This is a genomic window from Caballeronia hypogeia (assembly GCF_001544875.2).
GTDB lineage: Bacteria > Pseudomonadota > Gammaproteobacteria > Burkholderiales > Burkholderiaceae > Caballeronia > Caballeronia hypogeia.
In genome coordinates this window covers 229539-287209 of sequence record NZ_FCOA02000001.1, presented here as the reverse complement: position 1 = coordinate 287209, position 57671 = coordinate 229539, and the positions used below count along the sequence as shown (strand labels likewise).

General features: G+C 63.0%; 52 protein-coding genes and 1 tRNA gene (1 of these 53 only partly in view). 28 read left to right on the top strand and 25 right to left on the bottom strand.

The features are described from left to right. Positions 1–8: 8 nt before the first annotated feature. The 6 genes from AWB79_RS01270 to AWB79_RS01245 form a co-directional block, all read right to left on the bottom strand. On the bottom strand, positions 9–626 hold the full coding sequence (locus tag AWB79_RS01270; RefSeq protein WP_061165557.1) for a 50S ribosomal protein L25/general stress protein Ctc: 618 nt from the start codon (positions 624–626) through the stop codon (positions 9–11). A gap of 151 nt (positions 627–777) precedes the next feature. Further along, positions 778–1731 (bottom strand): ribose-phosphate pyrophosphokinase, encoded by a 954-nt coding sequence (locus AWB79_RS01265; RefSeq protein WP_061165556.1) that lies wholly within the window; start codon positions 1729–1731, stop codon positions 778–780. Positions 1732–1779: 48 nt separating this feature from the next. Next, positions 1780–1856: transfer RNA gene (locus AWB79_RS01260), tRNA-Gln, on the bottom strand. A gap of 53 nt (positions 1857–1909) precedes the next feature. Next, complete coding sequence (ispE, locus tag AWB79_RS01255; RefSeq protein ID WP_061165555.1) at positions 1910–2791, bottom strand: 4-(cytidine 5'-diphospho)-2-C-methyl-D-erythritol kinase; 882 nt, start codon at positions 2789–2791, stop codon at positions 1910–1912. Positions 2792–2809: 18 nt separating this feature from the next. Next, on the bottom strand, positions 2810–3436 hold the full coding sequence (gene lolB / locus AWB79_RS01250; RefSeq protein ID WP_061165554.1) for a lipoprotein insertase outer membrane protein LolB: 627 nt from the start codon (positions 3434–3436) through the stop codon (positions 2810–2812). Next, the gene (locus AWB79_RS01245; protein ID WP_061165553.1) at positions 3436–5295 is read right to left on the bottom strand and encodes a tetratricopeptide repeat protein; all 1860 of its coding nucleotides are present in this window, start codon (positions 5293–5295) and stop codon (positions 3436–3438) included. Before AWB79_RS01245 ends, lolB begins: the two co-directional genes overlap by 1 nt. An 85-nt stretch (positions 5296–5380) precedes the next feature. Between AWB79_RS01245 and mutM the strand changes: the two genes are divergently transcribed. Then, complete coding sequence (gene mutM / locus AWB79_RS01240; RefSeq protein WP_061165552.1) at positions 5381–6211, top strand: bifunctional DNA-formamidopyrimidine glycosylase/DNA-(apurinic or apyrimidinic site) lyase; 831 nt, start codon at positions 5381–5383, stop codon at positions 6209–6211. 9 nt (positions 6212–6220) lie between these two features. Beyond that, on the top strand, positions 6221–7282 hold the full coding sequence (mutY, locus tag AWB79_RS01235; RefSeq protein ID WP_061165551.1) for an A/G-specific adenine glycosylase: 1062 nt from the start codon (positions 6221–6223) through the stop codon (positions 7280–7282). Here mutY and AWB79_RS01230 read toward each other — a convergent pair. The 11 genes from AWB79_RS01230 to kdsD all read right to left on the bottom strand — a co-directional run bounded on the left by AWB79_RS01230 (position 7279) and on the right by kdsD (position 16833). After that, complete coding sequence (locus AWB79_RS01230) at positions 7279–7920, bottom strand: LON peptidase substrate-binding domain-containing protein (RefSeq protein ID WP_061165550.1); 642 nt, start codon at positions 7918–7920, stop codon at positions 7279–7281. The genes mutY and AWB79_RS01230 overlap by 4 nt on opposite strands. A gap of 34 nt (positions 7921–7954) precedes the next feature. Continuing rightward, a complete protein-coding gene (gene rapZ / locus AWB79_RS01225; protein ID WP_061165549.1) occupies positions 7955–8851 on the bottom strand; it encodes an RNase adapter RapZ in 897 nt (298 codons plus the stop codon). An 82-nt stretch (positions 8852–8933) separates the two neighbouring features. Then, positions 8934–9902 carry an HPr(Ser) kinase/phosphatase gene (hprK, locus tag AWB79_RS01220; protein ID WP_008351692.1) on the bottom strand — a complete coding sequence of 323 codons (969 nt, stop codon included), beginning with the start codon at positions 9900–9902 and terminating at the stop codon, positions 8934–8936. A gap of 186 nt (positions 9903–10088) precedes the next feature. Beyond that, positions 10089–10544 carry a PTS IIA-like nitrogen regulatory protein PtsN gene (ptsN, locus tag AWB79_RS01215; RefSeq protein WP_061165918.1) on the bottom strand — a complete coding sequence of 152 codons (456 nt, stop codon included), beginning with the start codon at positions 10542–10544 and terminating at the stop codon, positions 10089–10091. A 411-nt stretch (positions 10545–10955) separates the two neighbouring features. Beyond that, on the bottom strand, positions 10956–11315 hold the full coding sequence (hpf, locus tag AWB79_RS01210) for a ribosome hibernation-promoting factor, HPF/YfiA family (RefSeq protein ID WP_061165548.1): 360 nt from the start codon (positions 11313–11315) through the stop codon (positions 10956–10958). A 185-nt stretch (positions 11316–11500) separates the two neighbouring features. Continuing rightward, positions 11501–13015, bottom strand: a complete 1515-nt coding sequence (locus tag AWB79_RS01205) for an RNA polymerase factor sigma-54 (protein ID WP_061165547.1) — start codon at positions 13013–13015, stop codon at positions 11501–11503. 152 nt (positions 13016–13167) lie between these two features. Continuing rightward, positions 13168–13935: an LPS export ABC transporter ATP-binding protein gene (gene lptB, locus AWB79_RS01200; RefSeq protein ID WP_096031499.1), complete on the bottom strand. Its 768-nt coding sequence runs from the start codon at positions 13933–13935 to the stop codon at positions 13168–13170. Between the two features lie 11 nt (positions 13936–13946). Continuing rightward, entirely contained in the window at positions 13947–14642 is a 696-nt protein-coding gene (gene lptA, locus AWB79_RS01195; RefSeq protein WP_061165545.1) for a lipopolysaccharide transport periplasmic protein LptA, read from the bottom strand. 31 nt (positions 14643–14673) lie between these two features. Then, a complete protein-coding gene (gene lptC, locus AWB79_RS01190; protein WP_061165544.1) occupies positions 14674–15276 on the bottom strand; it encodes an LPS export ABC transporter periplasmic protein LptC in 603 nt (200 codons plus the stop codon). 4 nt (positions 15277–15280) lie between these two features. Beyond that, positions 15281–15850 (bottom strand): KdsC family phosphatase, encoded by a 570-nt coding sequence (locus AWB79_RS01185; RefSeq protein ID WP_096031489.1) that lies wholly within the window; start codon positions 15848–15850, stop codon positions 15281–15283. Continuing rightward, positions 15850–16833, bottom strand: a complete 984-nt coding sequence (gene kdsD / locus AWB79_RS01180) for an arabinose 5-phosphate isomerase KdsD (protein ID WP_061165543.1) — start codon at positions 16831–16833, stop codon at positions 15850–15852. Before kdsD ends, AWB79_RS01185 begins: the two co-directional genes overlap by 1 nt. Before the next feature lie 158 nt (positions 16834–16991). Here kdsD and AWB79_RS01175 point away from each other — a divergent pair, with 158 nt between their 5' ends. Genes AWB79_RS01175 through purU form a run of 5 tightly spaced genes read left to right on the top strand, consistent with a single transcriptional unit; the run spans position 16992 to position 21981 of the window. Continuing rightward, complete coding sequence (locus AWB79_RS01175; RefSeq protein WP_061165542.1) at positions 16992–18986, top strand: monovalent cation:proton antiporter family protein; 1995 nt, start codon at positions 16992–16994, stop codon at positions 18984–18986. A gap of 59 nt (positions 18987–19045) precedes the next feature. Continuing rightward, entirely contained in the window at positions 19046–19612 is a 567-nt protein-coding gene (locus AWB79_RS01170) for an adenine phosphoribosyltransferase (RefSeq protein ID WP_061165541.1), read from the top strand. A 1-nt stretch (position 19613) separates the two neighbouring features. Further along, positions 19614–20228 (top strand): LysE family translocator, encoded by a 615-nt coding sequence (locus tag AWB79_RS01165; protein ID WP_061165540.1) that lies wholly within the window; start codon positions 19614–19616, stop codon positions 20226–20228. 10 nt (positions 20229–20238) lie between these two features. Beyond that, entirely contained in the window at positions 20239–21084 is an 846-nt protein-coding gene (locus AWB79_RS01160) for an NUDIX hydrolase (protein ID WP_061165539.1), read from the top strand. Positions 21085–21111: 27 nt separating this feature from the next. Then, positions 21112–21981 (top strand): formyltetrahydrofolate deformylase, encoded by an 870-nt coding sequence (purU, locus tag AWB79_RS01155; RefSeq protein WP_061165538.1) that lies wholly within the window; start codon positions 21112–21114, stop codon positions 21979–21981. A 64-nt stretch (positions 21982–22045) separates the two neighbouring features. Here purU and AWB79_RS01150 read toward each other — a convergent pair whose 3' ends face one another. Together AWB79_RS01150 and uvrA are read right to left on the bottom strand one after the other, a co-directional pair. Then, a complete protein-coding gene (locus tag AWB79_RS01150; RefSeq protein ID WP_061165537.1) occupies positions 22046–23137 on the bottom strand; it encodes an AI-2E family transporter in 1092 nt (363 codons plus the stop codon). Between the two features lie 121 nt (positions 23138–23258). Next, positions 23259–26132: an excinuclease ABC subunit UvrA gene (uvrA, locus tag AWB79_RS01145; RefSeq protein WP_061165916.1), complete on the bottom strand. Its 2874-nt coding sequence runs from the start codon at positions 26130–26132 to the stop codon at positions 23259–23261. Between the two features lie 351 nt (positions 26133–26483). On the opposite strand from uvrA, the gene AWB79_RS01140 reads away from it, so the two are divergent. The 6 genes from AWB79_RS01140 to AWB79_RS01115 all read left to right on the top strand — a co-directional run bounded on the left by AWB79_RS01140 (position 26484) and on the right by AWB79_RS01115 (position 34585). Beyond that, positions 26484–27686, top strand: a complete 1203-nt coding sequence (locus AWB79_RS01140; RefSeq protein WP_061165536.1) for an MFS transporter — start codon at positions 26484–26486, stop codon at positions 27684–27686. 124 nt (positions 27687–27810) lie between these two features. Continuing rightward, the gene (locus tag AWB79_RS01135; protein WP_061165535.1) at positions 27811–28338 is read left to right on the top strand and encodes a single-stranded DNA-binding protein; all 528 of its coding nucleotides are present in this window, start codon (positions 27811–27813) and stop codon (positions 28336–28338) included. Positions 28339–28801: 463 nt separating this feature from the next. After that, positions 28802–29437 (top strand): response regulator, encoded by a 636-nt coding sequence (locus tag AWB79_RS01130; protein WP_082862253.1) that lies wholly within the window; start codon positions 28802–28804, stop codon positions 29435–29437. Positions 29438–29560: 123 nt separating this feature from the next. Next, on the top strand, positions 29561–30241 hold the full coding sequence (locus AWB79_RS01125; RefSeq protein WP_061165533.1) for a response regulator: 681 nt from the start codon (positions 29561–29563) through the stop codon (positions 30239–30241). Between the two features lie 115 nt (positions 30242–30356). Continuing rightward, positions 30357–31007, top strand: a complete 651-nt coding sequence (locus AWB79_RS01120) for a response regulator (RefSeq protein ID WP_061165532.1) — start codon at positions 30357–30359, stop codon at positions 31005–31007. A 344-nt stretch (positions 31008–31351) separates the two neighbouring features. Then, entirely contained in the window at positions 31352–34585 is a 3234-nt protein-coding gene (locus AWB79_RS01115) for an ATP-binding protein (RefSeq protein WP_232470782.1), read from the top strand. A gap of 53 nt (positions 34586–34638) precedes the next feature. Here AWB79_RS01115 and AWB79_RS01110 read toward each other — a convergent pair whose 3' ends face one another. Continuing rightward, positions 34639–35574: a LysR family transcriptional regulator gene (locus AWB79_RS01110; protein WP_061165531.1), complete on the bottom strand. Its 936-nt coding sequence runs from the start codon at positions 35572–35574 to the stop codon at positions 34639–34641. Between the two features lie 433 nt (positions 35575–36007). Here AWB79_RS01110 and AWB79_RS01105 point away from each other — a divergent pair, with 433 nt between their 5' ends. The 3 genes from AWB79_RS01105 (at position 36008) to AWB79_RS01095 (ending at position 38780) form a co-directional block, all read left to right on the top strand. Beyond that, positions 36008–37189 carry a porin gene (locus tag AWB79_RS01105; RefSeq protein WP_061165530.1) on the top strand — a complete coding sequence of 394 codons (1182 nt, stop codon included), beginning with the start codon at positions 36008–36010 and terminating at the stop codon, positions 37187–37189. A 276-nt stretch (positions 37190–37465) separates the two neighbouring features. Next, the gene (locus AWB79_RS01100) at positions 37466–37828 is read left to right on the top strand and encodes a CHRD domain-containing protein (protein ID WP_374728518.1); all 363 of its coding nucleotides are present in this window, start codon (positions 37466–37468) and stop codon (positions 37826–37828) included. A gap of 25 nt (positions 37829–37853) precedes the next feature. Further along, complete coding sequence (locus AWB79_RS01095) at positions 37854–38780, top strand: alpha/beta hydrolase (RefSeq protein ID WP_061165528.1); 927 nt, start codon at positions 37854–37856, stop codon at positions 38778–38780. On the opposite strand, the gene AWB79_RS01090 is transcribed toward AWB79_RS01095, so the two are convergent. Then, positions 38750–39598, bottom strand: coding sequence for an EcsC family protein (locus tag AWB79_RS01090; protein WP_061165527.1), 849 nt, complete (start codon positions 39596–39598; stop codon positions 38750–38752). The genes AWB79_RS01095 and AWB79_RS01090 overlap by 31 nt on opposite strands. Positions 39599–39704: 106 nt before the next feature. On the opposite strand from AWB79_RS01090, the gene AWB79_RS01085 reads away from it, so the two are divergent. Beyond that, complete coding sequence (locus tag AWB79_RS01085; RefSeq protein ID WP_061165526.1) at positions 39705–41300, top strand: MFS transporter; 1596 nt, start codon at positions 39705–39707, stop codon at positions 41298–41300. Positions 41301–41317: 17 nt separating this feature from the next. Continuing rightward, entirely contained in the window at positions 41318–41797 is a 480-nt protein-coding gene (locus AWB79_RS01080; protein WP_061165914.1) for a MarR family winged helix-turn-helix transcriptional regulator, read from the top strand. Here the strand turns inward: AWB79_RS01080 and AWB79_RS01075 are convergent. Further along, positions 41794–43068 carry an amino acid deaminase gene (locus AWB79_RS01075; RefSeq protein WP_061165525.1) on the bottom strand — a complete coding sequence of 425 codons (1275 nt, stop codon included), beginning with the start codon at positions 43066–43068 and terminating at the stop codon, positions 41794–41796. The two genes, AWB79_RS01080 and AWB79_RS01075, sit on opposite strands and share 4 nt — an antisense overlap. A gap of 145 nt (positions 43069–43213) precedes the next feature. On the opposite strand from AWB79_RS01075, the gene AWB79_RS01070 reads away from it, so the two are divergent. Genes AWB79_RS01070 through AWB79_RS01060 form a run of 3 tightly spaced genes read left to right on the top strand, consistent with a single transcriptional unit; the run spans position 43214 to position 46010 of the window. After that, positions 43214–44110 (top strand): MurR/RpiR family transcriptional regulator, encoded by an 897-nt coding sequence (locus AWB79_RS01070; RefSeq protein WP_061165524.1) that lies wholly within the window; start codon positions 43214–43216, stop codon positions 44108–44110. Between the two features lie 2 nt (positions 44111–44112). Further along, positions 44113–45597 (top strand): N-acyl-D-amino-acid deacylase family protein, encoded by a 1485-nt coding sequence (locus AWB79_RS01065; RefSeq protein WP_061165523.1) that lies wholly within the window; start codon positions 44113–44115, stop codon positions 45595–45597. Positions 45598–45629: 32 nt separating this feature from the next. Next, a complete protein-coding gene (locus AWB79_RS01060; RefSeq protein ID WP_061165522.1) occupies positions 45630–46010 on the top strand; it encodes a RidA family protein in 381 nt (126 codons plus the stop codon). 46 nt (positions 46011–46056) lie between these two features. Here the strand turns inward: AWB79_RS01060 and queF are convergent, their stop codons facing one another. The 3 genes from queF to ilvA are packed head-to-tail and all read right to left on the bottom strand — an operon-like array spanning position 46057 to position 49328. Beyond that, positions 46057–46881, bottom strand: coding sequence for an NADPH-dependent 7-cyano-7-deazaguanine reductase QueF (gene queF, locus AWB79_RS01055; RefSeq protein WP_061165521.1), 825 nt, complete (start codon positions 46879–46881; stop codon positions 46057–46059). Further along, a complete protein-coding gene (locus tag AWB79_RS01050; RefSeq protein ID WP_061165520.1) occupies positions 46878–47792 on the bottom strand; it encodes a 5'-nucleotidase in 915 nt (304 codons plus the stop codon). The genes queF and AWB79_RS01050 overlap by 4 nt, the downstream gene beginning before the upstream one ends. 12 nt (positions 47793–47804) lie before the next feature. Then, positions 47805–49328 carry a threonine ammonia-lyase, biosynthetic gene (gene ilvA / locus AWB79_RS01045; RefSeq protein WP_061165913.1) on the bottom strand — a complete coding sequence of 508 codons (1524 nt, stop codon included), beginning with the start codon at positions 49326–49328 and terminating at the stop codon, positions 47805–47807. A 522-nt stretch (positions 49329–49850) separates the two neighbouring features. Here ilvA and AWB79_RS01040 point away from each other — a divergent pair. From AWB79_RS01040 to ubiB, 7 genes are all read left to right on the top strand, one after another. Beyond that, the gene (locus AWB79_RS01040) at positions 49851–53945 is read left to right on the top strand and encodes a DUF3683 domain-containing protein (protein WP_061165519.1); all 4095 of its coding nucleotides are present in this window, start codon (positions 49851–49853) and stop codon (positions 53943–53945) included. 35 nt (positions 53946–53980) lie between these two features. After that, on the top strand, positions 53981–54424 hold the full coding sequence (locus AWB79_RS01035) for an HIT family protein (RefSeq protein ID WP_061165518.1): 444 nt from the start codon (positions 53981–53983) through the stop codon (positions 54422–54424). A gap of 12 nt (positions 54425–54436) precedes the next feature. Then, positions 54437–54847: a gamma-butyrobetaine hydroxylase family protein gene (locus tag AWB79_RS01030; RefSeq protein WP_061165517.1), complete on the top strand. Its 411-nt coding sequence runs from the start codon at positions 54437–54439 to the stop codon at positions 54845–54847. 92 nt (positions 54848–54939) lie between these two features. Then, positions 54940–55671, top strand: a complete 732-nt coding sequence (gene ubiE, locus AWB79_RS01025; RefSeq protein ID WP_061165912.1) for a bifunctional demethylmenaquinone methyltransferase/2-methoxy-6-polyprenyl-1,4-benzoquinol methylase UbiE — start codon at positions 54940–54942, stop codon at positions 55669–55671. A gap of 25 nt (positions 55672–55696) precedes the next feature. Next, positions 55697–56713: a Tim44 domain-containing protein gene (locus AWB79_RS01020; RefSeq protein WP_061165516.1), complete on the top strand. Its 1017-nt coding sequence runs from the start codon at positions 55697–55699 to the stop codon at positions 56711–56713. 203 nt (positions 56714–56916) lie between these two features. Beyond that, complete coding sequence (locus AWB79_RS01015; RefSeq protein WP_096031498.1) at positions 56917–57588, top strand: ubiquinone biosynthesis accessory factor UbiJ; 672 nt, start codon at positions 56917–56919, stop codon at positions 57586–57588. Positions 57589–57610: 22 nt separating this feature from the next. Continuing rightward, positions 57611–57671, top strand: partial view of a ubiquinone biosynthesis regulatory protein kinase UbiB gene (ubiB, locus tag AWB79_RS01010; protein WP_061165514.1) — the beginning only. The gene runs 1514 nt beyond the window's last position; only the first 61 of its 1575 coding nucleotides appear in the window; it begins with the start codon at positions 57611–57613; its stop codon lies off the right edge, out of view.

The window sequence follows — 57671 nt, the reverse complement described above, 5'->3', positions numbered from 1 at the left end:
CCGCGTGCTTACTCGGCTGCGGGCGTTTCGCCTTCAGCAGCTTCGCCAGCTTCCGACACGACAGCAGCCGGAACGGTCGCCGATGCCACCACCGGGTTTTCCGCTTCGACGGAAATCGTCAGGCTCACGCCCTTCGGCAGCGGAATGTCCTTCGCGTGCATCGTCTGGCCGGCTTCGATCTTCGCCAGATCGATTTCCAGGAACTCAGGCAGGTCTGCCGGCAGGCATTCCACTTCCAGTTCCGTCACGACGTGCGAGATCACCGCGCCCGACAGCTTCACGGCCGGGTTGGTTTCCTGGTTCATGAAGTGCAGCGGCACCTTGGTGTGCAGCTTCTTCTTCGCGTCGACGCGCTGGAAGTCCACGTGCAGCACGAACTGCTTGAACGGGTGATATTGCACGTCGCGCAGCAGAACCTGTTGCGACTTGCCGCCCACTTCCAGGTCGAGAATCGACGAGTGGAAAACTTCTTTCTTCAGGGCGTGCCACAGGGCGTTGTGATCGAGTTCGATCAGTTGAGGGGCCGCACCCACGCCGTACACGATACCCGGGGTCTTGCCCGAATTACGCAGGCGGCGGCTCGCACCCGTACCTTGCTTGCTACGCTCGAAAGCGACGACTTTCATGTTTGACTCCTATATCTGCCCGCGACCAGGCAGGGAAACCGGGATCATCGAAAAGGTGTGATCCCAAAACAAGCGACGCGAACCTTCGTCCGTTCGCATCGATCATGCAAAAACGCGAAGCGTGTGCTTCGCGTTCCTTGCTCAATTCTGTTTAACCTTCGGCGAAGAGCGACATCACCGAGTCGCCGCGCCGGATTCGGGAGAACGTCTCCGCGAGCAGACCCGCGCTCGACAGCGGACGGATCTTCGCGCACGCAAGCGACTCAGCCGAGAGGGGAATCGTGTCCGTGACGACCAGTTCGTCCAGCTCCGACGCCGTGATGCGCGCCGCCGCGCCACCCGAGAGCACCGGGTGTGTCGCGTAGGCGAACACCTGCTTGGCGCCACGTTCCTTCAGCACTTGGGCGGCCTTGCACAGCGTGCCTGCGGTATCGACCATGTCGTCCATGATCACGCAGGTGCGGCCTTCGACTTCACCGATGATGTTCATTACTTCGGCGACGTTCGCCTTCGGACGACGCTTGTCGATGATCGCGAGGTCCGTGTTCAGCTGCTTGGCGAGCGCACGCGCGCGCACCACGCCACCGACGTCCGGCGACACGACCAGCAGATGGTCATGATTCTGCTTGCGCAGATCGCCGAGCAGAACGGGCGTTGCGTAGATGTTGTCGACAGGAATGTCGAAGAAGCCTTGAATCTGGTCGGCGTGAAGGTCCATGGTGATCACGCGATCGACGCCGGCAATTTCCAGCATGTTCGCGACGACCTTCGCCGAGATGGCCACTCGCGCAGAACGCGGACGGCGATCCTGGCGCGCATAGCCGAAGTAGGGGATAGCTGCGGTGATCCGGCCTGCGGATGCGCGCTTGAGCGCATCGACCATGATCATCAGTTCCATCAGGTTGTCGTTCGTGGGGGCGCAGGTGGACTGCAGAACGAATACGTCTTTGCCTCGAACGTTTTCCTGAATCTCGACCATGATCTCGCCGTCTGAGAAGCGGCTGACCATCGCTTTGCCGAGAGGAATTCCAAGGATCTTGACGACTTCCTGGGCAAGCGCGGGATTTGCGTTGCCAGTAAAAACCATCAGGCCGTCACTGCTCATCGTGCACCTGTCTGCGGCTGGGGGCGAGAAGATAACTGCTAGAAAGAATGGCAGGGGAGGAAGGACTCGAACCCTCGCATGCCGGAATCAAAATCCGGTGCCTTGACCAACTTGGCGACTCCCCTACACTAACTCTGAGTCTTGCCGGAAGTGTAGGACATACCGACAAAACAAAACCTTATGACGCGAAAGCGAAGAGAGGATGAGAATCCAGACTTGCTGTCACCACGCTCTTCCAGCTTGCCGGCAGCTTGGCTTGCGCCATTTCTGCTTCGGCTCGGCTGGCGAAAGCGGCGAACACGCTTGCTCCAGATCCGGTCATTCGCGCCGGTGCGAGATTGGAAAACCACTCGAGCACCTTTGCAACTTCCGCGTACTTCCCAGCTACAACTGCTTGCATGTCGTTTCGACCGAAGCCGTCAGGCCAATTAGCGTCTGACGTTTTCTGCACTAGGAAGTCCGCTATTGTTACGACTTTCGTATCCCGTGTCAAGCTTTTTTCGGAGAAAATCGCTGCGGTCGGAACGTGCACAGCAGGATTCACCACCAGGAAGAAACGTCGAGGCAGATTCACCGCCTGCAGCGCTTCGCCCACTCCTTCTGCGAAAGCATTTTGCCCGAAGACAAAAAACGGCACGTCCGCGCCGAGTTGCAGGCCGAGATTCTGCAGAATCTCACGCGAAAGATCAACACCCCAGAGACGATTTAACGCCAGAAGTGTCGTGGCCGCGTCGGAACTGCCTCCACCCAGGCCCGCCCCCATGGGCAGTCGCTTGTCGATCTCGATCTCCACGCCGTACTTCGCGCCCGTATGCTGCTGCAGCAATCGCGCGGCCCGCACGACGAGATCGTCGGCTTCGGCAACGCCGGGAACGTCCGTTTTACGCGTGATGACGCCGTCGTCGCGGCGCGTGAAGTGCAGGCGATCGCCCCAGTCGAGCAACTGGAAGACGGTCTGCAGCGAGTGATAGCCATCCGGACGACGGCCCGTGATGTGCAGGAACAGATTCAGCTTCGCCGGCGCGAGACAGTCGCGGAGCGATTCGTTCGATGAAGACATGCGATGAGCCAAGCGAGGTTATTGATCGAGCACCAGCTTGATGTCGAGCGGCGGTTCGTTGCGCGTGAGATTGACGCGCTTCACGCCGGTGGCGGGCGCATCGGCATAGGCCAGATAGTCGATCGTCCACCCGTCCTGCTTGATTTCCTTCGGACGGCCGTTGCCGGCTTCCGGATCGAGTGTCGTCTGCGCGCGTGACGACGGCGCCGCGGACGGCTGGAGCCAGTAGCGCAGCCCTTCCACCGGAAGCGCGAAGCCGAGCGTGTTCTGCATCAGTTGCGACACGTTATCTGCGCTCACTGGCTGCCGGTTCGGCAATTCGAGCGTGGCGAGCGCCGGCGACGAGGTGACGATCGCCATCGTCTGGCCGAGCGGATTGCGCAGTTGCAGCGTGACGGTATCGCCCGTTTCCTGCCAGTCGAAGTTGCCGTAGGCGTTGCGCTGCGTGCCGTTCTGGTCGTTGTACTGCACGGCGAAACGCCCGTGATATTCACGAGCGGTCTGCGTGGCGAGCGAGGTGCTCGCGCTCGTCGTGGTCGGCACGCGCGGTTGCAGCGCGCAACCGGAAAGGACCAGCACGGCCGCCGCGGCGATGCCGAGCGCACCGCGTCGAAGCGATGCGCCGGTAAGGGAATCGATTGCCATCAAAGATCGTTTACCTGGAGTCGTTTCAGCGTTTTGAGGAGCGTGTCGTTGTCGGGTTCGAGCTTTTGCGCTTGCCGCCACGTGGCGCGCGCCTGATCCTGCTGACCCGACTTCCACTGGACCTCGCCCAGGTGCGCGCCGATTTCGGCGTTCGGCTGAAGGTTATAGGCGTTCTTGAGAATCTTCTCCGCCTCGGCCGAATTGCCCTGACGGAAACGCGCCCAGCCCAGACTGTCCATGATGAACGCATCGTTCGGCGCGAGCGAAACCGCCTTTTCGATCAGCTTCACCGCTTCGTCGAGCCGCTGATTGCGATCGACGAGCGAGTAGCCCAGCGCGTTGTACGCCTGCGGATTGTTCGGCTGCGTGCGCATCAGCGTGCGCAACTGGGTCTCCATGACGTCGTAGTGGCCGTTCTTTTCCGCGGCCATCGCGTAGTCGTAGACGAGATCGGGATCGTCGGGGAACGCGGCGACGGCCTTTGCGAGGTTCGCTTCCGCTTCCTTGTAGCGATGCGCCTCGAACAGGATCGCCGAGTCGGTGCGCGCGAGCATCGCGAGATCGCGCGGATCGGAGCTTTGCAGGCTGCCGAGCAGCGCGCGTGCGTCGTCGACCTTGCCCTGCTTCGCGAGCAACTGCGCGCGCGTGACCTGCGCGGGCAAGTATTGCTGGCTCGTGCGCGGAATCTTGTCGAGCCACTGGCTCGCGGCGGCGTCGTTCTTCTGCTCCAGCGCGAGTTGCGCGAGATAGATATACGCCTGTCCCGGGTCCGCGCCCGGCGTGCTCTCCGCCGTTTTCGCGTAGAGATTCAGAAAGTCCTGAGCCTTATCGAACTGCTTCTTCTGGATGTTGATGAGCGCGAGCGCCATCAACGGCGTCAGGTCCTTCGGGTCGTTCTTGCGCATGATCTCGAACTGCTTCTGCGCGTCGTCGAGCCGGTCGGCCGACAGGTACAACTGCGCGAGCGCGAGCCGTGCGTCATGCGATTTCGGGTTCTTCTGGAGATACTTCTCGAACGAGGAAATGCCCTCGTTGCGTTCTTCCGGACCCATGCGCGCGAGCGTCAGCGCGGCGGGCAAATAGTCCGGCTTGAGTTGCAGCGCTTTTTCCAGCGATGCTTTCGCGCCCGGCGGATCGTCTGCGACCAGTTGCTGGCGCGCGAGCGCAAGCTGCGTCTCCGGCCGGTCCAGATCGTTTTTCGTCAGATCTTTAAGCACGTTCAAACCGCCGACGCGGTTCGGGCCGCGCGCGAGCAATGTTTGCAGTGACAGAATAGCGTCGCCGCGCTGTTCCGGCGCGACCTTCGCGAGTTCCCGCTCGAGCGTGGGTTTCGCGTCGTCCGGCTTGCCGGCGACGATCAGCAGCGATGCGCTCAACTGCGCCGCGCGCTCCGAATGAGGCGCGAACTGTTGCCAGAGTTGCGCCGATGTTAGCGCGTCGTTCGGGCTCTGCGCCGCGATGGCGATTTCGGTTGCGCGCTGCGCGAAACGCGGATCGTGCGTGTCGCGGGCGAGGGCGAGATATGTCTGGAATGCGGGCGCCGGCTGGCCGCGCTGCAACGCGACTTCGGCTGCCAGAACCTGGAACACGATCTGGCTGGACATTGCGATGTTCGGCAGATCCTGAGCCTCCGCGCCGCTCACGGGCGCGGTCAGCAAGTCGGCTGCGTTTTGCGCGTCGGCCTGATCGTCAGCGCTTGGAGCGGATGACGAACCGGGGTCCTGAGCGTAGGCGGGGGCGAACGAAAGCGCGGCCATCGCGATCGCGACGGCGCCTGCGATCCGCGACATGGGCATGGTGAACGAATGCGCCAGACCGGCTTGACGCTTCGCAAAAAGCTTCATGACGAACGGGTTCATGGAAATCCAGACGATGTTTCGGTCGATTGTAACGCGGTCGCTAAAATACCGGCACACTCGCCCCTGCAAGTCTCTCTCCAGAAAAATGCCCGAACTGCCGGAAGTAGAAGTCACCCGACGGGGAATCGAACCCTATGTCGCCGGAAGGCGCGTCGAGCATGTCGACGTGCGCACGCCGGCCTTGCGCTGGCCCATCCCGAAGCATCTGCCGAAGACGCTCGGGCATCTGAAAATCGAGAAGGTCGAGCGGCGCGGCAAGTATCTGTTGTTCGAGACCGTCGAAGGATGGCTGATCGTCCATCTCGGCATGACGGGCACGCTGCGAGTGCTGCGCCATGTGCCGAAACCGCCGGAAGCGGCGAAGCACGATCACGTCGATATCGTGTTCGACGACTTCATCCTGCGCTTTCGCGATCCTCGTCGTTTCGGGGCGATCCTCTGGCATCCGCGTTCGGATGGCGACGTGCTCGATCATCCACTGCTTGCGAGTCTCGGCGTCGAGCCGTTTTCGCCGGAATTCTCCGGCGCGCTTCTGTTTCGCGAGACACGCGGGCGCAAAGTGTCCGTCAAACAGGCGCTGCTCGCGGGCGGGATCGTCGTGGGCGTGGGCAATATCTATGCATCGGAGAGTCTGTTTCGCGCGGGCATCCGGCCGACGACAGCCGCCGGGCGCATCTCGCTCGTGCGCTATGACCTGCTCGCTGATGCGGTGCGCGTGACGCTCGCGGCGGCCATCGACAAGGGCGGCAGCACGCTGCGCGATTTCGTCGGCAGCAATGGCGAGTCGGGCTATTTCCAGCTCGACTATTTCGTCTATGATCGCGCGGGCCTGCCGTGCCACGTCTGCGGCACCGCGATCAAACAGATTGTTCAGGGGCAACGCTCGACCTATTTCTGTCCGCGCTGCCAGCGCTAATTACTTCCGATGCTCGCACTCACCGATTTCTCGTCGCGCCTCATCGCGTGGCAACGTATTCACGGCCGCCACGACCTGCCGTGGCAAAACACGCGCGACGCATACCGCATCTGGCTCTCGGAGATCATGCTGCAGCAGACGCAGGTCTCCACGGTCATTCCGTACTACGCGCGCTTTCTCGATCGTTTTCCGACGGTGACCGCGCTCGCGGACGCACCTATCGACGACGTAATGGCGCTGTGGGCCGGTCTCGGCTACTACTCGCGCGCGCGCAATCTGCATCGCTGCGCGCAGGTGGTCGCGCACGAGCACGGCGGAGCGTTCCCGCAAACTGTCGATGAACTCGCGGAGCTTCCGGGCATCGGTCGATCGACTGCGGCGGCGATCGCGTCGTTCGCGTTCGCCGCGCGCGCGACGATCCTCGACGGCAATGTGAAGCGCGTGCTCGCGCGCGTGTTCGGCGTCGCGGGATTTCCGGGGGAAAAGAAAGTCGAAAGCGCGATGTGGAAGCTCGCGGAATCGTTGTTGCCCGACGCCGCGAACAAGGACGAAGTGACCGCGTACACGCAAGGTTTGATGGACCTCGGCGCAACCTTGTGCGTGCGCGGCAGGCCGGATTGCGCGCGCTGCCCGTTCGCGCCGGATTGCGTGGCGAATATCGAAGGACGTCAGCGCGAATTGCCCGCCGCGCGCCCGAAGAAAGCGGTGCCGACGCGCAAGACGTGGATGCTCGTGCTGACCGACGGCGACTCGATCCTTTTGCAGAAGCGCCCGCCGACGGGCATCTGGGGTGGTTTGTGGAGCCTGCCTGAAGCGGCGGACGAAGGCGCGCTGGCCGAAGTCGCGTTGAATCTCGGGGGTGCGGAGCCATTGCAACGTCTCGCACCGCTTTCACATACGTTCACGCACTTCAAGCTGGACATCGAGCCGCGCCTGGGCGAGGCGCGTGGCCCGGCCCGCGAGGCGACGGATACCGAAACCGTCTGGGCGCCGCTCGCACGTATCGACGCGTATGGTGTGCCGGCTCCAGTGCGCAAGCTGCTCGACGCACTCGCCGGATCGCTGATTTAAAGCAGTTGATGATGCTGCATGTAGTGATGCACCACGTCGATGCGCGCGCCCGCGTCCATCAACTCCATGAGCTTCTGGCGAGCGCGCATTGGAATCGGCAGGATTTCGGACAGGCGGTTTGAGACCCAGCTGGGATCGTCGTAAAGAAACGGCTCGACGAACGGAAGGTTCTGCGGCTCGCGCTCCTTGATCGTGTCGACGATGCGCTCCAGCACCTCCGCGCACGCGCCGAACTTGGCGAGCGCCTCGACGCCCTGCAGCGGCCGATCCTCGCCCAGCAACTCCGCCGAGCCGACGAGCAGGTTGCTCGGCTCCACGCGATGATCGGTCAGCTTGAAACGCGCGGTGCCGCGCGCCTGGACTAGCAGAAGGCCGAAAGTATCGACATCGCATTCGGAGATTTCCGCCAGGCAGCCGACGCTTTCCGGCACCGACGGATCGCCCGGCGACGCCACCTCGTGCCCGCTTTTCAGAAGACACACGCCGAAGGGCGTTTGCTCGCGCAGGCATTCGCGCGCCATGTCCAGATAGCGCGCCTCGAAAATCTTCAGCGGCAGCAGGCCGCCGGGGAACAGCACAGTGTGAAGCGGGAACAGCGGCAAGTCGGCCAGAACAGGATTCGCGGGATTCGAGGACATCGCGCCCCTCCAGGGTGGACCGCCGGCGCGGCGATCAGGTTCGCGTGTGAGCCGCGCTTTCATCCATCGGGATGGGCGCGTCACGATGCCGCACGATCACATTCGCCTTCTCGCGAAAGCGCGCGGCAAGCGCCTCTGCGATGAATACCGAGCGATGCTGGCCGCCTGTGCAGCCGATCGCGACGGTGAGATAGCTGCGGTTGTCGTCGCGAAAACGCGGCAGCCATTTGCCGACGAACGTACCGATGTCGGCGATCATCTCGCCCACCAGCGGCTGCGCCGAGAGGAAATCGATGATCGGCTTGTCGAGGCCGGTGAATGGGCGCAGTTCGCGGTCGTAATACGGATTGGGCAGGGTGCGCACGTCGAACACGAGATCGGCGTCGAGCGGCACGCCGCGCTTGAAGCCGAACGATTCGAACATCAGCGTGAGGTCGGCGGCGTCGGTCTCGACGAAGCGTTTCACCCACGCGCGCAGCACGTTCGCGCGCAGATTGCTGGTGTCGATCTGATGGCCGTACTCGGCGAGACCCGCGACCAGCTCACGCTCGCGCTCGATCGCTTCCGCGAGCGAGTTCAGCACGCCAACATCGGCCTCGTGCATCGACGAACCGGACAGCGGGTGACGACGACGTGTTTCGGAGAAGCGCTGGATCAGCGACTGCGTGCTCGCGTTGAGGAACAGCACGCGCAGGTCGAATTCGGCCGAGAGCTTGTTGATGATGGCCGGCACTTCGTCGAGCGAGAGGCTCGAACGAGCGTCGATCGCGACCGCCGCGCGCGTTTGGCCTTCCTTCGCGAGATAGGCGGCGAGCTCGGGCAGAAAGCGCGGCGGAAGATTGTCGACGCAGTAGTAGCCGCCGTCTTCGAGGGCGTTCAGTGCGACGGACTTGCCGGAACCGGAAATGCCGGTGATCAGGATGATACGCATGGGTCTTGGGAGTTTCGCTTTATCTAAGCTTAGCACCTGAGCCCGATCCGATCCGACGCGCTCGACGTTCCGGAATGCGCGCTCAGATCAGCTTGCCGGGAAACTGGCTGTCCGGGTCCTGCATGGCCAGCCGCTGACGATCCATGAAGTCGCGCAACGTGTCGATGCCACGCAGTTGCAGGATCGTATTGCGTACCGCCGCCTCGACCAGCACTGCGAGGTTGCGGCCCGCCGCCACCTGAATCGTCACCTTGCTGATCGGCAGGCCGAGCACGTCGACGGTCTGGCTTTCCAGCGGCAGCCGCTGGAATTCACCGTCCGGCCGGCGCACGAGTTGCACGATCAGCTTCAGTTTCATCTTCCGCCGCACGGCGGTTTCGCCGAAGATCGTCTTGATGTCGAGCAGGCCCAGGCCGCGCACTTCCAGCAGATTTTGCAAGAGAGGCGGGCAGCGGCCTTCGACGAAATCCGGGCCGAGACGCACGAAATCGACTGCGTCATCCGCTACGAGACCATGGCCGCGGCTGATGAGTTCCAGCCCGAGCTCGCTTTTGCCGAGACCGGAGTCGCCGGTGAGCAGCACGCCCATCCCGAGAATATCGATGAACACGCCGTGCAGCGTGGCGCGCGGCGCGAGAATGCGCGACATGTAGGCGCGCAGACTGTCGATGACCGCCGCCGCCGACATACGCGTGGTGAAGAGCGGCGTGGACGAGCGCGTGCAGCGCAAAACGAGTTCCGGCGGCGCGCCGACTTCGCCCGCGACCACCAGAAACGGCGGCTCGAGAGCGATCAGTTCGGCCATATGGCGCGAGCGGTCTTCGTCGGACTGGCGCTGGTAATAATTGATCTCGGCGTCGCCGAGCACCTGGATACGGTTCGGGTGAATCAGGTTCAGGTGGCCGACGAGGTCGGCGCTCGATGTCGCGTTCGCGACCGTTTCGCTCGAAAAGCCTCGTTCCCAGCCCTCGTGCCCCGTGAGCCAGCTGAGCTTCAAGGCGGCGGCGTTGTCGTCGAAAATACTTTGGGCGTTGATGCTGGACGTATCCATGAGGCCGGAACTCCGAAGGAAGCCGGGAGCAGCACGACGCGCGCCGAAGCGGGCCGCTCCGGTTCGCCGCATGGCGCTGCGTGTTACCGATTGTGCCCTAGAAGCTTCGCGTAAGCGAGGCGCCCCGAAGGCCCGATAGCGAGGCGGGACGGGCTGAAGACGCGCTTCGCCGTGTTCGTGGAGCTATTACGGTTGCCATTGCGTGAGCACTTGATAAAGCGCTTCACGATTTTCTTCCTTGTGCAGACGCTCGCGCGCCTCGCTGTCGGACAGCAGTTGTGCGATCTCGGACAGGATCTCCAGATGCTGCTGGGTAGCCTGCTCCGGCACGAGCAGGAAGATCAGGAGGGAGACAGGCTGGCCGTCGGGAGATTCGAACGCGACCGGCTCGGCCAGACGCACGAACGCGGCGAGCGGTTGCTTCAGTCCCTTGATGCGGCCGTGCGGGATCGCGACGCCTTCGCCCAGCCCGGTCGAGCCGAGGCGCTCACGAGCGAAGAGATTGTCGGTGACGGTGCTGCGGGCCACGCCGTTCTGATTCTCGAAGATCAGGCCCGCTTGCTCGAAGACGCGTTTCTTGCTGGTAACGGACAGTCCGAGAACAACGTTCTCGATGGGAAGAAATTTGGCTAAACGATTCATGTTGGCAGGCAGATGCGTGGCCTGATAGCTCCTCATCGTGGCTGCTGTCTGAAAGCGCTCACGGCGATGATGAAACGGAAAGTGCGCTGGCGGCGCTCCCTGCAGCGTTTGTGTCGTACGACTTCGAATAACCGGATCATTATAGAACAGGCCCCGCGCGGATGGTGCGCCGCGCCATGGCTCCGTCAGCGAATCAAATGTGCAGGACAAAGCCCTGAAAATCAATGGCTTGTCGCGCGCTACTGCGAAAATCCAACAAAAAAGCCGCCAAGCTGGGCGGCTTCGGTTCGGTACATGCCCGAATCGGGCGTTTCAGAAATTCCGAGGAACTCTTCGAATCTATTCCGCCGCCCTCCGGCGGCGGGTTTCGCTATGCTCCGCGGACCAGGCCGCGAATACGCGCGATGTAACTCAAGGCGACGGCGCTTCCATGCTTTGCGGCTCGCCGTGATACTTCACTGACTCGTGTGCGTGGCCCTGGATCTTGTCCTTGTGCTTGATGACTTGCCGATCCAGCTTGTCGACCATCAGGTCGATGGCGGCGTACATATCAGCGTCACAACTCTCGATAAAAATGTCCTTGCCCTTGAGGTGCAGGTTGATTTCTGCCTTCTGCCGCTTTTCCTTTTCCCTATGATTGTCGACCGAGAGGACAACGTTGCCGTCGATCACTTGATCGAAGTGACGCAGCACCCTGTCCAGCTTCGTGATCACGTACTCGCGCAACGCAGGCGTCAATTCGAGGTGGTGTCCACTGATCTTCAGATTCATAGTTGCTCTCCAAGCTAATGGCCGCCAGGCCACGTCGGCTCGTCCGGTACCGGTCGGCTGTGCGAACCGTCAGCGCGTCATGTCTTACGCGCTCCTGAAGCGGGTCGCATCCGCCGGCTCGAACTCGCTTTCGCGGTGCGGCCGGTAAACGCCCATTGCAAAATGCGATGGACTACAGAGACGGGTCATAGAGACTTGCGCAGATTCACTGCGGGAATCTTGAGGGCTTCGCGGTACTTGGCAACGGTACGCCGCGCGACCACGAATCCTTGTTCCGCCAGCAGTTCGGCGATGCGGCTGTCTGAAAGAGGAGTCTTGGGGTCTTCCGCTCCTATCAGTTGCTTGATGAGGGCCCGGATCGCCGTGGACGATGCCGCGCCTCCTGTGTCGGTCGAAACGTGCGATCCAAAGAAGTACTTAAATTCAAGCGTCCCGAATGGGGTGAGCATGTACTTCCCTGTAGTCACACGAGAAACCGTCGACTCGTGTAAGCCCAGCGTATCAGCAATCTCCCGCAAAACCAAGGGGCGCATGGCGATTTCGCCATGTGCAAAAAAGTTCTTCTGACGCTCGACAATCGCCTGCGCGACACGCAGGATCGTCTCAAACCTCTGCTGAATATTTTTGATCAGCCAGCGCGCTTCCTGGAGCTGCTGACGCAGCGAGCCGCTCCCCGGATCGCCGCGGTTGTTGCGCAGGATATTCGCGTACAGGTGGTTAATGCGCAGGCGCGGCACGATTTCCGGGTTCAGCTCGGCGAGCCATCCGCTCGCGCTTTTCTTCACGAGAATGTCCGGCACCACATAGTCGGCTTCGCTCTTGCCGTACGCGGCGCCCGGGAACGGCTCCAGCGACTTGATCAGCAAATGCGCGTCCCGCAAGGAGTCGTCGCTTGCCTTCAGTTGCTTGCGCAGGCGCGTGAAGTCACGGGCGGCGAGCAACTCCAGATGATTCGTGACGATATCGAGCGCCAGCGTGCGCGTGGGTGATGCGTCGAGCCGCAGCAATTGCAGCTTCAGGCATTCCGACGCCGAACGCCCACCGACACCCGGCGGATCGAAACTCTGCAGCAACGCGAGCGCCGCGCTCAGTTCGTCGATCTCGACTTCCAGTTCTTCCGGAAGATCGGTCTGAACTTCTTCGAGCTGCGAGGTCAGATAGCCGTCTTCATCCAGGGATTCGATGAGAAACGTGACGAGCGCGCGATCGCGTTGATTCGCCGACGTCATTCGCAACTGCGCGGTCAGATGGTCGCGCAGCGTGGTGGTCGATTCGTGGATCTGCAGCGGCGGCAGGTCGTCGTCGTCGGACGCGTTGTTCGAGCGGCCGTAGTCTTCGAGATTCCAGGAACTGGTGTCCGAGCTGCTGTCCGAACCCAGGCCGTTGTACTCGTCGACGCCTTGCGGCTCGCTGTTTTCCGAACGGTCGGAACTGGAGGTGCCCGATGACGAGCCGTTGCTCATCATCGGTTCTGCGGGCGCGCTCGGTGCTGCGGGCTGCGCGATCAGTGAACCGTCCGCAGCGACGCGCAGCGGGCTCGAGATCCAGTCGTCGTTTTCGAGCAGCGGATTCTGGGCGACCGCCATCGCGACTTCCTGCTGCAGTTCGAGCGTCGACAACTGAAGCAGCCGGATGGACTGCTGCAGTTGCGGGGTCAGCGCAAGATGCTGCGAGAGGCGGAGTTGGAGGCTGGCTTTCATGGCAAGGTTTTAATCATTGTAGAGAGTTTGCCACGCGCGCGAAACCTCGCGGCGAATCCAAAAAAGCGCGTGCCGCCCGGCGGGCGGCACGTAAGTTTTGCTGCTTCGGCGTGGTGCGGTGCACGATGCGAACGCGTCAAGCGCCCGCTCGTTCACATGCGGAAATGCTCGCCCAGATAGACGCGCCGCACGCTTTCGTTTTCGATGATTTCGCTCGGCGCGCCCGCCGCGAGCACGCTTCCATCGCTGATGATGTACGCGTGATCGCAGATGCCGAGCGTCTCGCGCACGTTGTGGTCGGTGATCAAGACGCCGATGTTGCGCTGCTTCAGAAACTTCACGATCTTCTGGATTTCCAGGACCGCGATCGGGTCGACGCCAGCGAACGGCTCATCAAGCAGGATGAAGCTCGGATTGGTCGCGAGCGCGCGCGCGATCTCCACGCGACGGCGCTCTCCGCCCGAAAGCGACAGCGCGGGATTCTCGCGCAGGTGGGCGATCTGCAACTCGTCGAGCAAGGCTTCCGCGCGCTGACTTATGGCGTCTTTGGACAGGCGTTTGCCCGCTTCATCGGTCTGCAACTCGAGGACCGCGCGGATGTTCTGCTCGACGGTGAGCTTGCGGAACACCGACGCTTCCTGCGGCAGATACGAAAGCCCGAGGTGCGCGCGCTGGTGAATGGGCAGGAGGCTGATCGAATTGCCGTCGAGATCGATTTCGCCGGCATCGAGCGGCACGAGGCCGACGATCATATAGAACGAGGTCGTCTTGCCCGCGCCGTTCGGGCCGAGCAGCCCGACCACCTCGCCGCTCTTGACGTCGAGCGAGACATCTTTCACGACCGTGCGCGAGCCGTAGCGCTTCTTCAGGTTGCGGACGACGAGCGAACTCGACTCGCCTTCCGGCTTGCGGTGGGGCATGGCGGGCGCATTCACTGCTGCGGCGTTCCTTGGATGGTGTTCGACGGGGCGAGTGTGGCGGGCTGGCCGTTAAGCGGCGCGGCGCCGCCCGAACGCGGTGCAAGCATTGCGCGTACGCGTCCGCTCGGATTGCCCGGACCGGCGACGTCCTTGCCGGCGCTCGCCGTATAGAAGTCCTTCTGCCCGTCATACGTGATGACGCTGCCATGCACCTCGTCCTGCACGGTGTTGAGCCCTTGCAGGCGGCGCACGGTGGCGCGCGTCGTGAGCTTGGTGAAGTCGTTCTTGCCGTCGTAGTCGATACGCACGGCATTGCCGTCGATGTATTCGTTCACGCCGTCGCGCTTCTGGCGGAAATACGAGAGATTGTTACCGGTCGAGGTGCCGGTTGCGTACTGGTAACCTTGTGGATCCTGCGTGACTTCGACACGGTCGGCCTTGATGACGATCGTGCCCTTGGTCGCGACCACGTGACCGGTGAAGACGTTCTTCTGGTTGAGGTCGTCGTAGGACATGTTGTCCGCTTCGATGTTGAGCGGCTTGTCGCGGTCGGCCTTTTCGGCGTGCGCGGGGAGCGTCACCAGCGCGATGAGGGACGCCAGAGCGGCGACCAGCCCGGCCCGGGAGGCTCGCTGGGCGCGCGTGACGCGGCGCGCGAGCATTGCGCGCGCATGGCCGCCATCGGGACGAGGGAACCTTTCGTTCATGCAGTCACAGTTCGGATGGGAGTGCCGGGCTTTACTTGGACGAGCCGCCGTTGATATCCGTGGCGGCGATCGCGCCGCGCACGTTACCGAATAGCTTCATTACCCGGGTCACGTTGTTGTAGTTCATGCCGTCGGCCGTCATCACCGACGGACCGCGCTGAAGTCTAACCGGTTTTTCCGTTTCGATGACATCGTCGTTCACCAGCACGCGAAAATGCTGTGAATCCGCCTGCATCTGCGGATCGCCGTAGCCGGCAGCGCGAAGTATGCGCGCATGGTCGTAGAGATCGACGACCGAGACGTCGCCGTTGACCGTGCCGCGCTCGGCCGTCGCCGTGACAGTCGGCTTCATCGGCTGAAACATGCGCATGGCGGGCAGCGTGAGGTCGCTGATTTCGTCGTCCTCGTAATGCACCATGGACTTGGCCGTCAGCCGGTATTGCGTCGTGCCGGTGGCGTCGAGCTCGGACACGGAAAAGTTGTTGGCGAAATAGTCGGGCGTGTGCCGTTTGGCCGGCGCCGGCGCTTGCGCGGCTGGCGGCAGCGTGGCCTGCAATAGCCAGTACGTGATGCCGGCGAGCGCGGCCACCGCGAAGAGCGGCAACAGCGAGGCGAGGCGGCGGGGGCGCTGCATGGAGTCAGCTTCCGAGCGCCGCGGCGAGCAGCTCGTCGTAGCGATGTTGCGCGCGCAGGATCGCGTCGCAGACTTCGCGCACGGCGCCGTGGCCGCCACGTGCTTCGGCGACCCAGTGCGCGCGCTGGATCACTTCCGGATGCGAGTTCGCCGGCGCGGTGGCGAAGCCACATTGACGCATTACGCAGAGATCGGGCCAGTCGTCGCCCATGTAACCGCATTCGGCGGACGAAATACCGATCTTCTCGAGCAATGTCAGAAAGGCGTCGTTCTTGTTTTCGACGCCCTGATATAGATGCGTGATGCCCAGCTCGCGCGCGCGCGCCGCGACGATGCCGGACTGCCGCCCGGTGATGATCGCCGTCTGGATGCCGACGGACTGCAGCATCTTGACGCCGTGGCCGTCGAGCGAATTGAACGACTTCATCGTGTCGCCTTCGGCCGTGAAGTAAAGGCTGCCGTCGGTGAAGACGCCGTCGATGTCGAAAATCATCAGCCGGACGCGGCTCGCGCGCTCAGCGGCCGTGGCCGTGGCGGGCAGCGCCGGCGTGCCGGAGGGAGGCTTTTGCGCCATCAGATCACCTTCTTGGAGAAGAGGTCGTGCATGTTGAGTGCGCCGATCAGCGTCGAGTCGGCGTCGACGACCAGCATCTGATTGATGCGATAACGCTCCATCAGTTCCACCGCTTCGACCGCGAGATGGTCCGGCGCGATCGTGCGCGGGTTACGCGTCATTACATCGGCGAGTTTCAGCGCGCGGAAATCGCCGTCGCCCTGCAGCACGCGGCGCAGGTCGCCGTCCGTGAAGATGCCCAGCACGTGGCGATTGTCGTCGATCACGGCGGTCATGCCCATGCGCTTGTCGGTGATCTGGAAGAGCGCGTCCGAAACCGTCGCCGAGAGCGGCACCACGGGAATTTCGTCGCCGACGCGCATCACGTCGCGTACATAAGTGAGCAGGCGGCGGCCCAGCGCGCCGCCCGGATGCGAGCGCGCGAAGTCGTCCGGGCCGAAGCCGCGCGCGTCGAGCACGGCGACGGCGAGCGCGTCTCCGAGCGCCATCGCGGCGGTCGTGCTGGCCGTCGGCGCGAGGTTCATCGGGCACGCTTCCTTTTCGACGCGCGCGTTCAGGTGCATGTCCGCGAGCTGCGCGAGACTGGATTCGGGACGCCCGGTAATCGCGATAAGCTTGGCGCCGAGACGCTTGATGAGCGGCAGAATGGCGACGAGCTCTTCCGTTTCGCCTGAATTCGACAGCGCGATGAAAATGTCGTCGGAAGTGACCATGCCGAGGTCGCCGTGGCTCGCTTCGGCCGGATGTACGAAGAACGCGGGCGTGCCCGTGCTCGCGAGCGTCGCGGCGAATTTGCGCGCGACGTGTCCCGACTTGCCGATGCCCGAAACGACCACCCGGCCGCGACAGCCAAGCAGCGTTTCGACCGCATTCGTGAAGTTTTCGTCGAGAAGTTCGGAGAGCCCGCGAACCGCGTCGGCTTCGATCTGGATTACACCGCGAGCCAGCGCCAGTGCCCGGTCGCCATTGATTTTCGCTATCATTCGCGGAGTATAGCAAAGGCGATTCTGAGCCGCCCCGCACGGAGGCTGGCGCGCCGCCGCCTATCCGCCCCCGCGGGCCCTGTCGTCAAGGGCTTTTTCAAGATGCCGCCGCGCTCCTGACGCGCGCCGGAACGCTGACGAACGAGGACGCTAGACGGATGACCTCTCCGCTTGAAATGACGCTGTTGTTGCTGCTCTGTTCGGTGGCGGGCGTCGTCATTTTCCGTTTTTTGAATCTGCCGCCGATGCTCGGCTATCTGGCGGTCGGCATCATCGTGGGGCCGAATGCCGCGGGCATCGCGCCGGATCCCGAGCGCGCGCAGCATCTCGCCGAATTCGGCGTCGTTTTCCTGATGTTCTCCATCGGGCTCGAATTCTCGCTGTCGAAACTGCGCTCGATGCGGCGCATCGTGTTCGGGCTGGGCGCGAGCCAGGTCGGCGCGACCATCGCGCTGGCGATGATCTTCGGCTGGATCGCGAACTTCTGGACCAGCATGTCGTGGCAGGCGAGCTTCGCGTTGGGCGGCGCGCTTTCCATGTCGTCGACGGCCATCGTCAGCAAGCTGCTCGCCGAGCGGCTCGAACTCGAGTCGGAGCACGGGCGCAATATCTTCGGCGTGCTGTTGTTCCAGGATCTGGCCGTGGTGCCGCTGCTGATCATCATCGCGGCGTTCGGCAACGGCAATTCGTCGCAGCTGGCAATGTGGCTCGGCATCGCCGCGGTGAAGATCGTCGTCGCGTTGACCGTGCTGCTGTTCATCGGCCAGAAGTTCATGACGCGCTGGTTCGATCTGGTCGCGCGGCGGCGCTCGCAAGAGCTGTTCATGCTGAACCTGCTGCTCGTGACCCTGGGCGCCGCGTTCATCACCGACAAATTCGGACTTTCGCTTGCGCTCGGTGCGTTCATCGCGGGCATGCTGATCGCGGAGACGCCTTACCGGCATCAGGTGGAAGAGGACATCAAGCCGTTCCGCGACGTGCTGCTGGGGTTGTTCTTCGTGACCACCGGCATGCTGCTCAATCCGCGCGTGATCTGGGAACATCCGTTTCTGGTGCTCGGTTTCTTCATCGTGCCGATCCTGCTCAAGGCCGTGATGATCACCGCGCTCGCCCGTGCGTTCGGCGCGCCTCAGGGCGTCGCGATGCGCACGGGTCTCGGGCTCGCGCAGGCGGGCGAATTCGGCTTCGTGCTGCTGAACCTGATTCTGGATTCGCATCTCGTCAACTCGGTCGTGCTGCAGGCGATTCTCTCCGCGATGCTGCTTTCCATGCTCGCCGCACCGTTCATCATCCAGAACGCGGACCGGATCGTGCTGCGGCTTTCGTCGACGGAATGGATGCTGCAATCGCTGCAGATGACCAAGATCGCCACGCAGAGCCTGAAGCAGAGCGGCCACGTGATCATCTGCGGCTACGGGCGCGCCGGGCAGAACCTCGCGCGCATGCTTGAGCAGGAGGGCATTTCCTACGTGGCGCTCGACCTGGACCCGGACCGCGTTCAGGCGGCTGCGGCGGCCGGCGAATCGGTCGTGTTCGGTGACGCCGGGCGGCGCGAATCGCTGCTCGCGGCGGGTTTGCATCGCGCGGCGACGGTCGCGATCACCTATGCCAACACCCCGTCCGCGATGCGCGTGCTGCACAACATTCACGAGCTCGCGCCGACCTTGCCGGTGATCGTGCGCACGGTCGATGACGCCGATCTCGAAAAGCTCACCGCCGCCGGTGCCACGGAAGTGATTCCGGAGATCGTCGAGGGGAGTCTGATGCTGGCCTCGCACACGCTGGTCCTGATGGGCGTGCCGATGCGCCGCGTCGTGCGGCGCGTCGAAGAGATGCGCGACGCGCGCTACAGCCTCTTGCGCGGCTATTTCCACGGCGCCGATGATGCCGACGACGACGATGGTCACGAGCAGGTCCGGCTACAATCCGTACCGATCGACGCGAATTCCGAGGCGGTCGGGCATTCGCTCGACGATCTCGGGCTCGTCGGCAATGGTGTCGAGGTGACAGCGATCCGGCGCCACGGCATCCGAGGCGTTGCACCCGATCCCGAAACCAAGCTGCGCGCGAACGATATCGTCGTGCTGCGCGGCCTGCCCGAAATATTGGCGCAAGCCGAGGAACGGCTCTCGCGCAATCGCCGGGCGGCGTAGTTTCCTCTTTTGTCACCAAGGCGAACGCGCGGCCTCACGGCGCGGACTCCGGAGAAGTCATGTCCATTTCCCCTTCGAACGCTCAGCTCGACGCCGCGCGTTTCATCAAGGAGCGCGTGCGCACCGTCGAGAACTGGCCGCAGGCCGGCGTGCAGTTCCGCGACATCACGACGATCCTGCAGGATCGCCGCGCGCTGCGCATGCTGATCGACCTGTTCGTGCAGCGCTATATCGATGAAAACATCAACGTGATCGCCGGAATGGACGCGCGCGGTTTCATCATCGGGCCGATTCTCGCGTACGAGCTGAGTCTCGGTTTCGTGCCGATCCGCAAGAAGGGCAAGCTGCCGTACAAGACGCTCGAACAGTCGTATGAGCTGGAGTACGGCCGCGCGACCGTCGAGATTCACGAGGATGCGTGCAAGCCGGGCGATCGCGTCGTGATCGTCGACGATCTGGTCGCGACCGGCGGCACGATGATGGCCGGCAAGATCCTGCTGGAGCGGCTCGGCGCCGAAGTGGTCGAAGCGGCGGCGATCATCGATCTGCCGGATCTCGGCGGCTCGAAGCTCTTGCGCGAAAACGGCGTGCCGCTTTATACCGTGTGCGAATTCGGTGGACATTGACATGCCCAACTTCCTGCTCTTTCTCGCTGCGTCCATCGCGATCACCGTCGCTCCCGGCCCGGACAACTTGCAAGTGCTCGCGCGCGGCATCTCGCAAGGACGGCTCGCGGGCGTGGTCGCCGCGTTCGGCTTCGCGTTCGGTGTGATCTTTCATACGACGCTCGCCGCGCTCGGCATTGCTGCGCTGCTGCGCTCGTCGCCGGTGGCGTTTCAGGCCGTGAAGCTCGCGGGCGCGGCGTATCTCGTGTGGATCGGCATCAAGGCGCTGCGCAGTCACGGTCTCGCGACCGCGCACGCGCGCCCGAGCCAGCCGCTTACCACCGTGTTCCGGCAAAGCGTGATCGGCAACATGCTGAATCCGAAGGTCACGCTGTTCTTCATCGTGTTCCTGCCGCAGTTCGTCGATCCGCACGGCGCGCAGAGCGTCATGCTGCAGATGTTCGAGCTGGGCGGCGTGTTCATGCTCCAGACGATCGTCGTCTTTTCGATGTTCGGCTTCGGCGCGGGCATGATCGGCGCGTGGCTGAAGCGCCGCCCGCGTCTGGGCGTGTGGATGGACCGGCTCGCGGGCATGACCTTCATCGCGCTCGGCATTCGCGTCGCGCTGCGCGACTGAGGTCTGGCGCATGACATTGCCCGCTATCTCCGCCGCGCGCAGGTTCGACGCCGCCGCGCATGCACCGTTTTTCATCGGCGACGAGCGCGTCGGCTGGATTCGGTTCGCCGACTTGAACGCGTTGCGCCGCTGGCCCGACGTGTTCGTGATCGACGACGCATCGGTGCGCCTGCACGCATCGCTCGGCGACGTGAACTCGCGCAGCGCCGCGCTCGGCGCGGTCATCGGCGCGCTGTACGCCGAGGGCAAAATCCCCGGCTGGCGCGATGAAACCTACGCGATCCGAAACGACTTCGACGCCGCGCCGCTCGCGTTCATCGAGCGCGCGGCCTCGCGCTTCTTCGGCACGATGACCTACGCGGTGCACCTGAACGGCATCGTAAAATATCGGGATAAAGCGCCGGAGTTGTGGATCGCGCGCCGCAGCGACACCAAGGCGACCGATCCCGGCATGCTCGACAACATCGTGGCGGGCGGCATCGGCTGGGGGCTGGAACTCATGCCGACGCTCGTGAAGGAATGCTGGGAAGAAGCCGGCATGAGCGCCGATCTCGCCCGAACCGCCGAGCGCGGCCGCACCTTTCATGTGCTGCAATCGCTGCCCGAAGGCACGCAGGCCGAGCAGATCTTCGTCTACGACGTCTCGCTGCCGCCCGATTTCGCGCCGCGCAATCAGGACGGCGAAGTCGGCGAGCACCGGCTCGCGCGCATCGAAGAGGTGGCGCGCTGGATCGAGGAGGGCAAGCTCACCGTCGATGCCAGTCTCGCGACGCTCGACTGCATGCTGCGCCGCCAGTGGATCGACGAGGACGCGTGCGAGGGCATCGGCGCGCTCTACGAAGCGCCGCAAATCTGAATATCAAAGAACGAACGAGGATTGGTCATGTCGACCGAACATAGCTTTTATCTGAAGTTGTCGTGCCCGGATCGTCCGGGAATCGTCCATGCCGTGTCCGGTTTCCTGTTCAATCTCGGCGCCAATATTCTCGACTCCGCGCAGTTCGGCGACAGCCGCACCGGCGAGTTCTTCATGCGGGTGCATTTTCAACAGGTCGGCGGCGATCCGGGCGTTGCCGCGCTGAGCCAGTCCTTCACCGAACTCGCGGACGAATTCGGCATGCGCTGGGAACTGCACGATGCATCGGTGAAGCCGCGTGTGGTCATCATGGTGTCGAAGATCGGGCACTGCCTGAACGATCTGCTGTTCCGCTATCGCACGGGTCAGTTGCAGATCGAGATTCCGGCGATCGTCTCGAACCACAAGGATTTTTATCAGCTCGCCGCGAGCTATGACATTCCGTTTCATCACCTGCCGCTTCTGAAGGCGACGCCCGAAGCGAAGGCGGCGCAGGAAGCGCGCGTGATGGAAATCGTCGATCAGAGCAACGCCGATCTCGTCGTGCTCGCGCGTTACATGCAGATTCTTTCGGCGGACATGTGCGAGAAGCTCGCCGGCCGCGCGATCAACATCCATCATTCGTTTCTGCCGAGCTTCAAGGGCGCGAAGCCGTACTATCAGGCCTTCGACCGCGGCGTGAAGCTGATCGGCGCGACCGCGCACTATGTGACGTCGGATCTGGACGAAGGTCCGATCATCGAGCAGGAAGTGGAGCGCGTGGATCACAACATGACGCCGGAGCAGCTCACCGCGATCGGCCGCGACGTCGAATGCGTGACGCTCGCGCGCGCGGTGAAATGGCACGCGGAGCATCGCATTTTGCTGAACGGGCACAAGACGGTCGTGTTCCGTTAAAGCGTTCTCCAGACGCACGAACGCCCGCGCAAGCGGGCGTTTTCGTTTCTGAAGTGCGGCTGAATCAGACCAGCCGCAAATAAACCAGCTCGCGCTTGATATAGCCGTAGAAAATCGGCGCGGCGATCACGCCGGGAACGCCGAACGCGGCTTCCATCGCGAGCATCGCCAGCAGCAATTCCCACGCGCGCGCCTCGATCTGTCCGCCGATAATGCGCGCGTTCAGGAAATATTCGAGCTTGTGGATCAGGATCAGGAACGCGAGCGACGCGACCGCCGTGCCGAACGACACCGACAGCGAAATCCCGACGATGATCGTGTTCGAGATCAGATTGCCGATCACCGGCATCAGCCCGACGATGAACGTGATCAGCACCAGCGTTTTCGAGAGCGGCAGCTTTTCGTGGAACAGCGGCAGCGCGACGAGCAGGTAAAGCGCGGTGAATGTGGCATTGATCGCGGAAATCTTGATCTGCGCGAAGACGATGCGACGGAAGGCGTCGGAGAACCGCGACACGCGCGCGACGAGCGCGGTGGAGAGCGGAAGACGGTGATGCGTCGCACGCGGCGCGCTGACCGCGATGATCGCGCCGACGATCATGCCGATCACGATATGCCCGAAGCCGCGGGCCATTTCCTTGCCGCCCTGCTGCAGCATTTCGGCGTGCTTGTGCATCAGTTCGGTGGCTTTGTCCTTCATCTGCACGGTATCGACCGGCAGGTAATTCGCGATCCAGTCGGGCACGGACAGACGCGCGCTGGACGTGATGCTCATCAACTGGTCGAGCAGTTTTTGCAGGCTCGGGAAGTCGTGCTCGAAATGTTCGATGGTGGCGATGGTCGCGCCCGTCAGCCCGCCGACGATGATCGCCGAAATCAGCCCGACCGCAATGAGCCGCGCGCCGCGGCTCATGACGTGACGCTCGATCACCGGCGCGATCATGTGGGTGAGCTGAAACACCAGCATGCCGGCCAGAAGCCCGCCGAGCAGTTGCAGCCTGAGCGTGAGGTACAGCGCCAGGAGTGCGAGGAGATAGCTGCCGATCTCCACCGCGGACAGCTTCGGCAAGCTCATGTCGCTCGTCAGCCGGACGTGACGGGTGGGCAGATCCCGTACTCGCCCTTCCTCATTGGCCGCTTCGTTGCGCTTCGCCATGACTGCGTTCCTTTCCCCAACTGCTTGCGACGTTATTCGTGCCGCGACGCGCGCGGCGTGTTTTGACAGTCCGGCTGCGGTGCCTGATGCCCGGTCTTGCCGCCGGGTTCTGGACTGCCGTTCAGGCCGCCGATTTCGCTCGTTGCAGCAAAGGTGCCAGGTATCTGCCGGTAAAGCTCGCCTTCGATTTCGCGACCTGCTCGGGCGTCCCCTGGGCGATTATCTGCCCGCCGCCCGCGCCGCCTTCCGGACCGAGGTCGATGACCCAGTCGGCGGTTTTGATCACGTCGAGATTATGCTCGATGATTACGACAGTATTACCCTGATCTCGCAGCCGATGAATAACTTCCAGCAAAAGTGCGATGTCGTGGAAGTGCAGACCGGTGGTCGGCTCGTCGAGGATATACAGCGTCCGACCCGTATCGCGCTTGCTCAGTTCCAGTGAAAGCTTGACGCGCTGGGCCTCGCCGCCCGACAGCGTGGTGGCCGACTGGCCCAGCCGGATATAGCCGAGGCCGACATCCAGCAGCGTTTTCAGCTTGCGCGCGACCACCGGCACGGCCTTGAAGAACTCGTGCGCGGATTCGACTGTAAGGTCCAGAACCTCGCTGATGTTCTTGCCCTTGTACTGCACTTCGAGGGTTTCGCGGTTGTAGCGCTTGCCGTGACAGACGTCACAGGGCACGTAGACGTCCGGCAGGAAGTGCATTTCCACCTTCAGCACGCCGTCGCCCTGACAGGCTTCGCAGCGTCCGCCCTTCACGTTGAACGAGAAGCGGCCAGGATCGTAACCGCGCTCCTTCGCCGCCGGCACGCCCGCGAACAGTTCGCGGATGGGCGTGAACAGTCCGGTGTAGGTGGCCGGATTCGAGCGCGGCGTGCGGCCGATCGGCGACTGATCGACGGCGATCACCTTGTCGAAGTGCTCCAGCCCTTCGATCGACTCGTACGGCGCGGGCTCAGCCGCCGAACCGTACAGATGCTGCGCCACGGCATGCTGCAGCGTGTCGTTGATGAGCGTCGACTTGCCCGAGCCCGATACCCCCGTCACGCAGGTGAGAAGTCCGACCGGCAGATCGAGCGTGACACGCTTGAGATTGTTGCCGTGCGCTTCGACGATACGGAGCCGGCGCTCGTCCGGCGCGGCGCGCTCGGCCGGGTAGCTGATGATCCGCTTGCCGGACAGATACTGGCCGGTGATCGAGTTCTTGTCCTTCTGCACCTGGGCCGGCGTGCCCTGCGCGACGACCACGCCGCCGTGCTCGCCCGCGCCCGGTCCCATGTCGACGACGTAATCGGCCATGCGGATCATGTCCTCGTCGTGCTCGACGACGATCACGGAATTGCCGATATCGCGCAGATGCTTGAGCGTGTCGATGAGCCGGTCGTTGTCGCGCTGATGCAGTCCGATGGACGGTTCGTCCAGCACGTACATGACGCCGGTCAGCCCCGAGCCGATCTGCGATGCGAGGCGGATGCGCTGCGCCTCGCCGCCGGAAAGCGTCTCGGCGCTGCGTTCCAGCGACAGATAGTCCAGCCCGACGTTATTCAGAAACGACAGCCGCGCGACAATTTCCTTGATGACCTTGTCGGCGATTTCACCCTTCGCGCCTTCCAGACGAAGCGTCTGAAAATAGCCGAGCGCGTCGCGCAGCGGCCAGCCGCTGATTTCGTAAATGCCGCGCGCCTGATCCTCCGCGCCGACTTTCACGAAACGCGCCTCGCGCCGCAGACGTGTGCCTTCGCACGCCGGGCAGGGCTGATTATTCTGGTATTTCGCCAGTTCCTCGCGCACAGCGGACGAATCCGTCTCGCGGTAGCGCCGCTCCAGATTCGGGATGATCCCTTCGAACGCATGTTCGCGCACCGATGCGCGCCCGCGCTCGTTGATGTACGAGAAGGGAATGGACTGCTTGCCCGAGCCGTACAGGAGGATCTTGCGCACCTTTTCGGGGAGTTCCTCGAACGGCACATCGATGTCGAATTCGTAGAACGCCGCGAGACTCTGCAGCATCTGGAAATAGAACTGGTTGCGCCGGTCCCAGCCCTTCACCGCGCCCGCCGCGAGCGACAGCGACGGATGCGCGACCACGCGCTTCGGATCGAAGAAGGTAATCTGACCTAGGCCGTCGCATTCGGGACACGCGCCCATCGGATTATTGAAGGAGAACAGGCGCGGCTCCAGTTCCTGCAGCGAATACGAACAGATCGGGCAGGCGAACTTCGAGCTGAAGAGCTTTTCCTTCTCTGTGTCCATTTCGAGCGCGATCGCGCGGCCGTCGGCCAGGCGCAGTGCGGTTTCGAACGACTCCGCGAGTCGCTGCTTCATGTCCGGCCGCACTTTCAGGCGGTCGATCACGACGTCGATGGTGTGCTTGTCGGTTTTCTTCAGCTTTGGCAGCGAGTCGACTTCGTAGATTTTCGCGACGCCTTCGTTCGCCGTGCCGCCGCCCGACCGGATGCGAAAGCGGATGAAACCCTGCGCCTGCATTTCCTCGAACAATTCGACGTGTTCGCCCTTGCGGTCCGCGACGACGGGCGCGAGGATCATCAGCTTGGTTTCTTCGGGCAGCGCGAGCGCCGCGTCGACCATTTGCGAGACGCTTTGCGCCTCCAGCGGAATCAGGTGATCCGGGCAATATGGCGTACCGACGCGTGCGTAAAGCAGGCGCAGATAGTCGTGGATTTCCGTGACCGTGCCGACGGTCGAGCGCGGATTATGGGAAGTCGCTTTTTGTTCGATGGAAATGGCCGGCGACAAACCTTCGATCAGATCGACGTCCGGCTTTTCCATCAATTGCAGGAATTGGCGCGCGTAGGCCGAAAGACTTTCGACGTAGCGCCGCTGGCCTTCCGCGTACAGCGTGTCGAACGCGAGCGACGACTTGCCCGACCCGGACAGCCCCGTGATCACGATCAGCTTGTGGCGCGGCAAGTCGAGACTGACGTTCTTCAGATTGTGGGTGCGAGCCCCACGAATGCGAATTTCTTCCACGAGTTTATTCCGGGGTTCTTCGGGTGTTTTCGGCGCTGCTTTCTTCTGCTCCGGCACGTCATATGGGCGTCGCCGGGCGGAAAGAGAGGGGGCCAAACCTGCTACTATAACGATTTTTGAAGGTCGCAGCGCCCGGGCCCATGAGGTTGCAGGCGGGCCGCAGGCGCATCGCGCGGCCGGCGCGGGCCCTTGCAACCCCGATGCAGATGCGCGGCGCGGCATGCGCGGCCAGAGTTGCGGCACGCCAGCCCCTGCGTTCCATATAGTGCCGATTCGAGCAAGAACAAGGCGGCCGCGCCTGGCTATCCGCGGGCCAGGCCTGACGCGTCCCTCATCCTTTTCCCGTTTCTGATGTCCAATCCGTCTGCCACGTCAACACGTCTCTCCGCGCCGGAGTTGCGCGCGACCGTGTCGCTCGCCGCCATCTTCGCGCTGCGCATGCTCGGGCTGTTCATGATCATGCCCGTGTTTTCCATCTACGCGAAAACGATCCCCGGCGGCGATAACGTGCTGCTCGTCGGCATCGCGCTCGGCGCCTACGGCGTCACGCAGTCGATGCTCTACATCTTCTACGGCTGGGTCTCCGACAAGCTCGGGCGCAAGCCGGTCATCGCGTTCGGTCTGCTGGTATTCGCGATCGGCAGCTTCGTCGCGGCGATCGGACATTCGATGGCGTGGATCATCGCAGGGCGCGTGATTCAGGGTATGGGCGCGGTGTCGTCGGCGGTGATCGCGTTTATCGCGGACCTGACGCACGAGGAAAACCGCACCAAAGCGATGGCGATGGTCGGCGGCAGCATCGGCGTGTCGTTCGCGGTGGCGATCGTCGGCGCGCCGATCGTGTTCCACTGGGTCGGCATGAGCGGACTGTTCGCGGTGATCGGCGCGCTGTCGATTCTCGCGATCGGCGTGGTGTTCTGGATCGTGCCCGACCCGCCTGCGCATCCGGTCCACGTCAAGGCGCCGTTCGCCGAAGTGCTGCATAACGTCGAGTTGCTGCGCCTGAACTTCGGCGTGCTCGTGCTGCACGCGACCCAGACCGCGCTGTTCCTCGTCGTGCCGCGCATTCTCGAGGCGGGCGGACTGCCGGTGGCGTCGCACTGGAAGGTTTACCTGCCCGTAATGGCGCTCGCTTTCGTGATGATGGTGCCGGCGATCATCGTCGCGGAGAAACGTGGAAAAATGAAGAGCGTCATGCTGAGTGCGATCGGGCTTATCCTGATCGGACAGTTGTTATTGGGCGCCGCTCCCCATACGCTGTGGTCCGTGGCCGCCATTCTGTTCGTGTACTTTCTCGGCTTCAACGTGCTGGAGGCTTCGCAGCCCTCGCTGGTGTCGAAGCTCGCTCCGGGCACCAGAAAGGGCGCGGCAGCGGGCGTGTACAACACGACGCAGTCGATCGGCCTCGCGCTCGGCGGAGTGATCGGCGGCTGGCTGCTGAAGCTCGACGGGCCGAGCGCGGTGTTCTTCGCCTGCTCGGCACTGGTGCTCGCGTGGCTCCTCGTCGCGGCATGGATGAAGCCGCCGCCGGGCCGGGCTGGGCGTGCGGCCTGAGTAATTTTTTGAACCAACGAAACAAGCAGGCGCGACGCGGCCGGCTCGACTCCTGCGGGTCAAGCAGGAGCGGGCTCATGACGTCGCGCGGCTGAACGCAAGCAACGAATCTACCGGAGAAATCATGGCATCAGTCAACAAGGTCATTCTCGTGGGCAATCTGGGCGCTGACCCGGAAACGCGCTACCTCCCGAGCGGCGACGCCGTGGCCAACATCCGTCTGGCGACGACGGACCGTTACAAGGACAAGGCATCCGGCGAATTCAAGGAACTCACGGAGTGGCACCGCGTGGCGTTCTTCGGGCGGCTCGCGGAAATCGTCAACGAGTATTTGAAGAAGGGCTCGTCGGTGTATATCGAAGGCCGCATCCGCACCCGCAAATGGACCGATCAGCAGGGGCAGGAGCGTTATTCGACGGAGATCGTCGCCGACCAGATGCAAATGCTCGGCGGGCGAGGCGGCGCGAGTATGGGCGGTGGCGATGACGGCGGTTACAGCCGTAGCGCCCCGATGGATCGCTCCGGTGGCGGTGGTGGGCGCGCCCCGGCAGGCGGTCGTCCGAGTGGCGGCGGCGCAGGCGGCGGTTCGAGCCGTCCGAGCGCACCCGCTGGCGGTGGCTTCGACGACATGGACGACGATATTCCTTTTTGATCAAACTGCGACGATTTAGATAAATAGGCCTCGGGCTATTAGCCCGAGGCCTATTTTTTTTGTCCTGGCAAGGCGCTTTCCGAATTGTGCCGCGCGCTTCCCCCTTTTCCTGCTCGGGCATATTAACCTCTCAAGCGTTGTGACGGACACGGGATGAATAAGTGTCGCCGAGCTGGATCATCGAAGGGTAATCGGATATTTCCTATGGTATGCGAATTATTCGCATCCTATTTTTAAAGTAGCTATTCAAAGAGAATATAAAGAGAAACATTTATCTGCTCGTCGTCATTGATTCGGAATTTATTCGGGCGTCCGTTTAGCGGATTCTGGTAAACGAAATTCGGTTGGTCAATGGCTTGGTCAGGCGCTTCGGCTTGAGATTTAGTCTTTCAGCCGGCGCGTGTCTCAATGAGCAGAAATCGCAAATAACCACACAATAACCGGGGGGCTCTTGAAACTTCGAATAGTTCTGGCTGACGATCATCCTTTCGTTCTCCTAGGAATGAAAGCGCTCTTCGACGCCGACCACGGCGTGGAAGTTGTCGGTGAGGCGAACAATGCAAGCTCTTTGCTGAGCGAGCTTGCCGTCAAGCCGTGCGATGTGCTGGTCACGGATTTCGCCATGCCGGAGCCGGGAGTCGACGCCCATGATGGGCTGCGTCTGATTCGCAAGGTGCGGCAGGATTACCCGAATACCAGCATTGTCGTGCTTACCAGCGTGAGCAACGTGGCGATTCTGCGTTCCATCCTAAACGCGGGCGCGATCAGCCTCGTCAACAAGGCGGAGCCGATCGAGCTGGTGGCGACTGCGGTGCGTCACGCGAGTGTCGGACGCCAGTTCGTCAGCGCGTCGTTCGTCACGGCGCTCGCGGAGGCCGGAACGGAGACGGATTTTTCACCGGAGGAGCCGCGCCTTTCTCCGAGGGAGATTGAGGTCGTCCGCTTGTTCGCCAAGGGCCGTTCGATTACGGAAATCGCGAGAGAGCTCGATCGCGATGTCCGCACGATCAGCCGTCAGAAGCGCGATGCCATGAATAAGCTCGGCGTGAGGAACGACCCGGGTCTGTTTGCCTTCGTCCGCGCTCGCGGACTAGGTTGAGTATTTTGTACTATTTTTTTGTTTCGGATGCATCTTATGTATTTAAATGTTTCGGTATCCGATGCTTACAGTTCAATCGTGAATGTGAATTCAGTTTCGCGTGACGCGAAGGGGTTTGAGTCAATGGATTTCGAGAACGGGAGCCGGGTGTTCTCGCACACTAAACGCACAAGACTGGCGATAGCAGATGATCATCCGCTCGTCATCCTCGCGATCGAGCGATTCTCGGGGAATTTTCCCAACGTGGAGGTCGTCAGCCGCAGCGCGAACTCGACACACCTCATCGAGGCACTCGAACGTGGCGAATGCGATGTCGTCATCATGGACTTCTTCATGCCGGGTGGACGCTACGGCGACGGCGTCGAGTTGATCAAGTACGTGGCGAGTCACTTCCCGGAAGTCCGGGTGGTCGTCGTGTCATGCAACGGCGACGCCTCACTGGTGAAGCAGGCACTAGAAGCCGGGGCGCATGCGTTCTTGAGCAAGGAAGACCGGCTGGATCTGATTTACGTGGCTATCGTGTCCGTGATCGCGAACGAAACCTACTTGGGACCGGCTATACGGCGTGCGGTCGCTCTCGCAGACGGCGAAAGCCATGCACGGTTCATTCGCCAAAGGCTCACGACTCGCGAGCTCGAAGTGATCGAGCGCTATGCGAGAGGCGCGAACGTCACCGAAATCGCGAAGGATCTGGATCGTAGCGTGAAGACGATCAGCGCCCAGAAGTGCGCGGCCATGCGCAAGCTGGATCTGTCGACTGACGCGGACCTGTATCGGTTCATTTCCGACAGCGGTTTGATCTGAGCGGAGTGCGCCGCGCTGCTAACGCTTATTCATTCGAGGCCGGACCATGAGACAACGTTCAGTCAATTGAAAGACAGAAGTGTGCCGACTTTCTCAATAACACGCCCAACAAATAATGAAAAAAAAGGCGCCCAAGCTAGCGATCGTGGCGGACGACCATCCGGTTGTCATCAAGGGAGTTAAGAGCTTTCTGGAAAGGGATGGCTCAGTGAAAGTCGTCGCCACTGCAGGCGACACGGCAGAGCTTGCTGAGGCGGTAAGCGCCACGCCGTGCGATTACATCTTCTCCGATATAGGCATGCGAGGCATCGACGGCGAAAGCAATTCGATCGCATTCCTTAGGCGACTCACATGGCAGGTGACGCGACCGAAGGTCATCGTACTCACGATGATTTCACAGACGCGCTTGCTGGCCGGGCTTGTCCGGCTCGGACTCGACGGCGTGATCGACAAGCGTGACGGACTCCTGTGCCTGAGCGAGGCGATCCGCGTGGCAGAGGCGGGTGGCTGCTTTCTCTCGCCGCGCGTCGAAACAGAGGTGAGTCAGCTGCCGAGCACGTCGCCCGCGCGCGCAGGCGTACTGAGCCGGCGCGAATGGGAAGTGTTTCAACTGTATGCCAGTGGTCTCCTGGTGCATGAAATTGCGAAACACTTCGGACGGAGCCGCAAGACAATCGCCACGCAGAAGCGAAGTGGCATGCGCAAGCTCGGACTCGATTCCGAGGCCGAACTCGTCGCTTTTTTTCAGCAAGTCGGATTGGTCTGAAGCGACTCGCGTTCTTTTAGGGGCGCTTCTATCTCGGAGTGATTTGGGACCATTCTGATTCGGTCTCAACGGAATGCGGATCAGACTCGAAGCCTCTGCACCCGAGAGGCAAGCACGATGCTTCGTGAAGATTCGACTTGACTCGAATCGTGGCGAAACCGGCGTCCGCGGGCGTGCCCTGCTTGGCGAAGCAACTGTCGTTGCACACGTCGCCCGCTTTCGAGAGGTTCATTTTGAGATCATTGTTCGTCCGCGGCTTGCTGCTTCTCAGCCTCGCCGCGCCGCTTTGCTGCCGCGCGGCCCCGCCTGATACGCTCATCGACACGTCGCAACCCGCCGCGACCGTGAGCGCCAAATCTAACGACACGGCTCCGGCTTTCGAACTCGATGAACCGGCACGCAACTACTTGCGGGCGCTGAGGCCGATCGTGGTGGGCGTGATCGGGACGCCCGTCCATTCGGCCGATGCTTCGCCCGAGTCCCCGCGAATCGCACTCGGACAGATCGAGCGCTTGCTGGGCGTGACCTTCGATCAGAAACCCTTCGACGACTGGGCGCGCGCTGCCACGGCCTTCCAGCTCGGCGAAGTCGACATGATCGTCGCCGAGAGCCGCTCCGGACGCCTCAACTATGCGTTACGTTCCGAATTGCACCCGCTGGACCTGCTGCTCAAGCGGGCAGTCGCGCAGTCCGCAGAACCAGCGTCGAGCGTTGCCGGGGCTGCGCCGCCGGACGCGACTGGTTGGAATATCCCGCTGCAACGATTGCTGCCCGCACTGATCTGCATTGCCGCCGTGCTCTTCGTGACGCTTCGCGCGTTCATCAGGTTGCAACAGGAGATGGGACGGCGCATGGATACCGAACAGCGCCTCGGCACTCAACTCAGTTTCCAGCAAACCATGATGGAGGTGGTGCCGTATCCGCTTGTCGCGAAAGACATGGATAACCGCTATATCGCTGTGAACCGGGCCTTCGAAGAGGCGCTCAACGTGCGGCGCGAGGACATCATCGGGCGCACGAGCCTGGAAGTCGCGGCGTGGGGCGCGGAACAGAGTCGCGTGCTCCACGACCTGACCAGCGCGACGCTTGCAACCGGCGAGCGACAGGAAATCGAAACGGAATTCAGCGACAACGAGAACCGCCCGCGCAGCGGCCTTTTCTGGACCGGAGCGTTCGCGGCGTCGAACGGCGAGCGTGCGGGCGTCGTCGGCACGATGATCGACATCACCGATATTCGCGATGCGGAGACCCGGGCGCGGCAGACCGAGCGCCGGCTCCACGACGTCACACGTTCGCTGCCCGCGGTCGTGTTCCAGCTGCGCCGCGCGAGCGACGGCAATTACAGCCTTCCGTATATCGATGGCGACACGCGCCAGTTGCTCGGCCTGGGCGTCGTCGCGCTCGCGGACGATCCGATTCACGCGTTGACGCATGTCCATGCTGAAGACAATGCACGTCTGCTGCGCGAGATTGAAACTTCGGCGCGCACGCTCGAGCCGCTGCACACGGAATTTCGCTCCACGATCGAAGGCGTCACGCGGTGGATTCGCGCCGATCTCGTCGCGCACCGCGAGGACGACGGCGCGGTGGTGTGGAGCGGCTATTGGGCGGATGCCAGCTTCGACCACGCGCGTTCGGAAGAGCTCGCTCGTGCGCGGGACGCGGCCGAAGCCGCATCGCGCGCCAAGGACGACTTCCTCGCCATGATGAGCCACGAAATCCGCACGCCAATGAACGGTGTGCTGGGGCTCGTCGAGGTGCTCGAGAACACGCCGTTGAATCCGGACCAGTCGCAGATGCTCGGCATGATCCAGGATTCCGCGAGCGCGTTACTGCAAATCCTCGATGACCTCCTCGACTATTCGAAGATCGAGGCCGGCCGGCTGACAATCGAATCGACGCCGATCGACCTGCGCGAACTGGTCGACAACGCGGTCGGCCTGCTCGCCGGACGCGCGCACGAGAAGGGCTTGCGCCTGCGCGTCGACGTCGCGCCGGAAGTGCCCGCGAGCGTTCGAGGCGACAGCGTGCGCCTCAGGCAGGTTCTCTTCAACCTGATGAGCAACGCCATCAAGTTCACGATCAAGGGTGAGGTGGCGCTCGAGGTGCGGGCGGTGGAGGACTCCGGGGCGGAGCCGGTCATCGAACTCTGCGTGAAGGACACCGGCATCGGCATTGCCGCCGAGGCTCAGCAGAGTCTTTTCGAGCCGTTCGTGCAGGCGGAGACATCTACCACACGGCGCTTCGGCGGCACCGGTCTCGGACTCACGATCTGCAATCGTCTCGTCGAACTGATGGGTGGCGAAATGAGTCTGGCAAGCGCGATCGGCGTGGGCACGGCAATGACCGTCCGGCTCAGCATGCCTCTCGAGACCTTGCAATACCAGATCGAAGGTCTGCGCGGCAAGCGCGGCATCGTCGCGATCGACGATGACCGTGTAGCGGAAGCACTCATGCATTACGGCGCGGCGCTCGGCCTCGAGCTGCAGCGCCGTCGGCCGAAGGAAATCGCGTTGCTCGCGCCTCGGTCGTTTGCGGACGTCGATATCGTTTTTCTGAGCGACGCACACAAGAGCGACAGGCCGTTGGGTTCGCGCGTGATCCACCTGACCGAGAAGCCGAAGCCGACCGGCTACCGCATTCTCGAAGACGACATCCGCGTCAGCGTCAATCCGATCTCATGGCACGGACTCGGCGCGGCTTGCGTCGCGGCGATGACCGGCATGCCCCAGATCGCTGCGCGCGCCGTGCTCGGCCACGAAACGAAGATGGCGGCGCCGGACCGGGAAGACGCGTTACGCAGCGGCAAGCTCGTGCTCGTAGCCGAAGATCATCCGGTGAATCAGGAGCTGATCCGTCACCAGCTCTCGCTGCTCGGCTTCGCCTGCGATGTCGTGCACGATGGCGTCGAAGCGCTCGCGGCGCTCGGCGACACGCGCTACGGCTTTCTGATCACCGATTGCCATATGCCCAACATGACCGGCTACGAACTCGCGCGTCGCCTGCGGGCGGATGAAGCCGATTCCCCGCGCCGGCTGCCGATACTCGGTATCACGGCGAGCACCGCGCCTGACGAGTTGCGCAGGTGCCGCGAGGCCGGCATGGACGATTGCCTCGTGAAGCCGACGCGGCTCGCCACCTTGCGCGAGCATCTGAATCGCTGGTGGGTGGCGGACAGTGCGTTGCCCGAGGCCCAGACGCAGCCGCATGCCACGACGCTCGATCCGCAGAGAGACGATGACGAACTCGATCTCGGCGCCATGGCGCAACTCTGGGGCAGCGAGGCGACCGTCAGAGCCTTGCTGGACGCGTTCGTGTCGTCGTTCCGCGACGATCTCGTGGCGCTGCGCCGGCTGCTGGATCGCGGTACGGTCGACGATCTGCGCGACTGGCATCATCGCGTGTTCGGCGCGGCCAGCGTTTTGCAGTATCGGCCGCTGCTGGAGGCACTGGAAGAATTCAGGCGCGACCTGCATTTGAAGACGCGCGAGGCGCGCCAGCGTGAGGGTCTCGAACTGATCGCGCGATGCGAGCAGCTCGTCGAGCGCATCGACGCGCAGGGAGCCACGATTCTTTAGCGGGACGAACGGCGACGCCGCGCTCTTCCGCGGCGTCGCCGTTCGTGGCCTTGTCAGTCCGAAGAAGGGTCGATGCTTACAGCCGCCGCTTCGCTGCCGCGGAAATAGGTCAGGGCGAAGTCGACGAAACATCGCGTCTTGGCCGACACGTGCCTGCGTCCCGGATAGACGATGGACACTTCCTTGTCGGCGTCCTCTAGAGCGTAACCGGGCAGTAGCCGCACGAGCGCGCCCGTTTCGATGTCCCGGGTCACGTAGCTCTCGGGCAACGCAGCCACACCCATTCCGGACAAGGCGGCCTGCCGAAGCATGTGTGAACTGTTCACCATATATGCCGGATCGAGCACGACGCTTTCCGACGTACCCGAACTCCCGACGAACGACCAAGTGGACCCGTGCACGTCCGCTGCGGGCGCAAGGAAATCGTGCGCCGCCAGCGAGGCGGGGTGAGCGGGCGTGCCGCGTTGCGACAAGTAATCCGGTGAGGCCACCAGGACGGCCGAAACCTTGAGAAGCGGCCGGTTGATCAGCATGCCGCTGGTGACCAGTTGAGGCACGACGATGCCGACGTCAAAACCTTCAGCGACGAGATCGACCGGACGATGCAGCAGAGTCAGGCGCAACTTGACGTCCGGATAGCGTTCACGAAACGCACGCAACATAGGCGTGAGCCCGAGCAGCGAGAAGGACGCCGATGCCACGAGTTTGAGCGTTCCGGACGGGTCTATCGAACTGTTCGCCACCGATGCTTCCATCGCTTCGATCTGCTCGATGACGGCTCGACAGCCATCGGCGTAGGCGCGCCCGGCTTCCGTCAGCGAGACGCTGCGCGTGGTCCGGTTGAGAAGGCGCGCGTTGAGATGCGTTTCCAGCAGGGAGACGTAGCGCGTCACCACGGCGTTGGACAGATCGAGCGCGGCAGCGGCGCGGCCGAACGACTCGGTTTCCGCCACCTTCATGAAGACGCGCATCGCTTGAAGTTGATTCATTAGGATTGCGACTCGACTGGCGATTTAAGAACGCCCTGTATTTCGATGCGAGTGACCTTGTTTTGACTCGCGTGCGCGACTTTAAAGTGAATTTGGGCATATCTGAATCGGAGTGCTCTTAACCCGCGCATCTGTATCGCTGGGACCACTGTCGCATGTTTGCAACTGAACCATCGCGACACCATCCTTCGTCATCTGCTCTGCCGCAGGTAAGTCCACGCGGCTTAGGCGTTTTCCCGTCTTGAAATTGCACTTTTCGAATAAGTCGAAAAGCCTTTTGTGCTTGCCGTGTCAGTTTCTCAAAAAGACCGGGCAATAAACTTGGTCCTGCCGAATATCGGTGCTGCGCCAAGCGAGTAATGAAGTAGCTCCGCTGATGAGCGCTCAGCCTGAAGCAACCCCCGGGTCGCAAGACTCACTCAAAGGAACACCTATGAAAAAGAATCTAATCGGCGTGGCAGTGGCAACGCTGGTCGCATCGTTCGCGACGGCTGCAAGCGCGCAAAGCAGCGTGACGTTGTACGGTCTGGTCGACGCAGGTCTGACGTACGTGAACAACGTTCAGTCGCCGGCCGGTAGCGGAACGATGAAGTCCAGCCAGTTCGGCATGAACGGCGGCAACGTGCAGATGAGCCGTTGGGGCCTGCGTGGTGCTGAAGACCTCGGCGGCGGCATGAAGGCAATCTTCACGTTGGAGAGCGGTTTTGACGTGGCGAACGGTTCGAGCCTCGGCGGCAGCAACAGCATGTTCGGTCGTCAGGCGTTCGTTGGTCTGTCGAGCGGCTTCGGTACGGTCACGCTCGGTAAGCAAACCGATTCTGTGACGGATTACCTCGGCCCGGTCAGCGCGACCGGCACGTGGGGCGGTACGTACTTCGCTCACCCGGGTAACCTCGACAACCTGAACGGCGATGCATTCCGTCTCAACAATTCGGTCAAGTTCCAGAGCGCGAACTACAGCGGCCTGACGTTCGGCGGTTCGTATGCGTTCTCGAACACAGCAGGCAGCTTTGCAGCGAACCGTGCGTACAGCGCAGGCGTTGGGTATGCCAATGGTCCGTTGAAAGCCGGCGCTGCTTACACGCAATCGAACGGCGCCAATAGCAACGGCGCAGGCGCGATCACTGGCGGCAGCCCGACGATCAGCTTTGCCAATGGATATACTTCTTTAGCCAATGTGAACGATCTTCGTCTCCGCACGTTTGGCGCCGGCGCTAGCTATTCGATCGGTGCAGTGACGTTCGGTGGTCTCTGGTCGCAAGTTCGCCAAGACGCGAATTCGGTCGACGGCAAGGTCGTCGACAACAATATCGAAGTGAACGGTCGCTACGCTCTGACGCCGGCCCTCGCGATCGGTGCTGCGTACACGTTCACGCTTTCGAAGGTAACGTACGGCGGCGGTGACGGCTCGAATATCGTGCGCTACCACCAGTTCGGTTTGCAAACCGACTACGCGCTGTCGAAGCGCACCGACATCTATGCTGAAGGCGTGGTGCAGCTCGCCAGCGGCCTCGACAAGGGTGAGTACCCGACCGCCCGCATCGGCGGATTCAGCACGGCTTCGTCCAGCGGCCGTCAAGTTCTGGTCACGACGGGTATCCGTCACCGCTTCTAAAGCGGTCTGCGTCTGACGCAGCCAGTAACAAGGTAGTAACCCAAAAGGGCGCCGCAAGGCGCCCTTTTGGCGTTCATGCGCCACCAAAAACGCCAATCATGCGAATGCACTACCATGCCGGAAGCAGCCGGCGTATCGGCTGCCTCATCGGTCTGGCGTCGCACAAACACTGGAGAGTCAAGCATGGTTTCGGCACGCACATCCCACGTCCGCCGGGCGGCAGGCGCGCTGCTCGCATGGCTGGCGTTGCTGGCACCGACGGCATCGTTCGCCGATATGGTCAAGCTCAAAGCCAGCCTCCAGCCGTCGAGCGAAGTTCCGCCGCGCGTGAGCAAGGGCCACGGCGAACTCGATGCGACGTTCGACACCGACACCAAAGTCCTCTCCTGGACCGCGACCTACGCAGAACTGTCCGGCCCGGTGACCATGGCTCATTTCCACGGTCCCGCGCCGGTGGGACAGAACGCGAAAGTGCAGGTGCCGATAGAAAAGAACGCGCTCTCGAGCCCGATGAAAGGGCAGACCACGTTGACCGATCAACAGGTGACCGATCTCATGCAGGGCCAGTGGTATTTCAACATCCACACGCAGGAAAATCCGACCGGCGAGATACGCGGTCAGGTGCTGCCGGCGAATTGATGCAGGCGCAACGGATGGTCCGGCGATGAGCTGGCAAAGCGCTCTCGCGTGCTGGCTGCTGCGCAAGCGCGTGCGTCCCCACACGGCAAAGCCGGAAATCGATGTCGAACTGGCGCGCGCCTATGCGTCGCGTCGAATCTGGTCGCCTGGCGTGCCGCGAGGCTGGCGGCTCGATACGCGCGACGAAAGCGGCGAGTGGCTGATTCCGGACGCGCCGCGCCGCGCGACCATTCTCTATCTGCACGGCGGCGGTTACTACTTCTGCTCGCCGCGCAGTCATCGCGCGATCACGTTCGCGCTGGCTTCGCGTGCGAACGCCGCGGTATTTTCGCTCGACTATCGCCTGGCTCCCGAGCATCGCTTTCCCGCCGCGCTCGACGACAGCGTGGCGGCCTACCGTCGCCTGCTGGCCGATGGTGTCGATGCGCAATCGATCGCGCTGGCTGGCGACTCGGCGGGCGGAGGCCTCGCGCTGGCGACATTGCTCGCGCTTCGAGACGCCGGTGACCCGCTTCCTGCGGCGGCGGTTCTCTTCTCGCCGTGGACGGACCTCACCTGCAGCGGCGAATCGATGCGAACCAACGAGGGCCGCGATCCGATGTACCACGCATCGGTGTTTCCGCGCGTCGCCGCGCAGTATCTCGGACAAGCCGATGCGCACCATCCCTACGCATCCCCGCTATTCGGCCGCTTCGAGGGCCTGCCCCCGCTTCTGATCCAAGCCGGCGACACAGAACTATTGCTCGACGATTGCACCCGCGTCGCAAAAAAGGCGCGTGCGGCGGGCGTGCGCGCCGAACTGGAAATCTGGCCCGGCGTGCCCCACATCTTCCAGATCTGGGCGCCGTTCATGCCCGAGGCGAATCGCGCGTTGGCCCAGGCGGCGGCGTTTATCGTCGCGATGACGTCGTCGCGTGAAAATCAGCGTCCGCCCATCACCTCGATCGTCTGATACGCGCGTTCGACCGCCGACGCCCCATAGCGCCGCTCGAGCCGGCGCACGGTGAAGTGTCCGTGCGCCATCTGCTGAAAGTGGTCGATGAACACCGTGTTGACCATCGCGCCGAGCACCGCGCCGATCGCCGGAATGGATTTCGCCGCGACCTGTTCGCTGACCTGCACCGAAAACCGCGACGCAATCGTCTGCAGGAACTTGAGCAGGGCGGTGGAGCCGTGACTGCCCAGTCCCTTGGCGGCGATTTCGTTCGTCGCCTTCGATACCGACTGCGCGAGCGCCCCGCGCACGATGAAATAGCCGAGATCGGCGTTGTCGTCGCTGGCCTTGGTGCCGCCCATGCCGAGCACCATCATGCATTGCAACTGCGCCTCCACGCGATGCACGTCTTCGCCCTCGCTGCGGGCGATATCGCAGATCGAGCGGAACATCAGCGTCGTCGTGACGGGCAATTCGACCGGCAACGCGAACAGTCCGAACGCGCCGCCCGCCGCGCCCGTGGTCGCGACGGCGAGCTTGTGCATCAGATTGTGCGGCTTGTCGGGCGGCGGCGCGAGCAGCGAATCGGACGGCGCGCTCTTGCCGAGCGTGCGCAGCGCGACCTGCAGACATTTCTTCAGCGCGAGCTGCGTCGCGTCGTCGACTTTTTCCTGCGCGGCGGAAGGCAGCCGCCCCATCAGCTTTTCGATGGGCGCGCCGACGACGCTCGCGAGTTTCATCGTCAGCGATGGGCTTTCCAGCGATTCCTTCGCGCGGGCCAGAGCCGCGAAATCTTCGGGCGTGAGCGGCGAGGTGATGATTGGCGTCGGTTCCATGCGTTTGTCTGTGTCCGGAAGAGGTGAGTTGCCACGCAGCTTTAGAGCGCAACACCGTGCTATGATTCCATTTCCATTGACTGGTCAATTATTGCGCTTACAAAAGATGGCCGTTCACACAGCCGCGCACCATTCGAGCGGGCAGGTTTTACCGTTCCGCGAATCACTCATGGCGATGCTGGGCATCTCGTTCGTCACGATGCTCGTCGCGCTCGATCAGACCGTAGTCGGCACCGCGTTGCCCACGATCGTCGCCGAACTGAAGGGCTTCGATCTCTACGCCTGGGTCGCCACCTCGTACCTTTTGACGTCCGTCATCACCGTGCCGATTTTCGGACGGCTCGGCGATTACTACGGCCGCAAGCCGTTCGTGATCGCCTCGATTGTCGTGTTCACAGTCGCGTCGGTATTGTGCGGGCTCGCCAACAGCATGATGTTCCTCGTGCTCGCGCGCGGCTTGCAGGGCATCGGCGGCGGGATGCTGGTCGGCACCGCGTTCGCATGCATTGCGGATCTGTTTCCGGACAACGTCGTGCGCCTGCGCTGGCAGGTGCTGATGAGTTCGGCGTTCGGCATCGCCAATGCGATCGGGCCCTCGCTCGGCGGGTTTCTCACGCAATACTACGGCTGGCGCTCGGTTTTCTACGTCAATCTGCCGGTGGGCGTGATCTCGCTCTTTTTCGTCTGGCGCTTCCTGCCGCATCTGCGCCACGTCGCGCACGAAGGCAAGATGCGGCTCGACTGGCCTGGCGCGGCGCTGATCGCCATCGCGCTCGGTGCGCTGCAACTGTTCGTCGAAATGTTGCCGAAACACGGCATCAGCGCTGAAACCGCCGCGTTGCTCGCGGCCGCCGTCGCGGCCGGTTTCGGGCTGTGGAAGTGGGAAACGCGCTGCGAGTACGCGATCCTGCCCGTCGACATGTTCCGCAACAAGGCGCTCGCCGCGCTCTTCACGCTCGCGATTCTCGGCGGCTTCACGATGTTCTCGCTGCTGTTCTATGCACCGCTGCTGTTCCAGGGCGGCTTCGGCATGTCGCCCAAGGACGCGGGCATGATGATCACGCCGCTCGTGGTGTTCATCACGATCGGCAGTATCGTGAACGGGCGCATCGTGACGCGGCTCAAGAACGCGAATCTGATGCTTTACATCGGTTTCGCGCTGCTCGCGGTATCGTGTCTGGGCGTGGTCGTCGCCACGCACAACATGCCGCGCTCGGCGCTGCTCGTCGTCATGCTGCTCGGCGGTCTGGGCCTGGGCTTCGTGATGCCGAATCTCACCGTGTTCGCGCAGCAGACCGCGGGGCGCGCGCATCTCGGCATCGCGACCGCGCTGCTGCAATCGCTGCGCATGATCGGCGGAATGATCGGCACGGCGCTGACCGGCACGCTCGTGAGCCATCTCTATGCGAGCGGCGTGACTCTCGCGCTGGAAAAGGATCGGGCGATGCACTGGGCCGCCGATCTCTCGGATCCGCAGATTCTCATCAACCGCGAAGGGCAGGAGACGCTGCTTTCGCAATTGAGCGCGGCGGGCCACAACGGCGCGATGCTGCTCGAAGCCGCGCGCGAGGCGCTCGTGGCGGCGATTCACATCGGTCTGGCGCTGGCGGCGCTGGTCGCGGTGGTGTCGGTATGGCAGTCGCGCCGCGTGCCGCCGGTGCGCCTGAAAGGACCGCAAGAGCCGGTCATCATGGCCGAATGACCACGGAAATCACGCGTATGAATGAACAGGACCGTATCGCCGTCATGCAGCAGTTCGGGCGCACGTATCGCGCGTTCATGTCGGCGTTCGAGGCTGCCGTTGGCCAGCCGATGCCCCGCTGGCGCATCCTGCTCGCGCTGCAGGAGCATGCGGGCTTGCTGTCGCAGAAGAAGCTGGTCGAGCGTCTGAAGGTCGATCCGGGCGCGCTGACCCGTCAACTGAAAACGCTGGAAGGTCTCGGCTGGATCGTGCGCAGCGTCGATGCGCGCGACAACCGCGTGTCGAACGTCGCGCTGACGGCGCAAGGGCGCGCCATCGCGGAAGAAAGCCTGCCACGGCGCAACGCGTTCCTGCACGACACGATGGCGTCACTGCCCGACGAGGCCATCGAGGCCCTGTCGAGCGCGCTTCATCTGTTCGAGGGGCGCATTCAGGAAGTGGCGGCCGCGAATGCATCGCAGGCGGCCGCGCTCGCTTCGCTGGAAGAGAAAGCTTAGAAAAACGTCTCGATCACTTCGGTGACGCGATACTTCGGATCGAGGACGAGAATCTGGCGCCACTTGTCGAACGTGAGGCAAGGGTGCGAGATGTCGAACGCGATCATGTCGCCGACTTTCACGTCGTCGCCAGGCTTGATGCGCAGATACGCGTGCTGATCCATCAGGCCGAAAATCTCCCAGCCTTCGTCGGGTGACACGTCGCGCGGCGCCTCGTTGCCCGGACGAAAATGCTTCGCCGGCTCCGGCATGCCTGCGTCGAACGCGGAATCGCGCTTGCCGAGACCGATGATCGCGCGATCCGGTTCCGGAATCGACTGCACGTACGCCCACAATTGCAGCGCGGGCTTGAGACCCTGCCCCATTTTCTTTGCGATCGGATTGCGCGCGAAGATTTCGTTCTGCGCCTTCTTGTAGATGCCGACGTCGTGCGTCAGATAGCAGCCCGGACGCAGCACGACTTCGATCGCGTCGCTGTTGGCCTTGGCGAATTCGTCGGCGACGACGTCGTACCACGCCGATCCCGCGCCCGACAGAATCGCCGGCTTGCGCGCGATCTTGCCTTCCGCGATCAGCTTGCGCGTGATGTCCACCGCGCTTTTCAGAAACTCGCGCACCTTCGTTTCATCCTGCAGAACACCTTCGTACAGCTCGATGCCCGCAAGCTCGATCGTGCCCTGCCAGCGCGCGATCGCGGCGAGCACGGCGTCGCGCTGCGCGTCGTCGCGCACGCCGGTGCGGCCGCCCGGCACGCCGAGCTCGATCAGCACATTCAGCTTCTTGCGCACCGAACTGAAGAATTCGCCGAGCTGATCGACGCCATCGGCCGAATCGACCAGACAGAAGAACTCGAAATTCGCGTCGGTCAGCAGTTCGGCGATCATGCCCATGTTGCGTTTGCCGACGAGCTGGTTCGCCATCAGGATGCGCTGCACGCCGCCACGATACGCCGCGCGCACCTGATGCGCGGTCGCGAGCGTAATGCCCCACGCACCGTTGTCGAGCTGACGGCGAAAGAGTTGCGGCGCCATGGTGGTCTTGCCGTGCGGCGCGAGCTTCACGCCGTACTCGCCGACGAACGCCTGCATCCACTTCAGGTTGTGCTCGATGCGATCGGAATAGAGCACAGCGGCGGGCAGACTCACGTCCTCTTCGAGCAGATTCCATTGCAGACGCGACGCGTCGTTCAACTGGATGCCCGTGCCCGGCACCATGCCGAGACCCTTGCCGAACGGGTCGATCGTCGCGTTCTGATAGTTTGTAACTTTCATGTGCTGCTACTCCATCGTCCGTTTAAATAAACCCTGCGCGCGATGCGATGCGTTCCAGAGTTGACGGTGCTATGTTAACCAAAGTAGCATCCGGCATGGAAATGTTATTTAGTAACACGATCTTCTCGTAAACCCGCAAACAGACATGAACGGCCACGCCGACTCGCTCAGTTTCGACATCGTCGCACGCATCGCCGAGCTGGCGCCTGCGTTGCGCAGCGCCGAGCGCAAGGTCGCCGCGCTGATCCTCGACGACCTGGCGGGCGCGTCGCGCGCGAGCATCGGCGCGCTCGCGGACAAGGCGGATGTGAGCGTGGCCACGGTCACGCGTTTCGCGAAGGCGGTCGGCTGCGAGGACGTGCGCGAGTTGAAGTTGCGGCTTGCGCAGGCGGCGGCGGTCGGCCAGCGCTTTTTGAGGCGCGAACCGGACGATGACGACGCCGCGCCCGATTCGCTCTCCGCGCGCATCTTCGCCGACGTGCAGCAGACGCTCGCGCAGAATCAGGGCGCGTTGCGCGCCGCGCCGATCGCCAGTGCCGCCGATGCGCTCGCTGCCGCGTCGATGATCTACGTGTTCGGCATGGGCGGCGGCTCGACCGCGCTCGCCGACGAAATGCGGTTTCGCCTGGTGCGGCTGGGGCGGCCGGTCGCGTCTTATCAGGACGGTCTGCTGCAGCGCATGGTGGCGGCGACCTTGTCGAAGGAGCAGGTCGTCGTCGCGCTGTCGGTGACGGGGCAAACGCCCGAGATGGTCGAAAGCTGCCGGCTCGCGAAGCAGTACGGCGCGCGCGTGATCGCGCTGACCGCGCCGGCGTCGCCGCTCGGCGCGTTGGCCGACTGGCTGATTCCGATCATCGCGATCGAAACGGACTTCATCTACAAGCCGTCGTCGTCGCGCTACGCGATGCTGATGGCGCTCGACCTGCTCGTCACCGAACTGGCCGTCAAGCAGGCCGATACGAGCCGCGAACTGCTGCGCCGCATGAAGCACGCGCTCGACGCGCATCGCGGCGGCGGCGAGCGACAACCCTTGGGAGACTGATCATGGATTCGTTGAAAGCCGACACGCTGATCGTCGGCGCGCGCGTGATCGACGGCACGGGCGCGCCCGCCGTGGAACGCGATGTCGCGGTGCGCGACGGGCGCATCGTCGCGGTCGAGGCGCGGGGCGGTCTGTCGGCTTGGACCGCGGACGAGACCTTCGACGCGCAGGGCAAGGTGCTCGCGCCCGGTTTCATCGACGTCCACACGCACGACGACACGCACGTGATCCGCTCGCCGCAGATGATGCCGAAGATCACGCAGGGCGTGACGACGGTGATCGTCGGCAATTGCGGGATCAGCGCGTCGCCGGTGACGCTGAAGGGCGATCCGCCCGATCCGATGAACCTGCTCGGGAACGCCGATGCGTTCAAGTATCCGACCTTCGCCGCTTACGTCGATGCGGTGAACGCGGCGCGTCCGAGTGTGAACGTCGGCGCGCTGATCGGCCATACGGCGCTGCGCAACAACCAGATGGACCGGCTGGATCGCGCGGCTTCGGGCGACGAGATCGCCGCGATGCGCGCGCAACTCGAAGAAGCGCTGGACCACGGCGCGCTCGGTCTGTCGAGCGGGCTCGCGTACGGATCGGCGTTCAACGCGCCACCGGAAGAAGTGCAGGGACTGGCCGAACCGCTGGCGAAAGCGGGCGCGCTTTACACGACACACATGCGCACAGAGTTCGATGCGATTCTCGACGCCATGGACGAGGCGTATCGCGTCGGCCGTCATGCGCGCGTGCCGGTGGTGATTTCGCATCTGAAGTGCGCGGGGCCGTCGAACTGGGGGCGCAGCGTCGAAGTGCTGAAGTCGATCGAGACGACGCGCGCAGGGCAGCCCGTCGGATGCGACTGCTATCCGTACAACCGCAGTTCGTCGACGCTCGATCTGAAGCAGGTCACGGGCGATATCGACATCACGATCACGTGGTCGACGCCGCATCCTGAGATGGCGGGCAAGCTGGTCCGCGAAATCGCCGACGAATGGAGCGTGACGCAGCAGGAAGCGGCGAAGCGTCTGCAACCGGCGGGCGCGGTGTATCACAACATGTCGGAGGACGACGTGCGGCGCATCCTCTCGCATCCCGCGACGATGGTCGGCTCGGATGGCCTGCCGAACGATCCGCTGCCGCATCCGCGTTTGTGGGGCGCGTTTCCGCGCGTGCTCGGCCACTATGCGCGCGATGAGGGCGTGCTGACGCTCGAAGAAGCCGTGCGCAAGATGACGAGCCTCACAGCGCGACGCTTCAGCCTGACCGAGCGGGGCGAGGTGAAGGTGGGCTATCACGCGGATCTGGTCGTGTTCGATCCCGAGCGCGTGCGCGATGCCGCGACCTTCGCGCAGCCGCAGCAGGCCGCCGATGGCATCGACGCGGTGTGGGTGAATGGCGTTCTGACGTATCGCGAGCAGGCCGTGACCGGCGCGCGCGCGGGACGTTTCGTGGCGCGCGGGACGGCGTCGAAACTCGATGCGCAGGGCGCGTTTTAAATCAAATTCGTTTTGGAAAAGGAGTCGGAAAGATGAAGCGTTATGGCGTGGAAGGTGGCAAGGGACAAGGCGGCGCGCATATGCCGTTCGCACGCGCGGTCGAGGCCGATGGCTGGCTGTTCGTGTCGGGCCAGACGCCGATGGAAAACGGCGAGGTGATCAACGGCGGCATCGTCGAGCAATCGCACAAGGCGATTCAGAACGTGATCGCGATTCTCAAGGAAGCGGGTTACGGCACGGAGCACGTCGTGCGCTGCGGCGTGTGGCTGGACGATCCGCGCGACTTCGCTTCGTTCAACAAGGTGTTCAAGGAGTACTTCGGTGCGAATCCGCCGGCGCGCGCGTGCGTGGTGTCGTCGATGGTGATCGACTGCAAGGTCGAGGTGGATTGCGTGGCTTATAAGAAAGCGTAATCGCGATCGCGGCTCTGATTCAAAAGAAGCAGAGCCGCGTTTTCGCTTACTGCCTTGCCAATCTCGCGTTATCCGGCATCGGCAGATTGAAGTTGGTTCTGAACGGGTTGATATCCAGCCCGCCACGCCGCGTATAACGCGCGTACACCGCAAGCCGTTCCGGCTTACATTCCCGCATGATGTCCATGAAAATGCGCTCGACGCATTGCTCATGAAATCCCGTGTGCTCGCGGAACGACACGATATATCGCAGCAAACCCGCGTGATCGATCTGTCCGCCGTAGTAGCGAATCTGCACGCTGCCCCAGTCCGGCTGCCCGGTGACCGGACAATTCGATTTCAGCAGATTCGAAAACAGCGTCTCTTCGGTGGGCGCTTCATCATGCGCGGCCTTCAACAGCGAAGGATCGGGGGAAAACACGTCGCAATCGAGATCGAGCCGGTCCAGCGACAAGCCTTCGAACTCTTCCATCTGCAGCTTCGCGAAATCCGCCGGCGCGGCCAGTTGCACCGAAACCGTCGCGCCGCACACCGCCGATACATCGCGCTTGATCGCCGCGCGAACGTTATCGATGGAATCGAACTGCGTCTGCGCAAACGAGCCGAGATACAGCTTGAACGACTTCGATTCCACGATGTTCGGCGAATCCGCCGGCACGAAGAACGTCGCGACCGCGATCTGCGGCTTGCCGCGCCTGTTCAGCCACGAAAGCTCGTAGGCGTTCCAGATATCCGTGCCGAAGAACGGCAGCCGCGCGGGCACGGCGATCGCATCGCGGGCGCGCTTGCGGTCGATCGGAAACAGCAGCGACGCATCGTACTGTTCGGTGTAGTGGACGGGCTTGCCGAGCGGAGATTGATCGGGTGTCATGATGCGTTCGCTATGCCGCTGAGAACGTGCCCCGTCGCAGTCACGACGCGAGCCGATTCGCAATGGCGAATTTGATCGTCGAAGAAAAAGTCGGGTTCGAATTCGCGCAGGAATTCGCCCTTGTCCAGTCCGCCGAGAAACATCGCTTCGTCGATATCGATGTCCCAGGCCATCAGCGTGCGGATCGCGCGCTCGTGCGCGGGCGCGGAACGCGCGGTGACGAGCGCCGTGCGGATATGCATCGGCGACTTGCTTTCGGTGTCGTCGGCGATACGTTGCAGTTTGTTCAGCGCGGCGAGCAGCGGCTTGAGCGGGCCATCCGGAAGCGGCGACCCGCGTTTGTCCGTCTCGTGGCCGACGAACGCGCTCAAGCCATCGCTTTGAAACACGCGCTCGGCTTCGTCGGAAAACAGCACGGCGTCGCCGTCGAACGCGATGCGAATCTCGTCCGCATAACGGCTCGCGGCGCGCGGCGTTTCGGGCAGCACGCGCGCGGCGGGAAAACCGGCGGCGAGCGCATCGCGCACGTCGTCCTGATTCGCCGACAAAAACAGCGAGGCGCGCAGCGGCTTCAGATACGCGAACGGCGAACGCCCGCGCGTGAACACGCCGCGCTCGATCGACAAACCATGCTCGCGGCACGAATGAAACGCGCGCAGTCCGCTGATCGGATCGCTGCGCGAGAGAATCACCACCTCGACGCGCTGCTCACCGGCATTCAGCGCCAGCAGCTTGCGAATCAGGCCGAACGCGACGCCCGGCTTCGCGGGCGTTTCCAGCCGCGAGCGTTGAAGCGCTTCGTATTGCGCGAGATCGCCGGTTTCGAAGACGCGATTTTCTTCCTCGAAGTCGAACAGCGCGCGCGACGAAATCGCGACGACGAGCTTGTCTTCGAGCGTGAACTTCGGCATTGCTTCGCGCCTTTACGCGAGGAACAGCTTGTAGACCGGATTCGCGCCTTCGTCCCACCACGGATAGCCGAGCGTCGCGAGGAAGCGTTCGAACTCCGCGTTGTCCGACTGCGGCACCTGAATGCCGACGAGAATCGAGCTGTAATCCGCGCCCTGATTCCGATAATGGAACAGGCTGATGTTCCAGTCCGGCGCCATCGACGAGAGGAATTTCATCAACGCGCCCGGACGCTCCGGAAACTCGAAGCGCAGAAGACGCTCATCGCGCGCGAGCGGCGAATGGCCGCCGACCATATAACGGATGTGCTGCTTCGAGAGCTCGTCGTGCGACAGATCGACGGTCGCGAAACCGTGTTCGACGAACGCCGACATCATCTGCGCCGTTTCCTTGCGCGACTTGATCTGCACGCCGACGAAGATATGCGCCGCCTTTTCGTCCGCGATGCGGTAGTTGAACTCCGTCACGCTGCGTGTGCCGACGAGTTCGCAGAAGCGCCGGAAGCTGCCGCGCTCTTCGGGAATCGTCACGGCGAACACGGCCTCGCGCGCCTCGCCGACTTCCGCGCGCTCCGCGACGAAGCGCATGCGGTCGAAGTTCATGTTCGCGCCCGACGTGACCGCGATCAGCGTCTTGCCTTCGATGCCCTCGCGTTCCGCATACAGCTTCGCGCCCGCGACGGCGAGCGAGCCGGCGGGTTCGAGCACCGAACGCGTGTCCTGGAAGACGTCCTTGATCGCGGCGCAGAGCGCATCGGTATCGACGGTGATGACTTCGTCGAGCAGCTCGTTGCACAGCCGGAAAGTTTCCTCGCCGACCAGCTTCACCGCGGTGCCATCCGAGAACAAACCGACTTCCGCAAGCGTGACGCGCTCGCCCGCCTTGATCGACTGCGCCATGGCGCAGGAATCCTCGGTCTGCACGCCGATCACCTTGATCTCCGGCCGCACCGCCTTGATGTACGCCGCGACGCCCGCTGCGAGCCCGCCGCCGCCGATCGGGCAGAAGATCGCGTGAATCGGGCCCTGATGCTGGCGCAGGATTTCCATCGCGACGGTGCCTTGTCCGGCGATCACATCCGGATCGTCAAACGGATGCACGAAGGTCAGGCTGCGTTCTTCCTGAAGCTGCACGGCGCGCGCGTAGGCGTCGCTGTACGACTCGCCCGCGAGCACCACTTCGACGGTCGGGCCGCCGTGCGCGCGGATCGCGTCGATCTTGACCTGCGGCGTGGTCGTCGGCACGGCGATGACCGCGCGGCAGCCGAGCCGCGCCGCCGAAAGTGCGACGCCCTGCGCGTGATTGCCCGCCGACGCCGTGATCACGCCGCGCGCCAGTTCCTCGGCGGTGAGGTTCGCCATCTTGTTGTAGGCGCCCCGAATCTTGAACGAGAAAACCGGCTGATTGTCCTCGCGCTTGAGGAACACGGAGTTGTGCAGCCGCGCGGACAGGTTGCGCGCGGGTTCGAGCTCGCTTTCCCGCGCGACGTCGTACACACGCGCGGTCAGCACTTTCTTCAGGTAGTCGGGATGTGTCATGCGAGGAATCGTCAGGCAGCCGCGATGCGCGCGGGTTTCGAGGGCGAAAGCATCAATCATAGCGCCAACCGTGCCTTTTCCGGGCACGCCGCGCGTCTCGACCGGCCGGACGGTCGTGCAAAAAAGCGTCGAAAATGCCGAAAACGTGTCGCGATTTCGCACGCAAAAGCCCCTTCTCGCTGCTAGCGCCCGCAAACGCGCGCCCCTGCGATGGGTTAGAATTTCCTTTTACGGATCAGCAATCAGGATCGGCAGATGCACCGGCAGCTTCGGATCGATTTTCTTGCGCACGTCTCCCGCGAGTCGCACGCCGCGGCGGAAAGACATGCGCGCCACGCACGATCGTGGCGTTGATCCAGGGCACATCGAAGGCGCCGTGAACGAGTTTCGCCCTATCGCCGCAATCGGGCGACCCCGCCGCCTTCGCCAAGAGAAGTCTCATTCGAAAATTTGCGCCCCCACGCGCATCGCCGGCGTTTCCGCTTTTCATAGCGCGCTCGCCGGCACACCGAACCGTCGAACATGAACGCACCTCAAGCCTTCGATCCGAACGGCGCCCATGCCGCCTTGGCGCTCGATGTCGAGCCCCGTCTGCGCGAAATTCCCTACAACTACACGTCGTTCTCCGATCGTGAAATCGTGATGCGGCTCCTGGGCGACGAAGCCTGGGCCGTGCTCGACGAGCTCCGCAACGAGCGCCGCACCGGCCGCTCGGCGCGCATGCTGTACGAAGTGCTCGGCGACATCTGGGTCGTGCGCCGCAATCCGTATCTGCAGGACGATCTGCTTGACAACCCGAAGCGCCGCGCGCTTTTGGTCGAAGCGCTGAATCACCGTCTGACCGAAATCGAGAAGCGCCGCAGCGCCGATCTCTCGGCCCACAGCAGCGAGGCGGGCAGCCGCGAACGCGCCGAGCGCGTGCAGTTGCTGGTTACCGCCGCGCGCCGCGCCGTCGACGATTTCGCCGCCGAGTTCGGCCGCATGGCCGACTTGCGCCGCCGTGCATCGCGCGTGCTCGGGAAAGAGACGCAGAAGGACAACATCAAGTTCGACGGCCTCTCGCGCGTCGCGCATGTCACCGACGCGACCGACTGGCGCGTCGAATATCCGTTCGTCGTCTTGACGCCGGACACCGAAGCCGAGATCGCCGGTCTCATCAAGGCGTGCTTCGAGCTCGGTCTCACCGTGATTCCGCGCGGCGGCGGCACCGGCTACACCGGCGGCGCGATTCCGCTCACGCCCTTCTCCGCCGTCATCAACACGGAAAAGCTGGAGCAGCTCGGACCCGTCGAAATGACGGACCTGCCGGGCGTCGATCACAAGGTCGCGACGATTTTCTCCGGCGCGGGCGTGGTCACGCGGCGCGTCACCGAAGCGGCGGAGCAGGCGGGCTTCGTGTTCGCCGTCGATCCGACTTCGCTGGATGCGTCGTGCGTCGGCGGAAATGTGGCGATGAACGCGGGCGGCAAGAAGGCGGTGTTGTGGGGCACGGCGCTCGACAACCTCGCGTGGTGGCGCATGGTCGATCCGGAAGGCAACTGGCTCGAAGTCACGCGTCTGGATCACAACTGCGGCAAGATTCACGACGTCGAAGTGGCGCGTTTCCGCCTCGACTGGTTCGACGGCAACCGCGCGCCAGGCGAGAAGCTCATCCGTACGGAGAACCTCGACATCGCCGGGCGCACGTTCCGCAAGGAAGGGCTGGGGAAGGACGTCACCGACAAATTCCTGGCCGGTCTCCCCGGCGTGCAGAAGGAAGGCTGCGACGGCCTCATCACGTCCGCGCGCTGGATTTTGCACAAGATGCCCGCGCACACGCGCACCGTCTGCCTCGAATTCTTCGGCCAGGCGCGCGACGCGATTCCGAGCATCGTCGAGATCAAGGACTATCTGTTCGAAACGTCCAAGCAGGGCGGGGCGATCCTCGCCGGCCTCGAGCATCTCGACGAGCGCTATCTGCGTGCGGTCGGCTACGCGACCAAGAGCAAACGCAACGCGTTTCCGAAGATGGTGCTGATCGGCGATATCGTCGGCAATGACGCCGATGCCGTCGCCGCGGCCACGTCCGAAGTCGTGCGCATGGCCAACGGCAAGAGCGGCGAAGGCTTCGTCGCGGTGAACGCCGAGGCGCGCAAGCGTTTCTGGCTCGACCGCTCGCGCACGGCTGCGATCGCGAAGCACACGAACGCGTTCAAGATCAACGAAGACGTCGTGATTCCGTTGAATCGCATGGGCGAGTACACGGACGGCATCGAGCGCATCAACATCGAACTGTCTCTGAAGAACAAGCTGCAACTCGTCGATGCGCTCGAAGCGTTTTTCCGCACCGGCAAGCTGCCGCTCGGCAAAACCGACGACGCCAACGAAATCCCCAGCGCCGAACTGCTCGAAGACCGCGTGACCCAGGCGCTCGATCTGCTCAAGCGCGTGCGCGAGCGCTGGACGTTCATCGGCGACAAGCTCGATACGCCCTTGCGCGAGGCGCAGCATTATCTCGTCAATCTCGGCTACGAGGCGCTCGCGGAGAAATTCGCGGATCGCGTCGACGTGCAGCCGGACGCCAATGTGTTCCACATCGCGCAGGACCGCACGGTTCGCATCTCTTGGAAGCAGGAGATTCGCGCGGAACTGCGCCAGATCTTCAACGGCGGCGAATTCAAGCCGATCCTCGACGAAGCGCAGGCCATCCACAAGCAGGTGCTGCGCGGGCGTGTGTTCGTCGCGCTCCACATGCACGCGGGCGATGGCAACGTGCACACGAACATTCCCGTCAACTCCGACAACTACGAGATGCTGCAGGACGCGCATCACGCGGTCGCGCGCATCATGAAGCTCGCGCGTTCGCTCGATGGCGTGATTTCCGGCGAGCATGGCATCGGCATCACGAAGCTGGAGTTCCTGACCGAGGAGGAAATCGGCGATTTCCGCGCGTACAAGCAGCGCGTCGATCCGCACGGCCGCTTCAACAAGGGCAAGCTGTTCGACGGCGCGGACCTGCGCAACGCGTACACGCCGTCGTTCGGACTGATGGGCTACGAGTCGATCATCATGCAGCAGTCGGATATCGGCGCGATTTCCGATTCGATCAAGGACTGCCTGCGCTGCGGCAAGTGCAAGCCGGTCTGCGCGACGCACGTGCCGCGCGCGAACCTGCTCTACAGCCCGCGCAACAAGATTCTCGCGACTTCGCTGCTGGTCGAAGCGTTCCTGTACGAAGAGCAGACGCGCCGCGGCGTATCGATCAAGCACTGGGATGAGTTCAACGACGTCGCCGATCACTGCACGGTCTGCCACAAGTGCGTGACGCCGTGTCCGGTGAAGATCGATTTCGGCGATGTCACCATGAACATGCGCAATCTGCTGCGCAAGATGGGCAAGAAGAAGTTCAACGCGGGCAACGCGGCGGGCATGTTCTTCCTCAACGCGACGAATCCGCAGACCATCAATCTCGCGCGCAACGTGATGATGGACTTCGGCTACAAGGCGCAGCGCTTCGGTAACGACGTGCTGAAGAAGATCGTCAGGAAGCAGACGGCCCAGCCGCCCGCGACGGTCGGCAAGCCGCCGGTCGTGCAGCAGGTGATCCACTTCGTCAATAAGAAGATGCCGGGCAATCTGCCGAAGAAAACGGCGCGCGCGCTGCTGGATATCGAGGACAACAAGATTGTTCCGATCATCCGCAATCCGGCGACGACCACCGTCGATTCGGAAGCGGTGTTCTATTTCCCCGGCTGCGGCTCCGAACGGCTGTTCTCGCAAGTCGGCCTCGCGACGCAGGCCATGCTCTGGGAAGCGGGCGTTCAGACCGTGCTGCCGCCGGGCTATCTATGCTGCGGCTATCCGCAACGCGGCGCCGGCCAGTACGACAAGGCCGAGAAGATCGTCACGGACAATCGCGTGCTGTTCCACCGCGTCGCGAATACGCTGAACTATCTCGATATCAAGACCGTGGTCGTGTCGTGCGGAACCTGCTACGACCAGCTCGCGGGCTATGAATTCGAGAAGATCTTCCCGGGCTGCCGGATCATCGACATTCACGAGTTCCTGCTCGAGAAGAACATCAAGCTCGATGGCGTGCAGGGCACGCGCTACATGTATCACGACCCGTGTCACTCGCCGATCAAGACGATGGACCCGGTCAAGCTCGTCAACGACCTGATGGGTTCTGAGCGCGACGGTTACAAGATCGAAAAGAACGATCGATGCTGCGGCGAATCGGGCACGCTCGCGGTCACGCGTCCGGATATCTCCACGCAGGTGCGCTTCCGCAAGGAAGAGGAGATCCGCAAGGGCGCGGCCAAGCTGCGCGGCATTCCGCTGGTCGCGGAAGCGGGCGCGAACGCGATCAATACCGCGAACGCGTCGGCAGGTGCGGCGGGCGCGCAGCCGGGCTCGGTGCTCAAGGCCGGCGACGGTCCTCAGACCAATGGCGCCGACGTGAAAATCCTCACGAGCTGCCCGTCCTGCCTGCAAGGCCTGTCGCGCTACAACGAGGACGCGAACGTCGAGGCGGATTACATCGTCGTTGAAATCGCGCGCAAGGTGCTCGGCGAAAACTGGATGGAGCAGTACGTCGAACGCGCGAACAATGGCGGTATCGAGCGCGTGCTGGTGTAATAGCGAAATCGAGGTTTGATTCGCTAGAGGACCAAATGGACTGTGTGTTTTGCCGTGAAGACGGCGGCGAAGTACTGTGGAAGGACGACGTCTTGCGCGTCGTCCTTGCCAACGAGCCCGACTGGCCGGGCCTGTGCCGTGTCGTCTGGAATGCGCACGTCGCCGAAATGTCCGATCTGTCGGACGACGAGCGCGCGCGCGTGATGACCGCCGTGAACATCGTCGAGCGCGCAATGCGCCGCGTGCTCGTGCCCGACAAGATCAATCTGGCGAGCCTCGGCAATCAGGTGCCGCATGTCCACTGGCACGTCATTCCGCGTTTTTCCAACGATTCCCGCTTTCCACTGCCGATCTGGGCGCCGCGCCAGCGGACCGTGTCGGAAGCGCAGCTCTCCAAGCGCCGCGCGCAGGCCACGCTCATGTACGAGCAGATTCGCAACGAGCTGAACGCGGCCTTCGGCGCGCAGTTTGGTCACTAACAAGACAAGATCATGAGCGGACTCACCCCCACGACGCCGATTCCCACCGGCGTCGTCGTGCATTCAAAATCGCGCGTGCTCGAACTGCAATACGCCGACGGATCGTATCGCGTGCCGTTCGAATTACTGCGCGTCTGTTCGCCGTCGGCGGAAGTGCAGGGCCACGGTCCCGGGCAGGAAACGCTGCAGACCGGCAAGCGCGACGTGACGATCATCGGCATCGATCCGGTCGGACATTACGCGCTGCAACTGAATTTTTCGGACGGCCACAATACCGGCATCTATTCTTGGGACATCCTGTACGACCTGGCGACGCATCAGGATGAACGCTGGCGCGACTATCTGGCGCGGCTGGAAGCGGCGGGCGTCGAGCGCGACACGCCGATGGCCACGAAACCGTCCGGCGGCGGGCACTGCCACTGAGGCGATCAAACATAACGGATGCGGCATAACGCCGCACAGCCGGCGCAATGATTGCGCAGATACAGAACGAACAAAGGCGAGGAACGAGCGCGATGAGCAAGACCCATTTCGGATATGAAACGGTCGATGAGCAGGACAAGGCGAAGAAAGTAGCGGGCGTGTTTCACTCCGTCGCGAGCAACTACGACTTGATGAACGACCTGATGTCCGGCGGACTGCATCGGATCTGGAAGCACTTCACGATCGGACTGGCCAAGGTGCGGCCGGGCTACAAGGTGCTGGACATCGCGGGCGGCACGGGCGACCTTGCCATGGCGTTCGCCAAGCAGGCCGGGGAAAGCGGCGAGGTCTGGCATACGGACATCAACGAATCAATGCTGCGCGTCGGGCGCGACCGTCTGATCGACAAGGGCGTAATCACGCCCACCCTGCTATGCGACGCGGAGAAGATCCCGTTCCCGAACAATTATTTCAATGTTGTTACGGTTGCTTTCGGTCTTCGTAATATGACGCACAAAGATGGTGCGCTGGCCGAGATGACACGTGTCTTGAAGCCGGGCGGCCGTCTGCTGGTGCTGGAATTCTCGAAGGTGTGGGAACCGCTCAAAAAGCCGTACGATGTCTATAGTTTCAAGATCTTGCCGTGGCTTGGCGAGAAAGTAGCGAAAGATCCGGATAGTTATCGGTATTTGGCCGAGTCCATCCGCATGCACCCGGACCAGGAAACTCTGAAAACAATGATGGAACAAGCGGGCCTGGATCGAGTCGAATATTACAATTTGTCAGGTGGCGTGGTAGCGTTACACGTCGGGACCAAATTTTAGTGTTCCACTCTCAAAAGGATTCGATATGTTCGATTCGCGCAAACCCCAATCCCGGGGTTTCCTGAACATCTTCTTCAGGAAGGCCGGAATCTTGGCGCTGGCTGGCGTTATTGCGGCTGGCGCAATCTTCGCAGAAACGGCGGAAGCCAAGCGCATGGGCGGCGGCCGCAGCATGGGCCGTCAGTCGGCCACGGCGACGCAGCAACATCAGGCGACGCCGCCGTCGCAATCCCAGTCGATGCAGCAGGGCCAGGCTGGCCAGGCGCAGCGCGCGCAACCCGCGCCCGCCGCGCCGCCGGCCGCGCAGCCCGCGCGTAACCGCTGGCTCGGGCCGATCGCCGGTCTCGCGGCGGGTCTGGGCATCGCGGCGCTGCTGTCGCACTTCGGTCTCGGCGAAGCCTTCGCCGGCGCAATGGCCAACATGATCATGATCGCGCTGATCGTGCTGGCGGCCGTCATGCTGTTCCGCTTCATCATGCGCCGTCGTCAGGGCAATAACACGCCCGCGTACGCCGGCGCCGGTGCGGGTCCCGGTTCGGCATCGCCTTACGGCGCGACCACGCGCACGAGCCTGAACCAGGACCCGCCGCAGGTGCCGCAGCAGCCTGCGGGCTTCGGCGCGAACTACATCGAGACGCCCCAGGGCCAACCGGCCGTGAATCCGAACGTGCCGGCGGGCTTCGACACCGAAGCGTTCGTGCGTAACGCGAAGGTCTACTTCGTGCGTCTGCAGGACGCGTGGGATCGCGGCAACGTCAATGACATCCGCGAATTCACGACGCCCGAAATGTTCGCCGAAGTCAAACTCGACGTCGATGCCCGCGGCAGCGCGCCGAACCGCACGGACGTGGTGCAGCTCAACGCCGACGTGCTCGGCGTAGAGGACCGCGCGGCCGAGTATCTGGCGAGCGTGCGCTTCCATGGCTTGATCCGCGAGTCGGAAGGTGCGGCGGCGGAACCGTTCGTCGAGGTCTGGAACCTGTCGAAACAGAAGGTTGGCAACGAAGGCTGGCTGCTGGCTGGCATTCAGCAGGTCAGTTAAGCCTCGTGAGCCTGACGCGGCGCCGGCAGGCAGTCCGGTGCCGCGTCCTCGGCCGAATGGCCAATAGCCGGCAAGCATCAGTGTGACTGACGGTGGCGGCGGTAGAATAGAAACCCGCGCGAGAAGCGTCTCGCGCGGGTTTTTTCATCTCATAGCCGATGACGAACGCAGACGAATCCGCCCGTCCCGCAGCAAATCCCGCCTTGAAGACCGCATCCGGCGCGTTCGCGGCCGCCGTGAATCACCTGCTCGTGCGCGAGCCGTGGGCGCGCGAGCGCGTGAAACCGTACGCCGGCAAGCGCGTGAAGCTGTCCTGCACGCCCGTTTCGATCGCGCTCGTGGTGCAACCGGATGGCCTCTTCGCCGCAACCACGGAAGCCGAAGCAGGCGAATTCGACGTTACGATCGCCGTGCCGCTGGACGCGCTGCCCGCGTTTCTGCAAGGGGGCCAGGCGGCCGTGATGAAGCACGTGCGCATCGAAGGCGATGCCGAATTCGCGACGACGCTCGCCAAGCTCGCGGAGCATCTGCGGTGGGACCCGGAAGAGGATCTCGCGCGCGTGATAGGCGATGCGCCCGCGCATCGTGTCAGCCGCATCGCGCGGGCGGTGCAGGAGCAGGCACAGCGCACCGGCCGTAATCTGCTCGACACGTTCACCGAATATTTCCTTGACGAGCGCCCGCAACTAGTGCGCAAGAGCGCGCTCGACGCGTTCAATGCCGAGCTTTCGAAGACCCGCGATGCACTTGCGCGGGTCGAGAAACGTATCGAAAGAATCGAGCGGCAAAGCGAGCAATCCACCTCCCAATCACGTCCGGCCAGCGGCGCCTCAGCGCGAACCGGCGGCGAGTCCGTGCGCGACTCGCGCGAATAACGAGCTGAAGCGAATCCGAACCATGCGTTTTCTGCGTTTCCTCAAGATTTTTTTCACGATCGTCCGCTTCGGGCTCGATGAAC

Coding starts and splice junctions, on each gene's coding strand:
- purU (WP_061165538.1), top strand. CDS start 21,112: ATGTCGACCGAACATAGCTTTTATCTGAAGTTGTCGTGCCCGGATCGT.
- AWB79_RS01040 (WP_061165519.1), top strand. CDS start 49,851: ATGAACGCACCTCAAGCCTTCGATCCGAACGGCGCCCATGCCGCCTTG.
- AWB79_RS01125 (WP_061165533.1), top strand. CDS start 29,561: ATGGATTTCGAGAACGGGAGCCGGGTGTTCTCGCACACTAAACGCACA.
- lolB (WP_061165554.1), bottom strand. CDS start 3,436: ATGGCAATCGATTCCCTTACCGGCGCATCGCTTCGACGCGGTGCGCTC.
- lptC (WP_061165544.1), bottom strand. CDS start 15,276: ATGCAGCGCCCCCGCCGCCTCGCCTCGCTGTTGCCGCTCTTCGCGGTG.
- AWB79_RS01185 (WP_096031489.1), bottom strand. CDS start 15,850: ATGGCGCAAAAGCCTCCCTCCGGCACGCCGGCGCTGCCCGCCACGGCC.
- AWB79_RS01140 (WP_061165536.1), top strand. CDS start 26,484: ATGTCCAATCCGTCTGCCACGTCAACACGTCTCTCCGCGCCGGAGTTG.
- queF (WP_061165521.1), bottom strand. CDS start 46,881: ATGACACCCGATCAATCTCCGCTCGGCAAGCCCGTCCACTACACCGAA.
- AWB79_RS01090 (WP_061165527.1), bottom strand. CDS start 39,598: ATGGAACCGACGCCAATCATCACCTCGCCGCTCACGCCCGAAGATTTC.
- AWB79_RS01110 (WP_061165531.1), bottom strand. CDS start 35,574: ATGAATCAACTTCAAGCGATGCGCGTCTTCATGAAGGTGGCGGAAACC.
- AWB79_RS01070 (WP_061165524.1), top strand. CDS start 43,214: ATGAACGGCCACGCCGACTCGCTCAGTTTCGACATCGTCGCACGCATC.
- AWB79_RS01135 (WP_061165535.1), top strand. CDS start 27,811: ATGGCATCAGTCAACAAGGTCATTCTCGTGGGCAATCTGGGCGCTGAC.
- ptsN (WP_061165918.1), bottom strand. CDS start 10,544: ATGAATCGTTTAGCCAAATTTCTTCCCATCGAGAACGTTGTTCTCGGA.
- AWB79_RS01160 (WP_061165539.1), top strand. CDS start 20,239: ATGACATTGCCCGCTATCTCCGCCGCGCGCAGGTTCGACGCCGCCGCG.
- mutY (WP_061165551.1), top strand. CDS start 6,221: ATGCTCGCACTCACCGATTTCTCGTCGCGCCTCATCGCGTGGCAACGT.
- AWB79_RS01080 (WP_061165914.1), top strand. CDS start 41,318: ATGAATGAACAGGACCGTATCGCCGTCATGCAGCAGTTCGGGCGCACG.
- AWB79_RS01205 (WP_061165547.1), bottom strand. CDS start 13,015: ATGAAAGCCAGCCTCCAACTCCGCCTCTCGCAGCATCTTGCGCTGACC.
- AWB79_RS01230 (WP_061165550.1), bottom strand. CDS start 7,920: ATGTCCTCGAATCCCGCGAATCCTGTTCTGGCCGACTTGCCGCTGTTC.
- AWB79_RS01085 (WP_061165526.1), top strand. CDS start 39,705: ATGGCCGTTCACACAGCCGCGCACCATTCGAGCGGGCAGGTTTTACCG.
- AWB79_RS01030 (WP_061165517.1), top strand. CDS start 54,437: ATGAGCGGACTCACCCCCACGACGCCGATTCCCACCGGCGTCGTCGTG.
- AWB79_RS01150 (WP_061165537.1), bottom strand. CDS start 23,137: ATGGCGAAGCGCAACGAAGCGGCCAATGAGGAAGGGCGAGTACGGGAT.
- AWB79_RS01105 (WP_061165530.1), top strand. CDS start 36,008: ATGAAAAAGAATCTAATCGGCGTGGCAGTGGCAACGCTGGTCGCATCG.
- AWB79_RS01175 (WP_061165542.1), top strand. CDS start 16,992: ATGACCTCTCCGCTTGAAATGACGCTGTTGTTGCTGCTCTGTTCGGTG.
- ispE (WP_061165555.1), bottom strand. CDS start 2,791: ATGTCTTCATCGAACGAATCGCTCCGCGACTGTCTCGCGCCGGCGAAG.
- AWB79_RS01050 (WP_061165520.1), bottom strand. CDS start 47,792: ATGCCGAAGTTCACGCTCGAAGACAAGCTCGTCGTCGCGATTTCGTCG.
- AWB79_RS01270 (WP_061165557.1), bottom strand. CDS start 626: ATGAAAGTCGTCGCTTTCGAGCGTAGCAAGCAAGGTACGGGTGCGAGC.
- AWB79_RS01060 (WP_061165522.1), top strand. CDS start 45,630: ATGAAGCGTTATGGCGTGGAAGGTGGCAAGGGACAAGGCGGCGCGCAT.
- rapZ (WP_061165549.1), bottom strand. CDS start 8,851: ATGCGTATCATCCTGATCACCGGCATTTCCGGTTCCGGCAAGTCCGTC.
- mutM (WP_061165552.1), top strand. CDS start 5,381: ATGCCCGAACTGCCGGAAGTAGAAGTCACCCGACGGGGAATCGAACCC.
- AWB79_RS01120 (WP_061165532.1), top strand. CDS start 30,357: ATGAAAAAAAAGGCGCCCAAGCTAGCGATCGTGGCGGACGACCATCCG.
- ubiE (WP_061165912.1), top strand. CDS start 54,940: ATGAGCAAGACCCATTTCGGATATGAAACGGTCGATGAGCAGGACAAG.
- AWB79_RS01065 (WP_061165523.1), top strand. CDS start 44,113: ATGGATTCGTTGAAAGCCGACACGCTGATCGTCGGCGCGCGCGTGATC.
- AWB79_RS01265 (WP_061165556.1), bottom strand. CDS start 1,731: ATGAGCAGTGACGGCCTGATGGTTTTTACTGGCAACGCAAATCCCGCG.
- ilvA (WP_061165913.1), bottom strand. CDS start 49,328: ATGACACATCCCGACTACCTGAAGAAAGTGCTGACCGCGCGTGTGTAC.
- AWB79_RS01020 (WP_061165516.1), top strand. CDS start 55,697: ATGTTCGATTCGCGCAAACCCCAATCCCGGGGTTTCCTGAACATCTTC.
- hprK (WP_008351692.1), bottom strand. CDS start 9,902: ATGGATACGTCCAGCATCAACGCCCAAAGTATTTTCGACGACAACGCC.
- AWB79_RS01165 (WP_061165540.1), top strand. CDS start 19,614: ATGCCCAACTTCCTGCTCTTTCTCGCTGCGTCCATCGCGATCACCGTC.
- AWB79_RS01035 (WP_061165518.1), top strand. CDS start 53,981: ATGGACTGTGTGTTTTGCCGTGAAGACGGCGGCGAAGTACTGTGGAAG.
- AWB79_RS01075 (WP_061165525.1), bottom strand. CDS start 43,068: ATGAAAGTTACAAACTATCAGAACGCGACGATCGACCCGTTCGGCAAG.
- lptA (WP_061165545.1), bottom strand. CDS start 14,642: ATGAACGAAAGGTTCCCTCGTCCCGATGGCGGCCATGCGCGCGCAATG.
- AWB79_RS01170 (WP_061165541.1), top strand. CDS start 19,046: ATGTCCATTTCCCCTTCGAACGCTCAGCTCGACGCCGCGCGTTTCATC.
- AWB79_RS01095 (WP_061165528.1), top strand. CDS start 37,854: ATGAGCTGGCAAAGCGCTCTCGCGTGCTGGCTGCTGCGCAAGCGCGTG.
- AWB79_RS01100 (WP_374728518.1), top strand. CDS start 37,466: ATGGTCAAGCTCAAAGCCAGCCTCCAGCCGTCGAGCGAAGTTCCGCCG.
- AWB79_RS01245 (WP_061165553.1), bottom strand. CDS start 5,295: ATGAACCCGTTCGTCATGAAGCTTTTTGCGAAGCGTCAAGCCGGTCTG.
- lptB (WP_096031499.1), bottom strand. CDS start 13,935: ATGCCCCACCGCAAGCCGGAAGGCGAGTCGAGTTCGCTCGTCGTCCGC.
- kdsD (WP_061165543.1), bottom strand. CDS start 16,833: ATGATAGCGAAAATCAATGGCGACCGGGCACTGGCGCTGGCTCGCGGT.
- hpf (WP_061165548.1), bottom strand. CDS start 11,315: ATGAATCTGAAGATCAGTGGACACCACCTCGAATTGACGCCTGCGTTG.